This window comes from Natrinema sp. DC36 (genome assembly GCF_020405225.1).
In the GTDB taxonomy this organism is placed as follows: Archaea; Halobacteriota; Halobacteria; order Halobacteriales; family Natrialbaceae; genus Natrinema.
The window spans coordinates 3028204-3083602 of the sequence record NZ_CP084472.1 but is presented as its reverse complement, the minus strand read 5'-3'; the positions used below and the strand labels follow the sequence as shown (position 1 = coordinate 3083602).

Genomic DNA, 55399 nt, shown 5'->3' with positions numbered 1-55399 from the left:
TTTTCGACCAGTCGGCGGCGCTTGGCGACGTGGTCGCGGTCGACATCGGCGGTCGGCCACTCGGCCTCTGCGACGAACTCGTCGTTGCCCAGCGTCTCGTAGAGCGCCTCGGCGAGGTGGGGTGCCACCGGCGAGAGCAGGCGGACCACGGCCGAGAGCCCGCGCTCGTAGGTCGCCGCGTGGGGATCGGTGTGATTGGCGTATTGCCGTAGCGTCCGCGTCAGATCCTGCGTTTCACGCAGCGCCTTGTTGAACGTTAGGTCGTCGTACTCCTCGCTGGCGATGGCGATCGTCGCGTCGATCTCCGCGTCGACGTAGCTCGCGACGGCGTCGTCGTCGCCGTCGGGCTCGTCGGCTCGCGGGCTCTGCCCGCTCGCATCTTCCGCGGCGCGTTGCGCCGCGTGCTGTTCGACCATTCCCTTCAGCCGATCGAGGAAGGCGTAGGTCGACTGGACGCCCTCTTCGCTCCAGTCGAAGTCGCGTTCGGGCTGGGCGGCCTGCATCATGAACAGCCGCGCGGTGTCCGCCCCGTACTCCTCGACGATCCGCTGGGGCGAGACGACGTTCCCCTTCGACTTGGACATCTTCTCGCCCTCGAGCTGGACCATGCCCTGGGCCAGCAGGTTCGTGAAGGGCTCGCGGTGCTCGAGCCCCTCGTGGTCGGCCAGCACCTTCGTGAAAAAGCGCGAGTAGAGCAGGTGCATCACGGCGTGTTCGATGCCGCCGACGTACTGATCGACGGGCATCCAGTCGTTGGCCCGCTCCAGGTCGAAGGGGGCGTCCTCGAGGTCCGGAGAGACGTACCGAAGGAAGTACCACGAGGAGTCGACGAAGGTGTCCATCGTGTCAGTCTCGCGGACGGCCTCGCCGCCGCAGTCGGGACACGCGGTCTGCTTCCACTCCTCGGCGGCGTCTAGCGGGTTCCCGGTGGTGTTTATGAACTCCGGCAACTCGACCGGCAGCTCCTCCTCGGGGACCGTGACGGGGCCGCAGTCATCGCAGTGAATCACCGGAATCGGGGTACCCCAGTAGCGCTGGCGGGAGATCCCCCAGTCGCGTAGCTGGTACTGCGTGGCCTCCTCGGCGCTCTCGACGTCCTCTGTCAGCCGTTCGCGGGCCGTCTCGCTCTCGAGGCCCGAGTACTCGCCGGAGTTGACGAGGACGCCGTCGTCGGTGTACGCTTCCTCGCTCACGTCGGGTGCGTCGGGGACCGTTTCACCGTCCCAGTCGTCAGGTTTGGGGGCGATGACAGGCTCGATATCGACGCCCATCTTCTGTGCGAATGCGTGGTCGCGCTCGTCGTGGCCCGGCACGGCCATCAGCGCGCCCGTCCCCACGTCCGAGAGCACGAAGTCGGCGACGTAGACCGGGATCTCCTCGCCGGTGACGGGATTCGTCGCGGTCAGCCCCGTCTCGACGCCGTTGGGCTCGTCGCCGTCCGGGTCTGCCTCCTCCTCGATGAAGTGACGGACGTTGCCGTTCTCTTCGGCCAGTTCCTCGCTGATCGGGTGATCGGGTGCGAGCGCGAAGAACGTCGCTCCGTAGATGGTGTCGACGCGGGTGGTGAACGCTTCAACCGGTCCGTATTCCCCGATTTCGAAGTCCAGTTCCGTCCCGTACTGCCGACCGATCCAGTTGCGTTGCATCTGGCGAACCGAGTTCGGCCACCCCTCGAGGTCGTCGATCGCTTCCAGTAGTTCGTCGGCGTACTCGGTGATCTTCAGGAACCACTGCTCGAGTTCGCGCTGTTCGACGGGCGTGTCACAGCGCCAGCAGAGTTCCGCCTCGCCCTCGACCTGTTCGTCGGCGAGAACGGTCTCACAGTGGGGACACCAGTTGACCTCGGCGTCGCGGCGCTCGACGAGGTCCTCCTCGAGGAACCGCTCGAAGAGCCACTGATTCCACTGGTAGTATTCGGGCGTGCAGGTGGCGATCTCCCGCTCCCAGTCGTAGCCAAAGCCCATCGACTCCATCTGTGCGGTCATCGTCTCGATGCAGTCGAACGTCCAGTCGCGGGGATTCGTGTCGCGCTCTTTGGCCGCGTTCTCCGCGGGGAGACCGAACGCGTCCCAGCCCATCGGATGGAGGACGTCGTCGCCGCGCATCCGGCGATACCGAGCGTACGCGTCCGTGATCGTGTAGTTGCGGACGTGGCCCATGTGGAGTTTGCCCGACGGATACGGGTACATTCCGAGGACGTACGTCGGATCCTCGACGTCGTCGGGCGTCCGATAGACGTCCGCCTCGTCCCACGCCTCCTGCCAGCGCCGTTCGACCGTCGCGTGGTCGTATCCCGCGTCGCTCATTTGCTTATATACGTCTAGGAGGGGACGCCGCCCTATAGCTTTCCATACCGTCCCCCGTCGGGCCGTCGAACGGCCTCGGCGAACGGTCCCGCCGAACGCTCCTCGAGCCGTACCGAACGCTCGTCCCGACCGGTTCCGGGAGGCAAGCGGTTTTATTCTCGTCCCGCCACACCCCGAGGTATGGTAGCAGATTCCACCGTCTTCGTCACGGGTGCGAGTCAGGGGCTCGGCCGCGAAATCGCCGTCGCGTTCGCCGACGAGGGTGCGAACGTCGCGCTCGCGGCCAGGAGCGACGGCATCTACGATACCGCCGACCTGATCGACGCCCCCGATCGAACGCTGGCGGTCGAGACCGACGTGACCGATCCCGAATCGGTGACCGATGCGATCGACGAGACCGTCGACGCCTTCGGCGGACTGGACTGTCTCGTCAACAACGCGGGGATCGCCGGCCCCACCGCGCCGCTCGAGGAGACGACCGACGGCGAGTGGCTCGAGACCCTCGACGTCAACGTCGTCGGAGTCGCCCGCGTCACGCGGGAAGCGGCCCCGCACCTGCGCGAGTCCGAGCAGGGAAGCGTCATCAACATCTCGTCGATCGGCGGCAAGCGGCCCTACGCCAATCGGGGCCCGTACGCCGCCTCGAAGATGGGGCTGATCGGGGTGACCCGCTCGCTGGCGGCCGAGTTCGGCGACGACGGCGTGACCGTCAACGCGATCTGTCCCGGTCCGGTGGAGGGCGAGCGAATCCGGGGCGTCTTCGAGCGACAGGCAGAGGCGGCGGGCGTCCCCGTCGAAGCGGTCGAAGGGGAGGTCCTCGAGAGCCTCATGATCGACGAACTGGTCCCGCCCGAGGAAGTCGCGGACATGGCCGTCCACCTCGCGAGCGAGGCGTCGCGCCACGTCACGGGGCAGGACATCAACGTCTCGTCGGGCGGGGCCTGGTACTAGTCAGAGGACAGCGAGAACCGCGACGAGCAGGCCGATACCGACGAATACCCCGCCGCCCGCCCGACGGAGCCGGACCGACGAGCGAACCTGCTCGCGCTGGTCTTCGAGGCTCCCGGTCGCGATCACGAGCGGCGTCTCGTCGGTTCCCCGTAGGACGTAGCCGTCGGCCGTCTCCGTCAGTTCGCCCTGAACGACCAGTTCGTCGCCGTCCCGGACGACGGTGGCCTGATACTTGTCGGGCATGGTGGTCTTTCCGCCGACGCTCACGTTGAACTCGAGGTCGCTGACGACGCCGTCCTCGCCCGCCAGCCCGGTTCGCTCGAAGAAGCGATTGACCGGGCCGAGGTCGCCGAGATAGGACTCCGTCTCGGGATCGCCGAGGAACAGTTCCGGCGAATCGAAGGGATCGCCGTCCGCGTCGGTCGCCAGCGTCGTCGCGTCCACGCGGACGCGGTCCCAGCTGTGATCGACGGCGAACTCGCCGACCGCCAGTTCGGACTCGGCGGTCCGCCACCGGCTGCCGTTCGGTGCGTTCTCCTTTTGGCGGACCCGCCACGCCCAGAGAGCGGGTGCGTCGCCTCCGTTCGACTCGGGTCCGGTCCGCGCCGGCGACGCCGGCTCGAGGACGTGGACCGGCCCGCTTACGGTGGCTTCGCCGCCCGGTTCGACCCGCTCGTCGCCCGCTGACGCGAGTTCGCTGATCGTTTCGCTTCGATCACTGAGTTCGCCGGCTCGAGACAGCACGACACCGCCGAACAGGATAAAGATCCCCGCGAAGACGAGTGCGACCACTTGGACCATAGCAGAGCTGTTATAATCGAGACATAATAACTGCCCGGAAACGACCGATCACGGCGACGGGTCGGCAGGTGACCGCACGGATGCCGTCGCCGCGTTCGCGTCGCTGCGTCGCTCGGCAACCCCGATCTACGACCGAAAGCCGGTCGGCTCCGAGGAGCTCCACCGCCGGCTACTCGATGTCGATCTGTTTCGAGTCCCCGCTTCCCGAGACCTTCGGGAGCCGGACCGTCAGCACGCCGTTCTCGAAGCCGGCGGCCACCGATTCCTCGTCGACCGGCTCCGGCAGGCGGATCCGCCGACTCGCCGACGTTTCGGTCCGTTCGCGTCGGAGATAGCTCCCCTCGGCGTCGCGCTCCTCGTCCGTCCGGTTGGCCTCGAGACGCAGCGTGCCGTCCGAGAGCGTCAGTTCGATGTCGTCGGTCTCGTAGCCGGGGAGGTCGGCCGTCACGACGTACTGCTCGTCGGTGTCGGCGACGTCGACCGGCACCGAGCCGGGGACCTGTAGCCCGCCTGCGGTCATGCCCTCTTCGACCTGTCGGCTCACGCGGTCGAGCATCTCCTCGATATCGTCGAACGGATTGCGTCGCATGGCGGCATGTAGGGTCCCGAAGGGGATAAATTCTGCCCGAAGCGCGACGACAGAAGGCGGGGCACTCGAAGGCGGCTCGCGTTTCGGAGATCGAACGCGTTACTCGGGGAGGGTGACGAGTCCGTCGTCGAGCGCGTCGAGCAAGACGTCGCGCGCGTGACCGTCGGGATCGACGCCCTCGTAGACCGCCTGCACTTCGCCGTCGGCCAGCAAAAACGTCGTCCGGGTGGTCACGCCGCTGTCGCGCAGTTCGACGTCGAACGCGTCGGCGATCTCGGCGTCGGGATCGGCCAGCAGGTCGAACTCGAGGCCCTCCGACTCGGAAAAGGACCGGTGGGAGTCGACGTCGTCGACAGAGACGCCGTAGACGTCGACGCCGGCGTCGCGATAGGTCTCGCGCTCGCGCTGGAACTGGTTCGCCTCGACCGTACACCCCGGCGTGTCGTCTTTCGGGTAGAAGTAGACGACCGTCGGTTCCTCGAACGCCGGCGAGACCTCCTCGCCGTCCTGATTGCGTGCGGTCACGGTCGGCGCGTCGTCGCCTGCATCGAGTGGCATACTCCCGGTAACGCGGGACAGTGAAAACAGTTTGCGGTCCTCGGTTCGGTGATTTCGGCACCGACAGCGCTCGATCCGGCACTAACGGTCAATTCTGCCCCTGTCGGTCGAACTATCGCACCCGTTCGCGTACGGAGCGCTATGATCGATACCGCCCTGCACACCGGTTCGGAGCACCCCGACCTCCTGTGGATTCTCGTCCCCTCGTTCCTGACCTTCGTTGCGGGTCTCGGTGTAGCCACCTACGCCGACCGGATTCGCGAGCGGCTCCGTCCCGAGGAGAGTACGACAAGCGAGTGATCGGCCCCAACCAGTCCGCGCTGCGTTCGTCTCTGATTCTCTCTCCCTCGAGCCACAGGGACCGGGGAGCGTTCTGCCCCCTATTCGACGACGTGTTCCGTATCGTACGAGCCGAGCCGCCGGACCCAGCCGTTCTCGGCCAGTTCCTCGAGGTCCGCGATCGCCTCCTGCGTTCGTGACTCGTAGAGCCCGGCCTCGAAGTCGACGTGGAAGACGTAGTCGCCCAACCGCTGGCCGCTCGGCCGCGACTCGACGCGGGTCAGGTTGATATCCCGGTCCGCGAACGGCTCGAGCAACTCGAGCAGCAGGCCGGGGTAGTTCGCGTTCGGGTAGACCACCAGCGAGGTCTTGCCGCCGCCCGTCGAGCGCTCCGCCGCGGGTGCGATCGCGAAAAAGCGCGTCGCGTTCGAGTCCTGGTCCTGAATGTCCTCGGCCAGCACCTCGAGTTCGTCGCCGCCGAGGGCCGGGTGGCCGATACCTGCGACCGAGGGATCGTCGCGGGCGAAGTCGACGCCCTGGGCCGTGCTCGCGACGGCCTCGAGCGTCGCGTCGGGGTACTCGCGCTCGAGATAGGTGCGACACTGCGCTAGCGCCTGCGAGTGGCTGGCGACGGTGTCGAACTCGGGGCCCTGTGCGAGCAGGGCGTGTCGGATCGGCGTGACGATCTCGCGGACGACGGCGACGTCGTAGTCGGCGATGGCGTCGAGGCTCTCCGTCACGGAGCCCTCGATGCTGTTCTCGATGGGGATGACGCCGCGGTCGTATTCGCCCGCGGCGACGGCGTCAACGATCGCCGTGACCGACTGGCGGAAGTCGATATCGCCGTCGTCGGCGATCGCGCTCGTCGCCCGGTGTGAGTAGGTCCCTTCGGGTCCCAGCGTCACTGCAGTCATTACCCGCCGATAGCAGGCTACGGGTCAAAAGACCGTCGGGTTCTCGGGGCCGGTCGACGACGGTTCCGCAGCACTCAGTCGTCGATCGGTGCCCCGGAGGTACCGCTATCGCCGCTCGAGGCCAGAAAGCCGTCTTCGGTCGCCCGTTCGGCGAGGCGGGGCTGGAAGACCCACGCGCACAGCAACAGGATGGGGATCATCGTGACCGCGACGACGGAGTAGCCGGTGTGGAGGCTCGGCATCATCGGCGCGGCGTAGACGAGCGGGTAGACGATTCCGCCGACCGTACCGACGCCGCCGACGACGCCCGCGACGCTGCCCGAACTGTTGGGGAACATCGCGGGCACCTGCGCGAAGATCGCGCCCTCGGCGAACGCACAGCCCATGCCGACGATGAAGCCGGCCGCGACGGCCAGTAGCACCTGGCCGGTCAGGCCAGCCAGCGTCATCCCGACCATCGCGAGCACGATGAAACACAGCGAGACGAACGTCCACTGCTCGCGGTAGCGACCGGTGAAGATCGGCAGAATGTTCTTCTCCGTGCGGGCGAGCAGGTCGCTGACGTAGCCGCCGATCGGCCGAAGCAGGCCGGCTGCGACGGAGAACGTCGCGGCGAACGTGCTAGCGAGCACGATGTTGTCCGTGTTGAACCCCTCCCGGTAGTACGTCGCCAGCCAGCCGTTCATCGAGAGCTCGAGGCCGAAGCTCATCACGTACGCCAGCGCGAGCACGACCGTTCCGTAGCGGGTGGCGGTGTAGAGCCAATCTTTGAGGTTCGCAGTCGACTTGGTCGCCTCTCGTTTCGCGTCGCTCTTGGCGGCCTCGCCGACCGTGTAGTAGACGATCGCCAGCAGGATCGAGACGATCCCGGTGTAGAAGAAGGCGGCTCGCCAACTCGTTTCGAAGATCGGACCGCTCCAGTTCTCGGTGAACACGCGCGGAAGGATGAGGGCACCGCCGGCGGCACCGGCGTTGCCGACGCCGGCGTAGATTCCCTCCGCAGTCCCCAGTTGTTCCTCGTCGAACCACTCGGAGACGTGCTGGATCCCGATGACGAAGGTGATTCCAGCGGTCGCAACGATTAGCCGTTCGATGAAGAAGACGGTGTAAGACTGGGCGAACGCCGACGCGATGGAGAAGACGCCGACGTAGGTTAACACGATGGCGAACACCGTCGGCGCGCCCCAGCGATCGGAGAGCCAGCCGGTCAGCATGCGACCGAACGGCGCGAGCCAGATCGCCGCGCTCGCGAGGATCCCGATCTCCGCGAGCGAGAGGCCGAACTCCTCGGCCATCGGCCCCGTGAACGGCGCGAAGGAGAACCAGATCAGGAACGAAAAGTTGAACCCGATCGTTGCTAACAGCAGCGTCCGCCACTTGGTCATCGTGATCACGATTGCCCACCCCGACTGAAGCTGCGAGTGGCCCACTTCAACTTCCTCGCTCCTATCCCGGTAGTGGAGACAAACGTATTGTTCCTCTCCGAATTTTCATCATCTTCGTACCATATTTTTCGATCTTCTTCGACGTACTTCAACATGGCTCACTCGAGTTGTTCGGCAACTCCCGTATAAATCCACTTATTAGAATATACCCAACTGTACGGCAGTGCTCTAACAAAGACACTCTGTATTATGCCGTTTAACTTGTTGACAAACGCTCTATGTGGGAGATATTGTGAAAATATTCGACCCTCTACTCGGTGAGTATCGTCGTCCGTTCGGTTTTCTCGCCGAACCGGATTCGTCGGTTCACAAGCGGACTGGGAGACCCCGTCGGGGTCGGCGAACTCGTCGGTTTCGCTTGATCACGAGAACCGAAGCGTATCGAACGACTCGACCCCGAGCGGTTCACACGATACGCGGCAGCACACTCTCTCCGACCTCATGCGCCGCTCCTGGTCGCTGTCACACCGGAGAAAACTACCGATCGGACGGCTTACTCGTCGAGGTGCTCGATTCCCTTCTTCGAGACGTTCGCTTCCGTGATCTCGTCGGGCATCCAGTCGGGCTTGTCGTCGGGAGCCGTCTCCTCCCACGCCCAACCGTCGTAGATGTGTACCTTGTCCGTCCCCTTCTCTCGAAGTTTGAGTTCGACGCGGTCCGCCGCCTCCTCGCTCGAGCCGGGCTCGAGCCGTCTGGCCGCCTTGAGTGCGGCCTGTCGGGGTGTGTTACCCGAGAAGACACTCGACTCGTCGTCGGGTGATTCGCGCAGTGCAAAGTTTCGTTTCCCGTCTTCACGTACCATGATTTTCGCCTCCATGTCAGTCAAGCACACGATCCGACATAAAGATATCCCCCAAAACCGACCGACTGCGCCAGTATCTTTAAGTAAGTAGCGTACACCATTTCACCGCAGTATCGTCACCCGGGATCCGGTCGCCGTGCCGTCGTCGTTCGCTCGATGCGCCCGTACCACGGCCACGCTCGGGGCGTCGAAAACACTTAAGTATATCCTACGGCGAAGTTCGGAATAGAATCCCGCGATGGTACGGAAAAAGAAGCTGAGTCCAAGCGGTGCGAAAGACGACGACGGTAACTACCACAACGTCCACCTCAACCTCCACGAAGACGAACTCGAGGTCGCGGGCATGGATATCGGCGACGAGGTCTTCGTCCGGGTCCGGGACGGCAAGATAATCATCCAGAAAGCCAACGAGGACGACGTCGAACACGAATTCTAACGAAATTTTGCGCTGCGTTCTGAACGAGCGAGAGCGCTAATAGCGCTCTCGCTCGCTCGTCACTCGGCAAAATTTCGATCAAAAGCACTCCTCCCTCCGTTCGTTCCCTTCGGTCACTCACATCGGTCGTCGGCCCGCTCGCTCGTTTCACTCGCTCGCGGTACAGAGGCTGGACCGCAGCGACCGCAGACCGGATTCAAACTCGAGAAAACCGCCGTCTCCCTCAGCGCAGCGCCTCGAGGTCGAACTCGAACGCCGACACCGGTACCTCGAGGTCGTGCTCGACGAGCACCTTCGGGTGGACCTCGCCGATCACGCCGACTTCCTCGCCGTCGATGACAACCGCTGCGGTTCGACCCGAAATAAAGGTTGGGTGGTCGGTCGGCGGCGTCTCGAGGTCGACGTCGAAGTTGCGAGTGAGGGTCTGCAGTCGGGCCTTGGCGTCCTCGTAGCCAGCCTCGTGGCTCGCGAGAACGGCACCGATGCGGCGGCCCTCCGCAACGCCGGTGTTCTCGCGCTCGTCGACCTCGGCGGCGAAGCCGATCTCGGCGAGATTTTGTGGGTACGAGCGGTGGGTGTTTCGCTCGAGGACCATCAGCAGCGAGGGCACGACCCACGTCCGGAGCATGGTGAAGTCCTCGCTGTAGGGCTCTTTGATCGTGGCGGGCTCGCCGGCTCCGTAAACGTCGTCACCGGGAGCGATATCGAGGCGGTCGAAGTTCTCCCCTTCGCTGATCATGTGGAAGTTCAGCAGGTCCTCGAAGCCCAGTCCGACGAGTTGGGTTCGGGCGGCGTTCTCGAGCCGGGAGCGCTCGTGACGCCCGCCGACGGTCCCCGCGTCGGGATAGCGGGGCTCGAGTTCGTTGAAGCCGTAGGCCCGCCCGAGGTCGTCGATGACGTCCAGCGGGTGGAGCACGTCGACGCGGTAGGGCGGGATCGTCACCTCGTAGACGAGGTCGCCGTCTTCGCTCTCCTCTTTCTCCGCTTTGAGCCCGGAACGCTCGGCGAGATCGATCACTTCGTCGGGGTCGAGCCCGATCCCGAGGATCGTCTCGATGCGGTCGTGAGCGACCGTCTTCGTCTTCATCGAGAGGTCGGGACGGACGATCTCGTGATCCGGATACTCGACCCGCACTTCCTCGAGCGTGGCCCCGCGAGCCGACAGCGCGTAGCAGACGATGTTCAGCATCTTGTCGATCGTCCACTGGTCGGTGCCGGTCATCTCGACGAACAGGTCTCTCGAGTCCGTCGACACTTCCGTCCGGCGGCCGTTGATCACCGGCGGGAACGAGAACAGCCCGATGCTGTCGTAGATCGCCGGATACCGCTCGTACCCGCTCACGAGGTCGGCGTAGGTCTGGCCCGTCTGGTGGTCCTCGAGCACGTCCGCCGGCGTCATCTCCTGATCGGAATCGAGCGGCACGAACCGATCCTCGTCGGGCTCGACGCCGACGTACTGGATGGTCGGGTTGCCCTCCGTTGCAGCGGTCCCTTTGAGCATCGTCAGATCGTGAATCCCGATCGCGCCCTTCGCGCGCTTGCGCCCCATCGTCGCGTGGAGCTTCTCCTGGAGCTGGATGAGCGAGTCGAGGCTCTCCTCGTCCAGATCGATGTCTCGAATGACAGCACCCGTGACGTACGGCCGTTCGTCGGGAACCGATTCGTCGACTTCGATGGTCCATTCGGGCGAGTTCGGCGAGGGAACGTGGACGCCCCGCGCGTCGCCGTACTGGTAGCGCATCGAGCGGGCGACGCCTTCGACGGAGAGCCGATCGAGGCGGTCCGGCGCGAACTCGAGTTCGAACTCGCCGTCCTCCGTGCGGCCCTCGAACTCGAGGCCGAGGCCGAACAGGTCGTCGATCAGGTCGTCGTCGCTCTTCTCGTCGTGTCCGGTCAGGGATCGCAGTTCGTCGGGGTCGATATCGACGGTGGGCATCAGTAGGTCACCTCGGTTTCGCGCAGCAGTTCGAGATCACACAGGGTTCCGTGGATGTCCCGGATGTCCTCGAAGCCGTACATCAACATGAGCAGTCGCTCGAGGGCAAGTCCCCAGGCCATCACGTCGCACTCCACGCCGAGGGGCTCGAGCATCTCCTCCCGGAAGATCCCGGAGTTGCCGATCTCGACGAGTTCGCCGGTCGTCGGGTGGGTACCGAACAGCTCGAAGCTCGGCTCCGTGTAGGGATTGTAGTGGGGCTTGAACTGAACGTCCGTAATTCCGAACTGGGCGTAGAACTCCTCGAAGGTGCCCATCAGGTCGCGTACCGAGAGGTCCTCGGCCATCACCCAGCCTTCGATCTGGAAGAACTCGAGTAAGTGCGTCGGGTCGAGCGTGTCGTTGCGGTACACTTTCTCGACGCTGAAGTACCGCGCGGGGGGCTCGATTTCGCCGACCTCCTGGCCCGCCAGATAGCGGGTCGACAGCGAGGTGGTGTGCCCGCGGAGCGCGAGCGCCCGGGCGAAGTCCTCATCCCATGGCGAGTGATAACCCTCGCCGTCCGGGCCGACGCCCTCCCGATGCGCGCGCTCGACGCGGTCGACGAGGTCTTCCGGCAACTCGTCGATGTGGGTCGGCCGCTCGAGCGCGAACCGGTCCCAGTGCGTTCGCGCGGGATGGTCCTGGGGCATGAACAGGCAGTCGTTGATCCAGAAGTCCGCGTCGACGTGGGGGCCGTCCATCTCCTGGAAGCCCATGCCGACGAGGGTATCTTTGACGCGCTCGGCGGTCTGGCGCAGGATGTGGACCTTGCCGCCGTCGAAGCGCTCGGCGTCGGCCTCGACGTTGTACTCGGAGAACTCGACGTCCTCCCACTCTCCGCTGGTCAGCAGCTCCGGGGTGACCTGGCCGACCGTCTCGCTCGTCTCGATGCCCGCCATCAGCTCCGTGACGGCGCGCTCGGTCAGCGTGACTTCGCGGACCGTCGACTCGCGGCGCTCGAGCAATCCGCGGCGCTCGAGCCCCTCGAGCGGTTCGTCGTCCGCGTCGACGGCCTCGACCGGCGCGTCGTCGGCGTCGGCGAGCGCCTCGAGCGCGTTCGCCTCCGCGTCCGCAGCCGGATCGGCAGCGGGGTCGGCGGTGATTTCGCCGCTGTCGATCACGCCGTAGTCCTTGCGCGCGTAGTTCGAGAGCGCGATGTCGACCGCACCCCCCTCGAGTCCCGATGCACCGATGACCTGCCCCATCGAGACGGGCTCGTCGTCGGCGCCGGCCTCGAGGGCGGCCTCGTAGAGCCGGACCTCGGGAAGCCCGTCGGTGACGTACTCGCGCCCCTCGTCGGTCAGCGCGACCGTTTCGTCGACACGCTCGCTGACGGCGACCAGTCCCTCGTCCTCGAGTTCGAAGACGGCTCCGGTGACGGTTTCGGGGGGGAGGTCGGTCGCCGCGGCGAGGGCGTCGACGGACGTTGCCTCGTCCGCGTTCGCGGCCTCGAGGACCGCGACCTGTTGTGCTGGAAGTTGCATTCGCTTGTTCGTATGCCTGCGTGTCGGTCAGTTAGCGGTTCCGATATGCCCGGGCGTCGGATCCGGGGAGCGGAGTGCGGTCGGTTTCGCCGCGAGCGCCCGGTGTGAGTGCTCGCGGATCCACCGGCCCGGCGTTACCGGGCGAAGAAGAAATCGAATCCCGACCGCTCGTGCGCTGGCTGTCCGCCGACACCGGCCGTCCGGGATTCGGGCGCCATAGGTCTCGCCTCTCGACGACACGCGAAAAAACTTGCGCCCGGCGTGGCTCTCGTCGTGACCGACGCCGGTCGCTCCTCCGAGTCGAACTCGTTGCGGGCCGCGATCGAGCGCCGATCCCCGTTTCCGGACGGTAATCAAACTCGGCTGCATCCCGTACTTACATCGTTCAGTACTGCCGATATATTTAGTACGGGGCGGCCGATAGGCGGCCGCTCTCGAACACTATTGAAACTATGAGACGAACCAATCAGACGCTCTCAGACGTCGGTACCACGACGGTTGCGCTACTCAGCACGCTGCTCGCCCGGCTCCCCTCGAGTCCGGGACGGGCATGGAACGCACTGGTGTACAGTTCGGCGTATCTGTCGCTGATCGCGATGGCCGAGGTGGTCATCGTCTCGACCCTCCTCTCGCTACCGCCGAGTCCGGCGGCGGTCGTCGTGGGGCTGGTCGTCTTCGCCGTCTACACCAACGATCGCCTCGCGGACGTCGACACCGACGTGATGTCGAATCCCGGACAGGCGGCGTTCGTCAGACGACATCGAGATATCCTCTACGTGCTGGCGTCGATCGCGTACGGGCTCGCGGTCGCACTCTCCGTACTCGGCGGCCCGATCGCACTCGCGGTCGCCTTGCTCCCGGGCGTGTTCTGGGTGTGCTACGCCACGAACTGGATTCCCGGGAGCGGGAACGTTGGGCGCGTCCAGCGGTTGAAAGACGTCTTCCTCGTCAATACGACCGTCGTCGCGCTCGCGTGGGCCGCGACCCTGACGCTCCTTCCGCTCGCGTTCGCTGGGAAGCCGATCACGATTTCGACGCTCGTCGTCTTCTCGTACTTCTTCCTTCGGGTGTTTACGAACACGGAGATCCCGAACGTCCGCGACGTCGACGGCGACCGGGCGATCGGCGTCCGGACGATTCCGGTCGTGTTCGGCGTCACTCGGACGCGCTGGATCCTCTCCGCGATCGATCTCTGTACGGCCGGACTCGTGGTGCTCGCAGTCTCCCTCGAGTTCCTCTCTCCCGCACACGCACTCGCGCTCCTCGCCGGAATCGGCTATTCGATCTGGGTAACGTCGCTGATCGGACGACTCGAGAACGAGCGACTGCTGGCGAAGGTCGCTGAATGCGAGTACCTCGTGGTCTTCGCCGTTCTCGCCTTCGTCGTCTCGCTCTCCTAACAACTGCACACTCCCATTCTCTTTCGCGAGGGGCTGATTTGCCCAGCACGTTTAATATCGAACAGCCATATCTCCTCCGTATCTGTGTTTTCTCTTACTGTTTTGTCAGCGATATTACTCGCAACCATTGCGATTGGAATGACTGCGCTCCTCCTCGCCTGGCGGGAACGACCTGAGCCCGGTGCAGTGCCGCTCGTCATCCTGCTCGCCGGACAGTGCTGGTGGTCGGCGCTCCTGCTCTTCGACATCGAGGCGTCGACGCTCGGTGCGAAAGTCTTCTGGGCGGATCTCAGATGGATCGGCGTCGTCGCCATTCCGGTCGGCTGGATGCTCTTCTCGCTGGAGTACACCGGTCGGGATCGGTACATTCAGCCGCGCTACGTCGCGATCCTCTCGATCGTGCCGGTGCTCACCGTCGTCTTTGCACTGACTGACACCGGCTTGCTCTACGCGGACTCGAGGCTGGTTCGCGAGGATGGTATGGTATTGCTCAGCCGGACTCCCGGCCCCTGGTTCTGGATTATCACCGCCTACACGTACCTGCTGGGGCTGCTCGGTTCCGTTCCGCTCCTGGAACTGATCCGAGACGACTCGCTGCCGTTCAGGGGCCAAAGCGCCGCGCTTCTCGTCGGCATCCTGGCACCGTGGGCGAGTAACGTTCTCTTTCTCGTGGGTGCCATCCCGGTCACGGGCCTCGACCCGACGCCGGTCGCGTTCTCGATCTCCGGCGTCGCCTGTCTCGGCGCACTCACGCGTTTCCAGCTCTTCGGGAAGAGTCCGTCGCCGAACCCGCGTGCGCGCCGACTGCTCTTCGAGCGGATGCCGGACGGCGCTATCGTTACCGACAGCCACGACTACATCGTCGAAATCAACGACGCCGGCGCGGACGTCCTGGGAACCGAACCCCGTCGCGTCCTCGGCAGGCCGCTTCAGGAGATCGCTCCCGACGACTCGCTGCTCCCGACTGACGGATCGGTCGCGACGCGACGCTCGTTTCGGAGCCCGCACGACGGCCGGCTGTACGACGTGACGGCGACCGCCATTACCGACATCCACGACCGGACGATCGGCCACGTCATCACGTTTCACGATATCAGCGAACACGTTCGACAGCAACAGCGTCACGAAGTCCTGAACCGCGTCTTCCGGCACAACATTCGGACGGAAACGAACGTCATCAGCAGCTACGCCGAGTTACTCGCGGACGGGGACGGTCAGGGTCAGGGCGCTGCCGACGAGATCACGGCGAGCGCGCGACGAATCGAAGAACTGGGAGTCAAAGCCCGCGAAATCGTCGACGTCTTCGAACGGGGGCGCGACTCGATCGACGTCGTCCCGCTCGAGTCGCTCCTCGCGGACGGCGTCGCGATTGTCCGGGAGGAGTATCCGGACGCTCGCATCGATTGTGAGTCGGACCTGGAGGAGATATACGTCGCTAGCGTCCTCGAGCCCGTGTTCGTCAACCTCATCGAAAACGGAATCGAGCACAACACCGGCCCGAACCCGTCCGTTCGAGTCGCAGTCGAATCGGACGGCGATCGGGTACGGATACGTATCGCGGATAACGGATCCGGGATCGACGACTACGAACGGTCCATCCTGGAGCGGGGAACGGAAACCCCGCTGGAACACGGAAGCGGTCTCGGGCTCTGGTTAGCCAAGTGGGGGGCCGAAATCGCCGGCGGTGAGGTGACGTTCGAGACGGACGATCCGACCGGTTCGATCGTCACCGTCGAAGTTCCGGTGCTGTCTCCGCCCACCGCCCCTCGAGCCGAATCGAACGGGAATCCGTCGTAACGGCCGATGCACTACTGATTCGAGAGTCGCGTCGTCTCGAGCGAGCCGGGATCGACCCACTCGAATCCCGATCGCTCGGTCGTCGCCGTCGCCTCGGGGACGTCGACGGGCGCACACCCGTCGGCGAACTCGATACGGGTCTCCTCGGACTCGACCGCGGGTAGCTCCGGAAGGAACTCGTCGTCCTCGAGCAGGCCCCGGACGGAGACGGTTCCGCCCGCGTCGAGCGCCGCACCGAGCGCCCGGTAGCGGTCGTCGTCGGACTGGGGCTCGAGTTCCGTCCCGAACGAGTCGTTGTCGATGCGTGCCGTCTCACTACTCCCCGAGAGCGTCCCGAATTCGTCCGCGTTCGTCGTGTCCTCGTCGCTACTTGGTGTACTCTCCCCGTCGTCGAACACGGTCGCTTCCGACTCACAGTTCTCGGAGCGACCGTCGTCATCGTCACGTCTCGAGACCGCGGGAGTTCCCCGAAGTTCGAAGCCGTCGATTTCGCTCGAGGGGGCCGATGCGATCGATCGTTCCGGGCCCCCCTCTGACGGTGACGTGGCTAGCGCGTCGCTCGAGACGTGCTTTGACGCCGCGTCCGAATCCGGCTCCGATCGCGCGGACGGCTCGGCTTCGTCGATGAGCGAGTCGCCGCTCGTCGTCAGATCGTGCGACCGGTCGGAGCCCCGCTCGAGTGCCCACGGCGGCCACGGTCCGTCGCCGTCGGCACCGAGACCGTCGCCGTCGAGTCTGCTCGCGCCGTCGGCCGCCGTAGCGGGGACGTACGCCTCGAGTCCGTGGTCCGGACAGAGCGGCCGATCGACGGCCTCGATCCGCGGGCCGTAGCGTTCGCGGAGCCGCTCGAGCGCACTCGTTTCGACCAGTGCGGCCCGCCAGCGATCGACGCCCGCCGAGAGGAGGACGAACCGCGCGCCGGTTCCCTCGAGGATAGCGTCGTTGATCGTCCAGAGGACGGCGGGGAGGTTGTCGGTCCCCAGCGGCGTCTCGGGATACGTGATCGACGTCTCGCGGCGGCGGCCGCGGGGATCGGTGGCGGTGAGTTTCAGCCCGTTCCGCGTGTGTGTGATCGTGACCGACCAGCGGATCGACTCGAAGACCGCGGCGAGTTCGCGCTCGAGGTCGGCCGCCGAGTACCGAGCCGAGCAGGCCAGTCCGCGGTCGCTCCGCGTGATCGTCCGACGGAGCACCGTCCGCCGGTCGACGCCCGTCGAGAGCGCGTCGGCCAGCGCCGTCTCGAGGCTATCGCCATCGGACGAACCCGGCCCGAGATCCGCCGGCGTGACACCGAACGCACCGAGCACGTCGGCGGGGACCAACAGGTCATCGTTCGATTCACGGAGGGACCGGGCCATCGATAGTTTCGGATTCCACAACCGGACTGATATATCTTCGTCAGACGCTGAAAATGACTCATCACTCCCAAAAAACATATCAGCTCAGTCACCCGATCGCCAACGCTCGTCAGCACCGTCGGTGGATCGCCGCTCAGCGACGCCGCGGCGACTCGAGTTCGATATCCGCTTCCTCGAGCAGGTCTTCGACCTCCTCGCGTTTTTCCTGGTGTTCCGCGAGGAACTCCCGCATGAGCTGGGCGGCTTGCTCCTTGCAGTCGCCACAGAGCCGTTCGCCGCCGACGCACTCGTCGTAGACGCGCTTGGCGAACTCGTCGTCGTCGCCGGCTAGCAGGTACGCGTAGAGTTCGTAGACGGGACACTCGTCCGCTTTGCCGCCGAGTTCGCGCTGTTTCTCGGCCGTCTCACGGCCGCCGGTGGTTGCCGCTTTCACCTTGTCGTAGCCGTCCTCGGGGTCGTCCAGCAGCGAGATGTGGCTCGCGGGAATCGACGAGGACATCTTCCCGCCGGTCAGCCCGGTCATGAATCGGTGATAGATCGACGACGGTGGCTGGAACCCGTAGCCGCCGTTGTCGACCTCAACCTCGCGGGCGAGTTCTTCTGCGGTATCTTTTGCTATCTCCATCAGTTTGGCTCTGTCTTCTGGAAGCTTGTTTAAATTCTGAGGTTTGTGGACTAACGTCTCGATATCGAAAATATCGATATGTGACTCATATGCTCTAAAGTTGTACTGCTCACATTTTCTCTTCAGATCCTCAAATGCGCTTTCTGTTGCCTTCCGGTTGAATATCCTAATTCTCTCTCTAAACGGCTCCTTCCCAGCACCTTCTAATGTGGAAATTAGTGAGAAAATGGTTTCTTTATTGACATTCTCTGGTGGCGCAACTTTCCCGGGATTTATATAATTTGAAACAGACTTCCAGTCGCTCCTTGAATAGTCATATTCCAACTCCATAACTTCATCAATATCGGGCGATGATAGGTCAAATTGGTTAGATTCATCGCTAGTAATATAATCCGACATCCAATCCAATATTATCGAAGCTTGACCACACCTTATAAATCCTAGACTTCCGCCTGATACATCTTTAGGCTCGTTCTTTTCAATAGTGTTTAGGAACGCTTGTCTAATTTCTTCATTAAGCCAGGCGGCTAATTCTCTCTCTTTATCACTCAACTCTTGACTCAGATACGCCTCGCTCACCTTGAAGAAGCGCATCCGCTCGGCGAGGTCCCGCGCCAGTCGGACGTGAGGATCCTGATCCGGACCGACGGGGATCACGGTCGGCTTGGGCTCCTCGAGTTGCGGGTAGAGGATGTCGGCCATCTGGGTGACGACCGACTGCATGTGCGAGACGTCGGTCTCGCCGTCGAAGCCGTAGATCGCCTGGAACTCCGAGAAATTTGCCTCCGCGCCGAGATCGAAGGCGAGATCCTGTACCTCGCGGTTCGTCGACTGGCGGTAGAGTTCGCCCTCCTCCGGGTCGAAGCCGAGCGCGAGCAGCGAGAGCAGGTAATTACGCGCGTGCTCGTCGATCTCTTCCCAGCTCATCCCGCGGGCGGAGTTGGCCTCGAGGTCGGCGATCAGGCCGTAGGCGTCGGCCCCTTGCTCTTGATGCCAGATGATCTCGTCGAAGACCAGCTTGTGGCCGATGTGGGGATCGCCGGTGGGCATGAAACCCGACAGGACGGCCGCCGGCTCGTCGTTCCGTAAGGCTTCGGCGACCGGTCGGTAGTCCCGGTGGCCGAAGATGACGCCGCGTCGCATCAGATAGTGCGGATTGGGCACCTGCTCGAGCAGCTCGTCGAACTCCTCGATACCGAACTCCTCGAACAGCTTTCGGTAGTCGGAGACGCTCGAGGATCCCCAGGGGTCCAGCGCGACGTCATCCGCACCTGCGGCTCCGCCGTCCGTTATCGGTTCCCCGCTCGTCGGTTCCCCTGACTCGGACTCCTCGAGTGGGTCGTCTCCGGTCATTACGTGCGTTTTGGCTCGGCAGCGCGCAAAAACCTTCGGCTTCGCCGTCGCCGAAATCTTCGGTCGGCGAGAGTGAAGTGGGTGCGCGTCGAACGTCGACCGACGATGCAGGTTCAGGTATTCGGGTGCGAACGGGAGATCGACGAGTCGCGGATCGATGCGGATCCGGAAACGATCCGCGAGCAGGTACGGGAATACGAATCGGGAACGAGGACGGCGTTCGACCTCGAGATCGAGTTCCCCGATGGCTTCACGGGCAGCGTTATGCGAGCGATGACGGAGATTCCGGCCGGTGAAACGCGAACGTACGGCGAGATCGCGTCGGCCCTCGAGAGCGCACCGATCGCGGTCGGGCAGGCCTGCGGTCGCAATCCGATTCCCGTGATCGTTCCCTGTCATCGGATCGTGGGCGTAGATTCGCTCGTCGGCTACGGCGGCGGACTCGATCTGAAACGGGAACTGCTCGAGCACGAAGGGGCAGCGCTTCCGGGCGAGCCGTAGGCGTTCGCCGCTCACCGTTGCCGTGTCAACGGACGAGACCCGCCGCGGGGCTGAACTGTTATGGTCCATCCGCCCGACGGGTCGATCATGCCCGACTTTCCCATCCTCACTGACGGCGATGTTTACTCGCAGTTCGAGTACGCGCAGGTCGTCGACGCCATGCGCGACGCGTTCTGCGAACGCGCTGCGGGAACGCTCGAGGCCCCGCCGCGCTGGCGCGTCGACGCCGGCGAGGGCGAGTTGGTGTTCACCGCCGGCTCCGCGACCGGGTCGGCGAACGTGACCGGATTCAGGGTCTACGAGACTCACCCCGAGTCCGGCGACGAGCACACGGAACTGGTGGCCGTCTTCGACGCGACCACCGGCGCGTTCGCGGGCCTGTTCGTCGGGTTCGCGATCGGCGGGCTCCGGACCGGCGGGATCGGCGGCGTCGCGATCGACCACCTCGCCCGCGAGGACGGCGAGACGCTCGGGGTTCTCGGCTCGGGATTTCAGGCTCGAGCGCAGGTCGGCGCGGCGTGTGCGGCCCGCGATTTCGCGGAGGTGCTGATTTACAGTCCGACCGCTGAGAGCCGCGAGTCGTTCGCCGAGACCGCCGACGGCGAGGTCGAACCGCCCGTCCGCGCGGTCGACGATCCCGAACCGGTCGTCCGCGACGCGGACGCGCTCGTCTGCGCGACGAACAGCGAGGAGCCCGTTTTCGATCCCGACTGGCTCGAGCCCGGCACCCACGTCACGACGATCGGGCCGCGATTCCGAGACGCCCACGAACTCCCGCTCGAGGTGGTCGACCGCGCCGACGTCATCGCGACCGATTCGCTCCCGCAGGTCGACGCCTACGACCGGCCGTACGTCGCGTCGGGCGACGACCGCGAGCGAATGGTCGAACTCGCCGACGTGCTCGAGGACCCCGATCTCGGCCGCCAGCGCGCGACCGACATCACGCTGTTCTGTTCGGTCGGGCTCGCAGGAACGGAGGTCGTACTCGGAGCGGAATTTCTCGAGCAGTTTACGTAGACGGAGTATCACGTGCGGTGGCGCGCGCTGTCGACTGCCCGAGAGATAGCGAGGGCAGTCGACGACATTGTGCGAGGGATGAGCGAACGACTGAAAGGAGTGAGCGAATCGGTTGGGGAGGGTGTGGATTTTCCGTATTGCCAGCATGAGCAGAACGCTCGTCGTTCACGACCCTCAGTATTCAAAGCGAAGTAGACGTCTATAAACAGCGATCAATGACCGTCTCTGATTCAGTTCCAATTAGGGGGTCAACCGCTCGAGCGACCACCACTCTATCTCCGTCTCTTCGGCGGAGTCGTCGCTGACCAGCGCGAACACCATCGTCTTCCGGACGCCGTGAGCGAGCCGAACGTCCAGCGCCAGATCTCGGGGCTCGAAGACGTACGCCGCGGGATGCACGCGAACCAGCAGTTCGGAGTGACCGAGGTTCTCGACGGACTCCACGTCCGCGTAGGTCCGGAAGTCCGCACCGAACTTGTACCCCGTCTTGGGGACGACGCCTCGCTCTCGCAACTCCGTGTAAACGGTCAGCCGCCGATCGAATCGCTCGCCCTCGACCTCGCGGCCCCGCTCGCGGACCGTGTCGGCCTCGAGCGCGAGCGCCCCTCGCTCGGCGAGGTAGGTCGCCTCGAGCAGCGAACACTGCAGCGTCGGCTCGTCGTACTCCCGGCCCTCGAGGGGCTGGCCGTAGAACGTCTGCTCGTAGAGGGAAAGCGGCGGCTCCCAGACGACGACCCGATCGGCGAGCAGGTCGGCCTCGCAGTCCTCGGGCAGCGTGGCGTCGGTGCCCGACGAGCCGGTCGGATCCCGCCGTCCCACCTCGAAGTAGGTGATTTCGCTCTCCTCGTCGACGACCGCTAGCACGCCCTCCCGGAGTTCGGCGGCCGGAATGTCGGTCCGTTCGCCGATGATCCGCAGCGCGTAGGCGATCTCGCCGTCTCGAGGCCCCTTTCCTCGCGGGAAGACCGCGAAGTCGGCCTCGCCGCTCGGCGGGTTCGGAACCCACGGCTCCGCGGCCGGCGAGAGATAGAAGCCCCGCGACCGCAGATCCGCGTAGACCAGGAACCGAACCCCGAAATCCTCGCCGGGCTCGCGAGCCACGAATTCTCGAAACCCGAGGCGCTCGCCGCTGCCGGCGTCGACGACCGCCTCGAGATCCCCCCGATACAGGAGGTGGGCCGCTTCGACCGGCGCGAGGGCGATCTCGTTGCCCTCGAGCGGATAGCCGTAGCCCCGCGAGTCGTGATAGCGCTGGCGCGCGTCGCCGCCCACGCGGACGACGCCGTCGTCGAACCGCCCCTCGAGTGACATAGCCGGGGTTTTGCGGGCCGTGACTAAGTGGCTGCGGATCGATCCCCATTCGAGAGTGGTGGTGGGACGGACACTGTTGGGCGTGCGGGCTTGAGAACCGTGGGCGGGTTCAGGAGCATCTCTGCTGCAAACAGCCCGAAAGCCCCTTCCGGTCTCGACTCCCGGGACTCGCTGCGCGCCTCGCTCCCTTCGGTCGCTCCGGTGCTTCCGTCGTCCGGGTTCGTCGAGGCCGGAAGCCCCTTTCAGTCCCACCCACCGCAGCGGCGGCTGGTCGGGCGGCTATCGCAGGGTGCAACCTCCGCTTTCGCGTTCGATCCGGTCGTTCAGTCGTCGGCCGCGGATTCGGCCTCGAGCGCCGCCTCGAGCCCCCGATCGCAGGTCGCATCGAGACAGCGGGTGCCGCTGGCGGTCTCGAACGTCGGGAGGCCACAGCCGCAGTCGCCGTCGGCGATGCCGGCGGGGACGGCGAAGCCGGTGTCGCAGTCGGGGTAGTGCTCGCAGCCGGCGATGAGGCCGCCGCGCCGGAGGATCCGGAGGTCGCCGTCGCAGTCGGGTTCGGGACACGTCCATTCGCGATCGAAGGCCTGCTTGACTGCCGCATCGAGGGACTCACAGCCTCTGTCAAGGCAGACGTTGAACGCCAGCCCGCGCTCGACGCGCATCTTGGGGAGGCCACAGTCACAATCACACTGCTCGTCGCGGATCGTCGCGTCCGCGGGCACGCCGTAGCGGTCGCCACAGCCGACGCAGTGGACCCCGCTCGAGCGCACGAGCGCGCCGCCGCAGTCGGGACACGTCCCGATGGGCGTTCCGGCCGCCGAAGATGGGTAGTGGGCGAACCCGTCCTGATCGTGGGTGGCGATCCGCAGCGTCTGGGTCCCCTTCTTCGCGACGAGGGTGAAGCCGCCGGTGCGATCGCTCGAGACGCTGTCGGCGCGGGTCAGCCACGCGACGGGCTGGTAGCCGTCGGTGTCGTGGACGAGGATGGTGTTGTCGGGTTTGACGATCGTCGTCACCCGGCCGCGGTACTCCTGTCGGTCGTCGTCCTCGGCGATAACGGTGCAGTCGCCCGCGAGGACGCGGATCGCGTCGTCGATCATGGCCTGTCTGGCCGCGGGTTCGTACTTAAAGTCGCGGACGAGTGGATGCCGCCGTCCTGGCCCGATCGGGGTCGAGCGACTGACACACTCGCTGGCTCAGTCGATGCAGATGTACGTTCGCGTCGTCCCGACCCCCTCGAGCGGCCGAACGGTGTCGGTGATCGTCTCGAGGATATCGTGCGGGTCGTCGCCCGCTATCTCGACCATAACGTCGAAGTCGCCAGCGATGACGTGTGCGTCGATCACCGCTTCTGCATCGCACAGGGTACGACAGACTCCCTCGGCGGTTCCAGTTGCGGTATCGATCACCGTATACGCGTCGACCATCTCACCGCTCTACGGAATCGAGCGGCAAAAAACGGGTGTGCGTCGGCTGCTGGTTCACGCTTCGCTCGACGCTACGTTCGTCTCGCCGTCGCTGCTGACACTCCGTTCGTCGGTTCGAGTGTCACCGCCGACGTCGATCGGACTGCTGGGATCGCGGTCGGGACCGAGCGACCGTTCACCGTCGTCCCCGGCGATCGATCCAGCGATTTCCGCGGTCTCGGGTCCGCCGAGATCACCGGCGCGATCTCGCAGCGTTCGGATCGAGTCGACGTCGATACCGTGCGGAGCGAGCACCGCTTCGGGGAGTCCGGTCGCGGCCGTCTCGGCCGTCGCCGCCCGGCGCTCGAGGGACCGCATCTCGACGACGATCGTCGCGACTTCCGCGCGATAGCGCCCCTCGCTGATGTCGCCGGCCTCGCGGGACTCGTTCCGTTCCTCGAGTCTCCCCTCGAGTTCGGTGAGGCGTGCTTCCGTCTCGTTGAACTGCGCGGCGACGACGGCCGCCTTCGTCGCGTTGGTCTCCGCGTTCGCGATACGGACGCCGAAGGCCCGTTCCGAAACGTCGCCCTCGATTTCGGCGTTCTGGACGCCGACGGCGGCGGCGAACTGTTCACCGGGTTTGATCGACTCGTTTCCCGCCTCGGAGTCGCTTGTCGCCTGTCCGTTCGCGCTCGAGGAGACGCTCGCCGCAGCGAGGGGGACCGCGACCATCGCGACGACGAGTATCGCTGCCAGCGTGATCGATATGGTTCGGTTCATTGATGGGAGTCGTAGTTGCGTAGTGATAGACACTCGAGTCGATGACTTGGGTTCATCGACGGTTTCCGCCATTCAACGCCGTTTTCGATCCGTTGCTGTCCGTCGATTTCACCGATTTCGCCTGTACCGGCTTACTCGGTGGACCTGATTCGACGGAGACTCGATTTCGTCTCATTCGTTTTCGTCACTGCCGGCATTCGTCGTGATTGGCTCGTCCGCGTCGGGGAGCGAGAGCACGTTTTCGCGACCGAGGCGGAACGACTCGAGGTCCCCTTCATCGCGGAGCGCGCTGACCACTTTGCTGGTCTTCGCGTCGGTCCAGTCGAGTTCTTCGACGACTGCCTGCTGTTTCATCCGGCCGCCGTTATCTTCGACGAGCCGGAGGACCTGTTCTTCGTTGGTGAGGAGCGCCGGATCCGGCGCTGCGGTCGCACTCGAGCCAGCCGATTCGTCGGCCGTCGACGACGCCGACGTCGATGCCGTCGCGGATCCCGAACCAGATTCGGGGGTGCGCTCCGGATCGGTATTGGACTCGGGAGCCCCGTCACCGTCGGTCGTTTGCCCCGCCCCAGACGTGCGGTTGCGGTACCACCATGCACCGCCAGCGCCGAGGACGGCCACGATAGCGACGATTCCCGCGAGCATCGTCGTGCTGAGCCCGGTCCCGCCGTCAGCGGCGGTAACGACGACTCGAGGCTCTCCAGAAACGAAGTCCGTCTCGCCGCCCCGCCAGATCACCGCGTTCTCGCGCTCGTCGTCCGGATCGGGCGTGACAGACGTTCGCTCGTAGCCGTCCGGCCACTCGAGCAGCAATCGGGTCCCGTCGTCGAGATAGATTCCCTCGACGGCGTCACCGGCGCGGATCTCGTCGCCCTCGACGGCGGCGAACCCGTCCCAGCGGAACTCGTATCTGACGACGCCGTACTCGCGTGCGAGCGACTGTCGCGCGGTACTCACGCGAAACTCCTCTGCGGCCATCTCGCGGCCCGTTGCGTTGCTCGCCGTCGAAACCGTCTCGTTCATCCGATCGGCGAACGACTGCGTGTAATTTTCGGGATCGTCCCGAATGTCCGCTCGTAGCGACTCGAACGCCTCCGTGCTCTCGTTGTCGTCGAGGCGGACCAAGAACTCGAGCGTCCACTCGGCGGTCCCGTCGGGCTCGAGCGCGACGTCCATTCGGACCTCGTCCGCGTCGATCTGGTCCTGCTGGAGCGTAAACGGACTCGGTTGGGGCTGGCCGGCGTTCGTGGTTCCGGTGGCAGCGACAGCGACGACTGGCCCCGATCCGCAGAGGAGCGCCGCGGCGACCACGATCGCGACGCCGGCGCGAACGTTCATACGTGTCGGTACTTGCCACTTCGCTTAAATCATACGAAAGTCCTACTACGGTGTGTGGTCGCCCGTAAACGTTCGATACGACGATTCAGATCGAAATGGAAAACTCGGTGTCACTTCACGTCGTCGTCAGTCCGGGCGCACCGCTCCCGGCAGTGAGGTCCCGAACGACTTCGCCGAGCGAATCGATACCGCTACTGACGGCGTCAATTATCGCCTCGAGAACGTCGGAGACGAACGCCGGTACCGAATCCGGAAGGGTGTCTGGTGGCCCGTCCGCTGACTGTGCTGTTACAGCTCCCGTTGCGCCGGTGAGGAGTGTGAGCGCGACCACGATCGCGAGTATCGTTTGTCTCTGCATCACGATCGGACGGGAGGCGCTCACCCACATCAACCGGGTAGTTCGTGACCTCGATTCGATCCGACTTGAGCCGACTGTCGATCGGTTTCGGCCGACTGCGGATCACTACGTGCCGGGGACGCCGAACGCTCCGACGCCGAGGCCGAGGACGGCGTTGAGAACCAGGAGGATGATGAGCGCGGCGAGCCAGGCGATGAGCCCGATGGCCGCGGCCGTTCCCCAGCCGCCGGGGTACCGCCAATTGATCACCCAGACCCAGGCGATCAGTGCCAGTATCGGACCCAGAAGCGGTATCCACGACGTGAGCGCCCATGCGATCGCTCCGAGGAGGGCCGTGACGATCGCGTGTGAATAGTCATCGACGTCGACGATGAGTCGCGCGCTGACGAAGATCGCCAACCCGCCGATGAGCAGTGCGACCACGAAGGCGACGAGTGATCCGATTATGGAGACCATGTCACACACTTCGCCGTCCAGACGATTATATCAACCCCTTTCAGTACCGCCGCTGGCGCGTCGACGGTGATTGGACCGTCAGCGCGGACGCTAACTCTTCCGTCGGAAGCGACTGATCCAATGCGAATACTGCTATCGTGGTCGATACCGATACTACTGCAGTCGTCTCCGATGCCAGCGTGGGAGGTTCGCTGGAGAACGTGTCAGCGGGAGAGGCCCGGTGGAGGAAAGCGTTAGCGGGGCAAGCTCGGTGGAAAGAAGCTCAGCGGGGGAGGGGAGCGTCAGCGGGAACCCGTTTCAGGCACCCGGCACGCCGAGTGCCGAAACCGAACCGATACCCATCAGCTCGAGGGCCGCGAGGACGACGACGGCCGCCGCCCAGGCGGCGATACCGGTCGCGCTGGATCCGATCCAGCCGAGTCGGTAGCGCCACTTGACGACCGCGACCCAGGCGACGATCGCCAGCAGCCCGCCGAGTAGCGGTATCGGCTCGAGGAGCGCCCAGGCCAGCGCGCCGAACAGTGCGGTCAAAACCGCGTGACCGTAGTCCCGAGCGTCAGCGACGACGCGGGCGGCGACGTGGAGGGCCAGACCGCCGACCAGCAGGCTCACGGCGAACGTCAGCAGTCGGTCCTCGAGACCGATCGCCATCGGCGAAACTGGGGTGGGCATGGAGAGTCAGTTACGCGTCAGACTGTTCGTCGCTATCGGACGACTCGTTCTGTTCGTCATCGTCGTTCTGTTCGCCGTCGTCGGTCTGCTCGTCTTCGTCATCGTTCTGCTCGTCATCGTCGTCGTCGTCGTCTATCTGTGACTCGTCGTCGTCGGTGTCGTCTTCGTCGGTGTCGTCAGCCTCGCCGCTTTCGTCGGCATCTTCGCTTTCGTCGGCGTCGTCAGTTTCGTCGTCATCCGGCGTCACCGCGCTGACAGCGTCGCCGAGCGATCCCTCGAGGTCACCGCTCAGGAACGACGAAATTCGATCGTGGATTTCGGACACGTGATCGGGGACCTGATCAGGGAGGTCGACGGCGGGCCCCTGTCCGTTCCGTTCGTCGGCGGCACCGCCGGCAGCGGATCCGTTCTCGCTTCGATCCTCGCGTTCGTCTGCGTTCGCTTCGTCGGTGCTATCCGCGCCCCCGTCTACGGAGACGGGTGCACTTCCGGGCGCTGCAGCGGCGAAGCCGGTTGTCGCGATCAGTACTGCGCAGGCAGCTGCGATGAGCGTTGTTCGTTTCATGGCTTGCATCCGACTCTCGGTGGCCGGATGGACTTGAAGGGGGTGTGTCGTGGACCCGATTTTCGAGCGTTTGAAGCCGTTTGACGGACGTTTTCGCGCGTTTGAGCCCGTTCAACGCGGACCGAATCGGATCGCGCCGGTGACGATCGGCGGGTCACACTATCCCGATGAATCCGGTGGGCCGATGCGCCGGCGCGTCGGCGATACGACTCGAGGGCCGCCCTTTCGAGTCACTATCTAGCACGGACGAAACGGGTTTCTCCGGTGCGAGCGACGCTCACGTATGGTCGACCTGACTGCCGAAATCGTCCTGTTCGAGGGCTTCGACGAACTCGACGCGATCGGTCCCTACGAAGTGTTGCAGAACGGTACCCAGGCCGGTGCGTCGATCGAGACGCGACTGGTCGCGCTCGCGGAAACGGATCTCGTGACGGCGAGTCACGGCCTTCGCGTCGAGCCGGACGGAACGATCGGCCGACCGGATCTCCTGCTCGTCCCCGGCGGCGGGTGGACGACCGCGGACAGCGGCGTCCGGGCCGCCGTCGAGGACGAGCGCCTGCCCGCGGCGGTCGCCGAGCGCGCCACCGCCGGCGCGACCGTCGCCTCGATCTGTACCGGCGCGATGGTGCTGGCCGAAGCGGGCCTGCTCGAGGGCCGGCCCGCGACCACTCATCGGGTCGCGATCGAGGACCTCAGGGCCGCCGCTGGGGAGGTAGTCGACGCGCGCGTCGTGGACGACGGCGACGTGCTCACCGCCGGGGGCGTGACCGCGGGGATCGATCTGGCGCTGTGGCTCCTCGAGCGCGAGTTCGGCGCGGAGATCGCCGCGGCGGTCGAAACGGAGATGGAACACGAGCGCCGCGGCGAGGTCGTCGACTGACGCACTCCCGTCTCGAGCGTGCCGACCGCGTAACGCGATTCCGGAACGGGACGTGGTTCCGCTCGTTGCGAGCAGGATTGCGGGGAAAAGGCGGGACCATCGGACGGGCTCGAGCGACCGGACACCGAGTCGACGTATTCAGTAGACTCAAGGGAACATGACTGTTCCTATGGGACAAGGACATCCAATGAAGATATCCGATCAACTTCTCTGTCTGTTTTCCGGACAAGTAGAGGAGCGAGACGAATCGTACGTCGTCGAGGTTCCCAAACGAGAACTCCAACTCGGCGATGTAGAGGAGGGACGGCCGTACCGAGTCGCCGTGTTGTCTCCCTCGACGGATTCGAACGACGAGGGACAACAGGAGCCCACAGCGGAGACGGAGCGAAACGCGATGGCGACGGCGGACCGGCGATCGTCCCAAACACACGGCTCGCTGGAACCGCCCGTCGAAGCGGGCGAAACCCGGACGGTGGAGATCGAGGACGTCGGCGATCAGGGAGACGGCATCACGCGCGTCGAGCGCGGATTCGTCGTCATCGTTTCCGGGACGGACAAGGGAGAGCGGGTGCGGATCGAAATCACCCAGGTACAGGAAAACGTCGCGTTCGCCGACGTGGTGGAACGACTGGATTACTACGAGTAGCACTCAAGCGCGTCGGCCGCCGATCCGTCAATCGGGTGCCGAGGAACGCGTTCGGAGGAGCGGGATCCGATCTGTTCGAACGGCTCTGTCCCGCTCCCGTCCCGCTCCCGTCACGCCCCCTGCTGCCTGCCAAACGGCTATACGCGGGGATCGAATAGCCCGGCATACATGACTGCTGTGCTCTTCGATATGGACGGGGTGCTCGTCAACAGCGAAGACTACTGGGTCGATTTCGAACGCGAGGAACTTTTCCCCGCGGCTGTCCCCGACGAGAACGTCGACCTCGCCGAGACGAGCGGGATGAACTTCCGCGAGATCTACGACTATCTCGAGGCGGAGTACGGAACCGCTCTCTCCCGCGAGGAGTTCGTCCGGCGGTTCAACGAGGCAGCCGAGGAGATCTACACCGAGCGCGCCGAAGCGCTCGACGGTCTGCACGACCTCCTCGCCGAACTGGACGACCGCGGCGTCCCCACGGCGCTCGTTTCGTCGTCGCCACACGACTGGATCGGCATGGTCCTCGAGGAGTTCGACCTCGAGGGGTCGTTCGACCGCGTGATCAGCGCCGACGATATCGACGCCGCGAGCAAGCCGGCTCCCGACGTCTTCGAATATGCGGCGGACGAAATCGGTGCCCCGGCCGACGCGTGCATCGTCGTCGAAGACTCGGCGAACGGGATCGAGGCGGCCGCTCGAGCCGGGACGTGCGTAATCGCGTACCGGATCGCCGCCCACGGCGACATCGATCGGTCGCCGGCCGATCAGATCGTCGATTCGCCCGCTGAACTGCGAGAGCGCGTCCTCGAACTGGCGGATCGCGAGTAACAGCATCGAACTGGCCGAGCGGGAGTAGCGGTGTCGACCACCTCTCTATCGGCCGTCGATCGCACCCAGCTATCGAACGTCGACCGTCCGACTCGATTCGATCGGAATCAGCGGCGTCTCGGGGAAGGCGACGCTGACGGTGAACTCGAGTTCCTCGGCGTCGGCACCGAAGACGCCGACGGGAACGGTCTCCTCGTTACGCAGGTAGAGGTTCGTACTCGTCATCTCCACGTCATTGACCATCACCCGGATACCGGCGCGGGCCGGTTCGCCGACGTTTCGCACCGTAACCTCGCAGACCTCGTTTTCGCCCGTCGCGACGCTGTCGGGGAACTGCCCCCACTCGATTTCGACCGCGGGGAGCGACTGGGCGCCCTCGTAGACGCGCTCGGCGACGCCCTCAGAGAGCCCGGCGTCGACGAGCCCTCCGACGCCCGCATCGATGATGTCGCCGGGCGTCGACAGCCCCTCTTTCGCCAGTTTGCTCGCGCGACCCGGGCCGACGCCGTCGATGGCGGTCAGCCCGACGGCGTCCTCCGCGACGCCGTTTTCGATGCGGGCCTCGACCTGTCGCGCGAGGTTCGCGGCGTGGGGCCCGACGAAGCGATCGAGGAACGCCCCGAGCGCCGAGAGGAGCCGCGTGGCGTTTTGTCGAATCACCCACGCGTCGCTGCGGAGTTCCGCGGGCGTGGACCCGCTGGCAGCTCCGCGGAGGATCGCGAGTACCTTCCGCTCGCCCGCGTCGAGTTCCTCCGTGTCCTCGCCCACGAGCACCGCGTTGACCGCGTCGCGTTCGTCCTGTCGGGCCGACACCGAGTCGAACTCCTCGGCGGTCGCGACCGTCGCGAGGATGTCGCTCGCCTCGAGTTCGTCGTCCCCCTCGCTCCCGACGCGATCGCACAGCGCCGCGAAGCGGGCCGCCGTATCGAGTCTGAGGTAGTACTTCGAGGTCAACACGCCCCGTGCCGTCGCCTCGATCGAGAGGTCCTCGCCGGTCTCGACGAAACCCCGATCGACCAGCCCCTCGAGACAGTCTCGCACCCGCTGGCGGAGATTGGGGAAGTCGTAGTCGTCGGGTTTTGACTGGCCGCGGACGTAGTAAAACGTCGTCTCGAGCCAGTCCATCACGTCCTCGAGATCGGTGATGGTCCCCATCGCGATCTCGGCGTTGAGGTGGGTCTCCAGGCTCTCGGCCAGTCGGGACTCGATCTCCTTCCCGTCGCGGAGCAGCCGGCGGTACTTGTCGGCCTCGGCCGTATCGCAGACCACCCACCCGTAGCCGATGTCGTCGTACCCCGGCCGCCCGGCGCGACCGAGCATCTGGAGCACGTCTAGCGGGCTCATGTCGACCTCGCCCTCGAGGGGGTCGTGCAGTTTCGTGTCCCGAATTACGACGCAGCGGGCGGGCAGGTTGACGCCCCAGGCCAGCGTCGAGGTGGAAAAGAGGAGTTCGATGTGGCCCTGCTTGAACCACTCCTCGACGAGGTCCCGGTCGTTCTTCGAGAGGCCGGCGTGGTGGAAGGCCACCCCGTCGAGCGCCGACTTGCGGAGCGTGTCGTTCTCGAGGTCCTTCGATTCGGTGTGAAAGTCGTAGTCGCCGCGAGCCCCCATCGGAATATCTCGCTCGGCGATCTCGTCTCTGGCCTTCTTCGCGGCCTGAACGGTGTCTTGCCGGGAGGAGACGAAGACGAGCGACTGGCCGTCCTCCCGGAGGTGGGGTTCCGCGAGGTCGAGCGCTCGATACAGGCGGCGGTACTTGTCCGCGAAGGAGTTGTCGCCGTGGGTGTAGGTCTTGACGCCCGCGTTGAGGTCGACGGGTCGGTACTCCTCGCCGAACTCGAAGGTCGTCTCCTCGGGCGCGTCGAGCCACGCCGCCACGTCGTCGATGTTCGGCATCGTTGCCGACAGCGCGACGATTCGGGGTTCGCAGAGCCGCCGGAGCCGGGAAATCGTCACCTCGAGCACGGAGCCCCGCCGATCCGCGTCCAGCAGGTGCACCTCGTCGATGACGCAGACGTCGATATCGGTGACGAAATCGTAGCGTCGTGAATCGTGTTTGCGGGTCGCCGAGTCGAGTTTCTCGGGGGTCATCACGAGGATGTCCGCCCGGCGCGCGCGGCGGGGGTTCAGGTCGCGCTCGCCGGTGACGACGTACACCGAGTAATCGAGGTCCTCGAACCGGTCCCAGTCGTCTTCCTTCTCGTTGGTCAGCGCTCGCATCGGAGCGATAAACAGCGCCGTGCCGCCGTCGGCGAGCGCTTTACAGATCGCCAGTTCCGCGAGCGCCGTCTTCCCCGAGGCCGTGGGCGCGCTCGCGACCACGTTCTCCTCGGACTCGAGCAGTGCGGGCAGTGCCTCGCGTTGCATCCGGTTGAACTCCTCGAAGGCGAAAGCGTCGGCGAATTCGGGGAGAACCTCGGCGACCTCCATCACACGGTAAGGGGGAGTGCCGGGTCAAAGGCGTTTCCTTCGAGTCGCAATCCAGTCGCCATCGAACCTCTCTCGTGGCACTTCGTGTCTCCCTCACAGCGCGGTGTCTATCGCGTATTGACGGCAGCGGCGATCGCAGCCCCCGCGGTGGCGAATATCAGCGGGTACAGTATGCCGCCGAGCACGATCGCGGGCAGGAGTGCCGGCCCGATCGAGCCGGTGGCTTCGATCCCGAACGCGGACGCTTCGATGTTGGTTTCGGCGACGACCGCACCGAGGCCCATAATCACGGCGTACCCGATGGTCACCGGTGCACCGGCGATGACGGCCTCGTCGAGAGCAGTAACGTTCCACCGCACGGCCAGGAACGCACCGACTCCGAACAACGCGAGCGGGGGAAGCACGTACAACAGGTCGGCGCTCGAACTACTCGACTCGGCGATGAGGTTGAGGATATCCGTCCCGCTGAACGGGCCAGCCTGTCCGCTGGCCTCGATATCGACCATGTGGGCCTCGTAGAAGTACCAAGCGACCCCCTTCCAGGTGGCGATATCCTCGCTGGCCTCGCGTACCTCGTTCCCGATCAGCAGGTATGTGATGAGATAGCCGAGCGCGGCGGCGAAGACGCCGAGTCCCGCACTCGCTGCAACACTCGAGCCCCGCGATACCGGCCCCTCTTCGGACATTGTCAGATATGAATACATTGCACCTCCTAGGACATACTCGATCTAATGTGCTTTGGTTCATCGGTCGTTCCGAGGCTGTCACCGTCCACTCGAGCGTCTCCCTGGCAGAGAAGGAGGGTCGACGACGCGCTTCCCGGATTCCGAGTCGTCGCTCAGACGGCTGTTCTATCTGTCGCGACGTGCTCGAGCTGGTCGCTGAGCTGGCTGCTCGCCCGTTCTGGCTTGGGAACGCGTTCGAAGGTCAGCTCCGGTTCGCCGGAGCCGGCGGTGTAGACGGTCAGGTCGCCGTAGCCCAGCAGGCGACCGATCCCCGACTGGCGCAGGCTGGTGTTCTGGACCCGCTCGAGGCGAAACTGAGTAACGTCCCTCGAGACGATCCCGCGTTTCTTGTAGAGCTCGGAGGAGGTGATGACGTAGCGGGTGTTCGTCCAGACGAGATAGCGGACGGACGCGACGACCGCGCCGACGATGATCAGGAGGAGTCCGAGTATCGTCAAGGGGCCGATGCCGTCGGTCCCGCTCCAGCCGGCGACGAGAAAGCCGACGAGTGCGACCCCGATCCCGATCGGCAGTCGAATCCCCATTGTGACCGGATGGGGGCGGCTCTCCCAGACGATACTCTCGTCGTCGCTGATGTGAAACCAGTCTGGTGTCGAGCCGAAAGCCATCGGCCGCGCCTATTCGGTACCCGTCCGTAAAGCTATCGGGAGAACGGACCGATTAACGGCGATATAACTGAAATTCAGACGTTTTGACGACACGTTCTGCCCCTGCTGTCGCGGCGTCGGCCGTGAGATCACCACGGTTTTTCACTTCGCGGCTCGATACTCGAATATGAGCCGTGCGCGCAAACCCGACTGGCTGAAGAGCCGTCCGCCGTCGGGCCAGGAGTTCGCCGGCATCCGTGAGACGCTGCGGGAACACGGCCTGCACACCGTCTGCGAGGAGGCCAACTGCCCGAACCTGGGCGAGTGCTGGTCGGGCCGCGCCGGTCCCGACGGAACCGCGGGGTCCGGCGACGGCAGTGGCGGGACGGCGACCTTCATGCTGATGGGCGACCGCTGCTCCCGAGCCTGCAATTTCTGCGACGTGAAAACGGGCGGGATGGAGCCGCTCGATCCCGACGAACCCGCGAACGTCGCCGAAGCGGTCGCCGAGATCGGCCTCGACTACGTCGTCCTCACGAGCGTCGACCGTGACGACCTCCCGGATCAGGGTGCGGGACATTTCGCCGAGACGATCCGCGAAATCAAGGACCGTCATCCCGGCATCCTCGTCGAAGTTCTCATTCCGGACTTCCAGGGCGAAGAACGCCTCGTCCGAAAGATCATCGACGCCGAACCCGACGTGATCGCGCACAACGTCGAGACCGTCGAGCGCCTGCAGTTCCCCGTTCGCGATCGCCGCGCGGGCTACGAGCAGAGCCTCTCTGTCCTCGAGCAGGTCGAGCGCGAGTCCGATATCTACGCGAAGACCTCGATCATGCTCGGCCACGGCGAGTACGACCACGAGGTCTATCAGACGCTGGCCGACCTGCGCGAGCGCGGCGTCGACATCGTCACGCTCGGACAGTATCTGCGCCCGTCGAGAGACCACCTCGAGGTCCAGCGGTACGACCACCCCCACAAGTACGAAACGTGGCGACGCGTCGCCGAGGACGAGTTAGGGTTCCTGTACTGCGCGAGCGGCCCGATGGTTCGATCGTCGTACAAGGCGGGAGAACTGTTCGTCGACGCCGTGTTACGCGAGGGGAGGAGCGTCGCAGAGGCGCGAGCCGATGCGCGCCGCTCGAGTCCGGAGCGGTCCGAGCCCTGAGCGGTGACGCCGAGACGGTTTCTCAGCCGCAGCGATCGATAAACCGGCGGCGGTCGAACGTCGTTTTCACTCAGTCTCGTTACCGTCCCAGGGCCCTGGTTCGATGATCGCCACAAAACGACCACTTTCGGTCACTCATGTCCAGAATCGTCCCCTATCGTTCGATACTTTCGGAGCGGGTTGGCAAGAATCTCTCCGTTAGTAAACTATTTGGGAAACTCCTTTACCCTGAGCGATAGTTCACTAGGGTATGTACAGGTGGCTCTTCCCGTGAGTACGTTACAGCGCGATCCCGACGAGCGAGTACAGGTACTCGACGAGGCGGGCCGCGTTCGCGAGGGCGTCGACGTCCCCGACCTCTCCGAGGACGAATTCGTCGAGATGTACGAGCAGATGCGGCTCGTGCGTCGCTTCGACGAACGGGCCGTCAGCCTCCAGCGGCAGGGACGGATGGGGACCTATCCGCCGCTGTCCGGTCAAGAGGGGGCACAGGTCGGCAGCGCCCACGCCTTAGACGCCGAGGACTGGGTCTTCCCCAGCTACCGCGAACACGGCGTCGGACTGGTTCGGGGACTCTCCCTCGAGCGAACGCTGCTCTACTGGATGGGCCACGAACAGGGCAACTACATGCCCGAAGACGTCAACATCTTTTCGGTCGCCGTCCCCATCGCGACCCAGATTCCCCACGCGACCGGCGCGGCCTGGGCATCGAAGCTCAAGGGCGAGGAGAAGGCCTTCGTCTGCTACTTCGGCGACGGGGCCACGTCGGAGGGCGACTTCCACGAGGGATTGAACTTCGCCGGCGTCTTCGACACGCCGAACGTCTTCTTCTGTAACAACAACCAGTGGGCCATCTCGGTGCCGCGCGAGCGCCAGACGGCGAGTGCCACCCTGGCCCAGAAGGCCACGGCCTACGGATTCGAGGGCGTCCAGGTCGACGGCATGGACCCGCTGGCGGTGTACAAGGTAACCCGCGAGGCCGTCGAGAAGGCGAAAAACCCCGGCGAGGGCGAACTACGCCCCACCTTGATCGAGGCAGTCCAGTACCGATTCGGGGCCCATACGACAGCCGATGACCCCTCCGTCTACCGGACCGACGACGAGGTCGAACGCTGGAAGCAGAAAGATCCCATCCCGCGCCTCGAGACGTACCTTCGATCGAACGGCATGCTCGACGACGAACGGGTCGACGCGATCGAAGCGCGGATCGAAGAAACGGTGGCCGACGCCATCGACGGGGCCGAGTCGGTCGAACGGCCGGATCCCGAGGAGATCTTCGCCCACGTTTACGAGGGGATGCCCCGACGGTTACGGCGACAGCTCGAGTACTTCGAATCGATTCGCGACGACCACGGCGACGACGCGCTGCTGGAGTGATATCATGTCCGTAGAATCCGACGTAGAGAACCTCACGCTGGTACAGGCGGTACAGGACGGCTTGCACACCGAGATGGAGCGCGACGACGACGTCCTCGTCATGGGCGAGGACGTCGGCAAGAACGGCGGCGTCTTCCGCGCGACCGAAGGGCTCTACGACGAGTTCGGCGAGAACCGGGTAATCGATACCCCGCTCGCGGAGTCGGGGATCGTCGGCACGGCGATCGGGATGGCCGCCTACGGAATGCGGCCGGTGCCCGAGATCCAGTTCATGGGCTTCATCTATCCCGCGTTCGATCAGATCGTCTCACACGCGGCGCGCCTTCGGACGCGCTCGCGCGGGCGATACACGTGCCCCATGGTCATCCGGGCACCCTACGGTGGCGGGATTCGCGCGCCGGAACACCACTCCGAGTCGACGGAGGCGATGTTCGTCCACCAGCCCGGGCTCAAGGTCGTCATCCCCTCCACTCCCTACGACACCAAGGGGTTGCTGACCAGCGCGATCCGGAGTCCGGATCCGGTGCTCTTCCTCGAGCCGAAGCTCATCTACCGGGCGTTCCGCGAGGAGGTGCCCGCGGAATCGTACGAGGTTCCGATCGGCGAGGCGGCCGTCCGCCGCGAAGGGAGCGACATCTCGGTCTACACGTGGGGCGCGATGACCCGGCCGACGCTCGGGGCCGCGGAGAACCTCACCGAGGAGGGGATCGACGCCGAGGTGGTCGACCTGCGGACGGTGTCCCCGCTGGACGAGGAGACCATCGTCGAATCGTTCGAGAAGACCGGCCGCGCTGCCGTCGTCCACGAGGCACCCAAGACGGGCGGTCTGGGAGCCGAGATCACCGCGACCCTGCAGGAGGAGGCGCTCCTGTATCAGGAAGCGCCGGTGGAGCGCATCACGGGCTTCGACACGCCGTTCCCGTTGTACGCGCTCGAGGATTACTACCTCCCCGAGCCGGCGCGCATCGAGGACGGCATCAGAAACGCTGTGGAGTTCTAACATGGTCAGGGAATTCGAGCTACCGGACGTCGGCGAGGGGGTCGCGGAGGGCGAACTGGTCTCGTGGCTGGTCGAGGCGGGCGATGCGGTGTCCGAAGATCAGCCGGTCGCGGAGGTCGAGACTGACAAGGCCCTCGTGGAGGTTCCCGCGCCGGTCGACGGCACCGTCCGCGAGTTGCACGTCGAGGAGGGCGAAATCGTCCCGGTCGGGACGGTCATCATTTCGTTCGACGTCGAGGGCGAGGCGACACGCGCCTCGGAAGGCGCGAACGGCGAAGCCGCGAGCGAGGGCGAGGCGCGCGAGAAACCAACTGAATCGGAGCAAGAGCAGGCGGGCGAACCGCCGGGAATCGACGAACCGAGCGAGCAACGGAACGACAGCGGCGACGCCGCTGGCAGCCCCGGCTCGACCGGCGCAGATACTGAGGAAGTCGCACCGCCTGACGACCGTGTTTTCGCACCGCCGCGCGTCCGTCGCATGGCCCGCGAAGAGGGGATCGACCTCTCGAGCATCCGAGGAAGCGGCCCCGGCGGCCGGATCACCGCAGCCGACGTGCAGGCCGCGACTGGAGGCGAGTCCGGTGACGGCGTGGCACAGGTCCAGTCACAGGCGGCCGAAGCAGCACCCGGCGGAGCGGAATCCGAACCGAGCGACTCGAGCGGAGCGGGCACAGATACCGATACCACCGAGGAAACGGCGACCGAGAGCGCGACCGGGGCCTCGAGTTCCCAGCGGTCCGGAGCCCCGACGCAGGTCGACTCGGCGGACCGGGATAAGACGCTGGCAGCACCGGCGACCCGCCGAATGGCCGAGGAGGAGGGACTCGATCTCAATGCTGTCCCGGCGACCGAAGAGCGCAACGGCGAGGCATTCGTCACGCCGGACGCGGTTCGGGAGTACGCCGAGGCACAGCGTCGGGCCCAAGAAGCAGATAGGGAAGCGGTCGAAGCAGGCGAACCGGTCGGGACGAAGGGAACCGATTTCGCGGAGGGCGAGCGCGAACGCCGCGAACCGTTCAAAGGGGTCCGCAAGCGGATCGCCGAAGCGATGGTCGAGTCGAAGTACAGCGCACCCCACGTCACCCACCACGACGAGGTCGACGTGACCGAACTCGTGGGGGTCCGCGAGGACCTCAAACCGCGCGCCGAGGAGCGCGGCATTCGGCTGACCTACATGCCGTTCATCACGAAGGCCGTCGTCGCGGCGCTGAAAGAACACCCCGAGATGAACGCGGTCATCGACGAGGAGAGCGAGGAGGTCGTCTACCGCGACTACTACAACATCGGCATCGCGACCGCGACCGACGTCGGGCTGATGGTGCCGGTGGTCGACGACGTCGATCGGAAGGGGCTGCTCCAACTCTCGTCGGAGTTGAACGAACTCGTCCGGAAGGCTCGCGATCGGACGATCAGCCCCGGCGAACTGCAGGGGTCGACGTTTACGATCACCAACGTCGGCGGTATCGGCGGCGAGTACGCCACGCCGATCATCAACTACCCCGAGGCGGGGATCCTCGCGATCGGCGAGATCAAGCGCAAACCGCGCGTGGTGACCGACGAAAACGGTGATGAGTCGATCGAACCCCGCTCCGTGCTGACGCTCTCGCTGTCGTTCGACCACCGGCTGATCGACGGAGCCGTCGGTGCCCGGTTCACGAACACCGTCATGGAGTACCTCGAGAACCCCAATCTACTATTGCTCGAGTGATCGAAGACGAACCTACCGAACATGAGCGCACATTTCACGCACGACGGAGGACCGTAACCGATGGTCGTCGGAGACGTCACCACCGGAACGGACGTACTGATTATCGGCGCGGGCCCGGCCGGCTACGTGGCTGCGATTCGCGCCGGCCAACTCGATCTGGACGTCACGCTCGTCGAGAAAGACGCCTACGGAGGGACCTGCCTGAACTACGGCTGTATCCCCTCGAAAGCGCTGATTACCGCGACCGATGTCGCCCACGAGGCCGCCACCGCCGAGGAGATGGGGATCCACGCCGATCCCGCAATCGACCTCGCCGGGATGATGGACTGGAAGGACGGCGTCGTCGATCAACTCACGAGCGGCGTCGAGAAACTCTGCAAGGCGAATCAGGTCAACCTGCTCGAGGGCACCGCCCGGTTCGCGGACGAGAACACCGTCCGCGTCTCCCACAGCGGCGAGGGACAGGGCTCGGAGACCCTCGAGTTCGAGAACGCCATCGTGGCGACCGGTTCGCGCCCCATTTCGATTCCCGACTTCTCGTTCGACGACGAGCCCGTTCTGAACTCGCGACAGGCGCTCGCGCTCGATTCCGTCCCCGACTCGATGGTCGTCGTCGGCGGGGGCTATATCGGGATGGAACTGGCGAGCGTCTTCGCCAAACTCGGCACCGACGTGACCGTCGTCGAGATGCTCGATTCGATCCTGCCGGGCTACGACGACGACCTCACACGACCGGTCAAACAGCGAGCCGAGGCCCTCGGGATCGACTTTCACTTCGGGTACACCGCCTCCGAGTGGTACGAGCCGGGTCACGGCATCCGCGTCGTCGCCGAGCCGGTCGATGGCGCTGCAGCGAACGGTGGGAGCACCGAGGCGATCGAAGCGGAACGCCTCGAGCTCGACGTCGAGAACGTCCTCGTGGCCGTCGGCCGATCCCCCGTTTCCGAGACGCTCGATCTCGAGAAAGCCGGGATCGAAACCGACGACCGCGGCTTCATCGAGACCGATTCGCGCGCACGCACGAACGTCGACCATATCTTCGCCGTCGGCGACGTCGCCGGCGAACCGATGCTCGCACACAAAGGCAGCGCGGAAGGGAAAGTCGCCGCCGAGTTGATCGCCGGCGAGCCCGCGGCCCTCGACCACCAGGCGATTCCCGCAGTCGTCTTCACCGATCCCGAAATCGCAACCGTCGGGATGACCGAATCCGAGGCCGAGGAGGCCGGCTTCGAGACGGTGACCGGCCAGTTCCCGTTCCAGGCCAGCGGCCGCGCGCTGACGACCGGCGACTCGGAGGGCTTCGTGAAAATCGTCGCCGACGACGAAGACGGCTACGTCCTCGGCGCCTCGATCGTCGGCCCCGAAGCCTCCGAATTGATCGCCGAACTCGGCCTCGCGATCGAACTCGGTGCGACGCTCGAGGACGTCGCCGCGACGGTCCACGCCCATCCGACGCTCTCGGAGTCGGTGATGGAAGCCGCCGAAAACGCACTCGGCCACGCGATTCACACCCTGAATCGATGACGGCTTGATTCGTACCGACGACGTGACGACCATGATCCGCCGCGTCGCGCTATTTGGTAATCCACTATGGCGCGCGCTGGCTTGCGGTTCGCCGACGGCGAACCGCAGGACGACTCCGTGCGAGGGATGAGCGAGAGAGCGGAGCGATCGAGCGAATCGGCTGGGGAGGGCGTGGTAATCCTCTGTTGCCACGATAACAGTCTGCTATTTCCTCTTCCGTATCGAGACGACACGAAGCGTCCGTTCCGCGTCGCTTTCACCTCGAGTCCGTCTTCTACCGCTCGGCGCTCGCGCCCGTTACTGCACGTACAGCGAGTACGCGATCACGAGGAACCCGGCCAGGACAAGCAGGCTCTCGAGCAGGATTCCGGTCGCCAGGTCGACCTCGAGGAGTTCGTACAACATCCCGGCAAGTACCAGGCCGAGCGTGACGAGCCCGAACCCGGCCGCGAGATACCCCAGCGCCCGCTGCCGGGTCCGCCGATACGCCTTGAACGCGAAGTACGTGATGACACCCCCGACCACGAGAACGAGCGTCTTGACGACCGCCAGCGCGAGCATCGTCTCGGTTGGCCCCGTTGGAATCGGATTCATGTTTCCTTTCGCACCTCCGACCACAGCTCCGCGAGCCGTTCGTCCGCCGTCCGGGCCGGTCGCTCGATATCGACCGACAGCGACCGATCCTCGTCAAGCCCGAGCGTAATCTCGTCGAACGCGACCGAGTACTTGCTCGCGTGATGACCGTCCTGTCGAATCTCGGTCGATTCCTCGAGTAACGTCGACTCGGTCAACAACTCGAGTTTCCGGTACAGCGTCGACTGCGGGATCTCACACCGCTTCGATAGCTCCGATGCAGTCATCGGCTCCTCGAGCTTCCGGATAATCTCACGGCAGTCGGGATCGTCCAGCGCAGAGCAGATCTCCTCGGCGGACGGCGTCGACTCCGAAGCGAACGGGTCCCGGACCATTCGTCTCCCCTTTGCAACGCACGTGGTTTATCGGCATCGATGCGCGTCTCTGCCCCTCGCTCACCAACTCACGAGACGCACCCGGAAACTCTCGACACGAAGCCTTCTTGCGCGTGCGCGCTCGAGTGCGACCCACGCGGGTATCATTCGGCCAGACCGCACCTGCAAGGGTGGGATGACCGGCCGACCTCCGCCCGCGTGACATTCTCGCGATCGATACGGCTCGCTCGAGCAACTATCGCACTTATCAATATCATTGACACTACGTTTTAGTGGAAAACCGTGCCATGGTATCGGGTTCCGATACAGGTCTCGTCCGACGGCCTTATATGTATACCCGGCATTCGATTGTATTGCGAACGACGTGGCGCACGCCGCCGCGTTCCCTCCGGCCGCAACCCGGCACGGAGGCAGACGTTACATCCGTCCTCGGACACCTCGTCGGTTCGATCCGACGAGAGACTGCGTACTCGAGGGCTCCACGCAACGATGGTCACGACCGGAACTGCCGGTCGTGATGATCCGGAGCCCTTATACGTGTCTGGGCGTTCAGTTGTGATCGTACACACCCCCGCCGGATGCGGTTTCCGGCGCGGGGGCGATCCGACGCCCTTATACGTTCGAGGGCATTCGGATGTGAACACGAAGATGTGGCGACGGGGCGTTTGGATACGCCGCATCGTCACGGACGATTTGGAGTCCGAAGGGGTTATGTACCCCAGACGGCTTATGAATACGTCCGAAGGAAATGAGGATCCTACCCCTGCGGTCCGCCGTACAGATGGGATCTGATGTGAGCCTTGGTAGTTCGGTGACGCCCGCTTGGTCGTTCGACCAGCGTCATCGAACGTGGACCATTTAGTGTGAGTGTGTTTGCAACATTCACCGCCAACAGACCCTCCCCTTCACGGGGGAGTATATACATAGCATTCCGGTTGATCCTGCCGGAGGTCATTGCTATTGGAGTCCGATTTAGCCATGCTAGTTGCACGAGTTCAGACTCGTAGCAGATAGCTCAGTAACACGTGGCCAAACTGCCCTATAGACGGCGATAACCTCGGGAAACTGAGGCTAATAGCCGATACCGTTCACTGCCTGGAGTGGCATGAACGCGAAACGTTCAGGCGCTATAGGATGTGGCTGCGGCCGATTAGGTAGACGGTGGGGTAACGGCCCACCGTGCCTATAATCGGTACGGGTTGTGAGAGCAAGAGCCCGGAGACGGTATCTGAGACAAGATACCGGGCCCTACGGGGCGCAGCAGGCGCGAAACCTTTACACTGCACGCGAGTGCGATAAGGGGACTCCGAGTGCGAGGGCATATAGTCCTCGCTTTTCACCACCGTAAGGTGGTGGTGGAATAAGTGCTGGGCAAGACCGGTGCCAGCCGCCGCGGTAATACCGGCAGCACGAGTGATGACCGCTATTATTGGGCCTAAAGCGTCCGTAGCTGGCCAGGCAAGTCTATCGGGAAATCTGCGCGCTTAACGCGCAGGCGTCCGGTGGAAACTGCGTGGCTTGGGACCGGAAGACCAGAGGGGTACGTCCGGGGTAGGAGTGAAATCCCGTAATCCTGGACGGACCACCGGTGGCGAAAGCGCCTCTGGAAGACGGATCCGACGGTGAGGGACGAAAGCTCGGGTCACGAACCGGATTAGATACCCGGGTAGTCCGAGCTGTAAACGATGTCTGCTAGGTGTGGCACAGGCTACGAGCCTGTGCTGTGCCGTAGGGAAGCCGAGAAGCAGACCGCCTGGGAAGTACGTCCGCAAGGATGAAACTTAAAGGAATTGGCGGGGGAGCACTACAACCGGAGGAGCCTGCGGTTTAATTGGACTCAACGCCGGACATCTCACCAGCATCGACAATGTGCAGTGAAGGTCAGATTGATGATCTTACTGGAGCCATTGAGAGGAGGTGCATGGCCGCCGTCAGCTCGTACCGTGAGGCGTCCTGTTAAGTCAGGCAACGAGCGAGACCCACATCCTTAATTGCCAGCAACACCCTTGCGGTGGTTGGGTACATTAGGAGGACTGCCAGTGCCAAACTGGAGGAAGGAATGGGCAACGGTAGGTCAGTATGCCCCGAATGTGCTGGGCGACACGCGGGCTACAATGGCCGAGACAGTGGGATGCAACCCCGAGAGGGGGCGCTAATCTCCGAAACTCGGTCGTAGTTCGGATTGAGGGCTGAAACTCGCCCTCATGAAGCTGGATTCGGTAGTAATCGCGCTTCAGAAGAGCGCGGTGAATACGTCCCTGCTCCTTGCACACACCGCCCGTCAAAGCACCCGAGTGGGGTCCGGATGAGGCCCTGATTCCAGGGTCGAATCTGGGCTCCGCAAGGGGGCTTAAGTCGTAACAAGGTAGCCGTAGGGGAATCTGCGGCTGGATCACCTCCACAGACCGGGATCGGGGCGTCGCCCCGACCCACCTTAGCGGATTGCGATTGCGGTTCCACGTTCGATCGACCAGCGACCGGCCGATCGGGCACCTTAGAACTACCAAGGTTCACATCCAACTCCGTGCCTGTCTCGATCATGAGACGGGCGTGGGCCCATAGCTCAGTGGTAGAGTGCCTCCTTTGCAAGGAGGATGCCCAGGGTTCGAATCCCTGTGGGTCCATGTCTCGGAGGACAACCGAATCGTGCCCCTTAAGTGGGGCAGACGATTTCGGTTTAATCCGAACAACAACCGATGCACCAGCCCGTGTAAACGTGGCTGGGAAGGGTTAATGCATGCCGCGTCTACGGCGTGCAAATGAGACCGTGTGTACGTGTAGTCCAGGCGTCCACTGGACCCGTTCCCGGGTCACTCTTGAATTACAACTGCAGGTTGCAATTCAGATCCGATGAACGTGGCTACTGTGCCAGCTGGTGGATCGCTCGGCTTGAGAGCTGAAGAAGGACGTGCCAAGCTGCGATAAGCCTGAGGGAGCCGCACGGAGGCGAAGAACTCAGGATCTCCGAATGGGAATCCCCACCGCAATTGCTTCGCGCAATGGGGAACGTCGAGAATTGAAACATCTTAGTATCGACAGGAAAAGAAAGCAAACGCGATGTCGTTAGTAATGGCGAATAAACGCGACACAGTCCAAACCGAAGCCCTCACGGGCAATGTGGTGTTCGGACTGACGATCACTTCCCGACACTCGACGCGAAGTCTCTTGGAATAGAGCACGAGACAGGGTGACAGTCCCGTACCGTCGACGAGTAAGGAACGAGTCAGCTCCAGAGTATCGGGGGTTGGATATCCCTCGTGAATATCGCGGGCATCGACCGCGAAGACTAAACACTCCTCAAGACCGATAGCGAACAAGTAGTGTGAACGAACGCTGAAAAGCACCCCACGAAGGGAGGTGCAATAGGGCGTGAAATCAGTTGGCGATAGAGCGACGGGGCTCACAAGGTCCTCTGTTCAATGAATCAGGTGCGAACCTGTAGTAAGCGACAGAGGAAGCCGGAGTTCCGTCGTACGTTTTGAAAAACGAACCAGAGAGTGTGCCTGTTTGACGAGTCTAACTCGATTATCGAGGAAGGCGTAGGGAAACCGATATGACCGCAGTGCTTTGCACCAGGGTCACCGTGTTCAAGCGCGGGGAGTCAAACGGGCACGACCCGAAACCGGACGATCTAGGCGTGAGCAAGATGAAGCGTGCCGAAAGGCACGTGGAAGTCTGTTAGAGTTGGTGTCCTACAATACCCTCTCGTGACTTACGTCTAGGGGTGAAAGGCCCATCGAGTCCGGAAACAGCTGGTTCCAACCGAAACATGTCGAAGCATGACCTCTGCCGAGGTAGTTTGTGGGGTAGAGCGACGGATTGGGGGATCGCACTCCGAGAGGAGTGCGCCCCCCTGTCCAACTCCGAACCTACAAACGCCGTTTGACGCAGGGAGTCCGGTGCACGGGGTAAGCCTGTGTACCGTGAGGGAGACAACCCAGAGCTGGGTTAAGGTCCCCAAGTGTAGACTAAGTGCGATCGAAGGTGGTCTCAAGCCCTAGACAGCCGGGAGGTGAGCTTAGAAGCAGCTACCCTCTAAGAAAAGCGTAATAGCTTACCGGCCGAGGTTTGAGGCGCCCAAAATGATCGGGGCTCAAGTCTACCACCGAGACCTAGCAGTGCGGTTCATACCGCAATCTTGTAGGTTGGCGTTCTGTTCGGGTGGAAGCACGGTCGAGAGATCGTGTGGACCGTTCAGTAACGAAAATTCTGGTCATAGTAGCAGCGTTAGTCGGGTTAGACCCCCGACGGCCGAACGAGTAAGGGTTCCTCAGCAATGCTGATCAGCTGAGGGTTAGCCGGTCCTAAGTCAATCCGTAAGTCGAAATTGACAACAGGGAAATAGGTTAATATTCCTATGCCAGTGTGCACTCAAAGCCGACGCTTTGGGGCCGCCTCTGCTGGGCTTTCGCCCAGTCTAACAGTCGAAATCCGTGGAAACCGTAATGGTACGAAGCGGACGAATGGCTGGATAGCGCAAGAGAGGCCAACCTAGAGCCCGTGAAAAGGCGAGCACACTGTCCGTACCGAGATCCGACACAGGTACTCATGGCGGCGAAAGCCAAGGTCTGTCGGGAGCAACCGACGTTAGGGAATTCGGCAAGTTAGTCCCGTACGTTCGCAATAAGGGATGCCTGCCTCGCGAAGAGGCAGGTCGCAGTGACTCGGGCGCTCCGACTGTCTAGTAACAACATAGGTGACCGCAAATCCGCAAGGACTCGTACGGTCACTGAATCCTGCCCAGTGCAGGTATCTGAACACCCCGTACAAGGGGACGAAGGACCTGTTAACGGCGGGGGTAACTATGACCCTCTTAAGGTAGCGTAGTACCTTGCCGCTTTAGTAGCGGCTTGCATGAATGGATCAACGAGAGCGCCACTGTCCCAACGTTGGGCCCGGTGAACTGTACGTTCCAGTGCGGAGTCTGGAGACCCCCAAGGGGAAGCGAAGACCCTATAGAGCTTTACTGCAGGCTGTCACTGAGACGTGGTCGCCATTGTGCAGCATAGGTAGGAGGCGTTACACAGGTAGCCGCGCTAGCGGCCCACCGAGCCAGCATTGAAATACTACCCGATGGTGACTGCGACTCTCACTCCTGGCGGAGGACACTGGTAGCCGGGCAGTTTGACTGGGGCGGTACGCGCCTGAAAAGATATCGGGCGCGCCCCAAGATTTCCTCACTCGGGTCGGAGACCCGAGGAAGAGCGCAAGAGCAAACGGAAGTCTGACAGTGTCGAACACAACGATCGACGCTGACGCGAAAGCGTGGTCTAGCGAACCAATTAGGCTGCTTGATGCGGCCAATTGCTGACAGAAAAGCTACCTTAGGGATAACAGAGTCGTCACCCGCAAGAGCACATATCGACCGGGTGGCTTGCTACCTCGATGTCGGTTCCCTCCATCCTGCCCGTGCAGAAGCGGGCAAGGGTGAGGTTGTTCGCCTATTAAAGGAGGTCGTGAGCTGGGTTTAGACCGTCGTGAGACAGGTCGGCTGCTATCTATTGGGGGTGTTACGGTATCTGACGGGAACGTTCGTATAGTACGAGAGGAACTACGAATGGGTGCCACTCGTGTACCAGCTGTCCGAAAGGGCACGTGCTGGGCAGCGACGCACCACGGGGTAAGAGCTGAACGCATCTAAGCTCGAAACCCACCTGGAAAAGAGATACCACTGAGGCCACTCGTAGAAGACGAGATCGATAGACTCGGGATGTACGCACCAAGGCAACGAGGTGTTGAGTCCGCGAGCACTAACCGGCCAAGCCACACATTCATACATTACATCGCATTGGATCCGTGACGCGAGAACGGGTCCGGACGTAAACTGGACTACACATACACACGGTTTGAGACACACCACCGATTACGGTTTCTTGGGCGGAAGTCCAAGGCTCGGAAGACGTGACATAGTCTTCCGTTGGACAACGGTTCGATTCCGTTGGTCGGCGTTAGGGCGGCCACAGCGGCGAGGTTCCTCCCGTACCCATCCCGAACACGGAAGATAAGCTCGCCAGCGTTACGGTGAGTACTGGAGTGCGCGAGCCTCTGGGAAACTCGTTTCGCCGCCTCCACTCATATTCATACTTCAACCCCACAGAGCCACCGCTCCGGCGTTGGCTGTGTGGGGTTTTTGCAGTTATGCACGCTACAGCGACTTATAGCGGCTTGTGCCGTACCGCTACGCTTAAACGAACGCAGTAACAACGATAGAACGCGCCAAGGTGGCAGAGTCCGGCCGAACGCAGCGGCCTGCAGAGCCGCCCACCGCCGGTTCAAATCCGGCCCTTGGCTTTTCTTTCCCCTGCCAGAGCGCAGTGGCTGCTGCTTTCGAGTACTTGGATACGATGTCTCGGATTTGCTTTTCGTCCTCATAGCCATCACTCGCGATACTCGATTTTAATAGTGTATCTTGGTAGTTCTGAGAAACGATCGTTGATAGAAAGCGGATCGGGTGCGATATGAACCCTGTCCGAGAACCTGCTCACTCCGCTGCGCGCGACCCCCCTTCGTTCAAATCCCGCCGGTTTCGGTACTGACGACTCCCGAAGTGATTCGTCGGCAGAAAGCGGGCCGGGCGCGATTTGAACACGCGACCGTCTGGTTAAAAGCCAGACGCTCTGCCAGACTGAGCTACCGGCCCTGTAGTTTCCTTTTTCGGGGAACAGCGGTTAAACGTTTCTTTCTCCACTGCTTCGATATTGACCTCTCCGGTCCGATACCCTTTATTCGAAGTACTGTTCGAGCGCCTCGGTGACGAGCTGACCGGGATCGGCGTTTTCGATGGATGCACGCCGCCGGAGATCCCGATATGTCGTCGGTGAGAGGGTGAGCTCGAGTCGGCCGAGGGTAATATCGTGTTCGTTGAGGGCCTGGTCGATGGAGGCGCCGTTGTTGATTGCGCTGGCGACGCTGCGGACGTCGCGGACGGTGAGGTCTCCGTCGAGGGTGGCCCACGCGAGGAGGAGCCGTGATTCGCCGCCGACGCGGGCGATGTGTTTGGCGGCTGTCGGTGCGATCTGACCGAGTGCGACCTGTTTGCGGACTGAACGCGGGAGGTCGTGGACGCGGGCCCACTTGCGGATAAAGGAGACGGTGGCGTCGCCGCCAGCGCGTTCGGCGGCGGCCTTGTAGGAGCCTTCGCCGCGAACGAGGGCAGCGCAGGCGGCTGCACCGCGAAGCATGTAGAGGTGATCGTCGTTGGTCTCACCGCCGGCGAACCGGCGGACGGTTTCGGCGGCGTCTGCGAGGCTCTCGGGGTCGTCAGGATCGAACTGGACGGCTTCGCGGGCGCGGGTTCCGGCGACCGATTCGTCGCCCCGGATAACCGGTGAACCGACGGGCGATTCGCGGTCCGTCGGGATCGATCGATCGCTCTCGTCGCGTCGGTGCGAACGATCAACGGGCCGATTGTCGGTCATGAACCTCGGTAGGAGTTCCGCCGTCAAAAAGGTCGGTATCGGGGCGGAAGACTCAGTTATTCCTCTCGCTGTTCGGCGAGGTGCTCCCAGATCTCCGTACAGCCGGCCCCTTCTTCGATATCGTCGAGATGAGCGTCATCACGCTCCTCCGCTTCCTGCTCGATCGGCTCTGGTTTGCATTCGGCTGTATCAGTCATTGGCGGTCATTCGAACCCCGTAGGTATAAGTATCGCTTCGGCTGCAAACGATACCCGTGCTCTGTCTTATGGGATCTTTCTGCCGCTATCTCTGACGAATAGAGTTCTCACGACAGCTGTTCGATACCCGTCTGGTATCGAATCGCGTCTCATCGGACCGATAGTGATGACCTAGATCCGTGTGAAACTCACGGAACTGACGAACGATAAGCGGCCGTCACTCGAGCCTGAAATACTGCACAGTTGGCCGTTCGGCTCGAGCGGGGCGAGTGTCTCGATTCGACAGATCTCGGTTGGAACGGGTGCTAGTGTTTGCTTCTTTCGATGTGAGTGTGACGAGATCGGTCGTGTTAGCACAGTTGGAGAGCTGTTGAGCGAGAGGGAATGCAAACGGTCGCGTGGAATTCTCCGCTACTCTCGTCGACCGGTGGCGTTGTGATGGACTGTCCACGCTTCTTGAACCGAGTTCCCTGTGTACGCTTCGAGTCAGTAACCGGATTACTGCGAGGAAGTTGGGGCAAAAACGGCCGATAGATGGGGCGCTGGATGGGATGATTGCCGCGGGTAGTGGTGGCTCGAATCCGTTCGTATCCGCGTTCGAAACTCGGACAGCGGTCGGACGATTCGGAACGTGGTCCCGAACGTCCGCCCGTTCACGTCTGGTACCCGTTTCGCGGAGCGTGTCGACGACCGTGCCTCGTGATCGTTTTGGTGCCGTTCTCGGTGTCGTCGCTCGAGACGGCCGGCAGTATAAGTGCTCGGAGACTGAGGATCGAACCGATATGTCCGATCGATTGATGTCGGTTACCGCGTACACGACGTTGGATTACGTCGAGGGGAAAGCAGTGGGTGAGAGCTTCGAGTGGGAGTCGGTCGCCGTCGTGAACGCGACCGCTGATCGCGAGGATCCCGACAGCGTTCGCCTCCAGGTGGAGCTCGATAATCTCGCCGAGGAGCACCTGCCAAAGCATACGGACGAACTCGAGTTGACGCCGGAGCAAGCCCGTACGCTGGCCGCGGACCTCGAGAAACACGCGGGTCGAGTCGAGGACGCGACGGAGTAGCTGGGGCTGTGCTGGCGGCGAAGGTGGTCCGCATCGGCGCCTGCCGTCGCAGGCTCCCGTCTTTTTCACTCGGGTAGCGAACGATAGAGTGGTCACACCATGAGCATGGACACTATCCAGGACCTGTTCGAGCACGGTCTCGAAGACATCTATCACGCGGAGCACCAGTTGCTCGACGCGCTCGAGGAACTCGAGGCGAACACCGATCGCGACGAGATCTCTCAGGCGTTCTCGGAGCACCACGAGGAGACCCGAGACCAGATCGACCGGCTCGAGGAGGTCTTCGATATGTTCGGCGAGCCGCCCGAGAAGGAGGAGTGCGAGGGCATCGAAGGGCTCCTCGAGGAGTACGAGGAGTTCACGTCGATGGATCCCGCGCAGGAGGTGATGGATTATCACAACATGGCGGCCGCTGAGAAGACCGAGCACTACGAAATCGCCGCCTACGGCAATCTGATCCCGCTGGCGGACCAACTCGGAATGGACGACGCGGCCGATCTGCTCGAGGAGAACCTCCGGGAGGAGCAGGATGCCCTCGACGAACTCAAGGGACTGACCGAGGAGTTCGAGATGGACGCGATCCCGGCCGAGTGAGTCGCATGGCCGACGACTCCGACGCCCGAGACGACGAGTGCCAGACACAGTATGGGGGCACCGAAGACGCGGGATCGACGACCGATCTCGACGAGGACGAAGGCGAAGCAAGCGACGACGAGTAGGGTGTGTGCGATCCGTTTTCGCGGCGGAGTCGATCACGCCTCGAACTCGAGTGGCTCTGCCGCGACGCGTACGGCTTTTACTGTTCGGTGTGTTACCCTCGCGTGTGACGACGCCCGCCCCGGAAAGACGCGAGGAGGTGTCGATTAGACCGGCAGAGCGTGCGGATTTACTCGCAGTCGTTCGTATCGAGAACGCGTCGTTCGCACAGGCCTGGCCGTACAACGCCTTCGAGCGGTTTCTCGGCGAACCGGGGTTTCTCGTCGCGGAGATCGACGGTGAGATCGCCGGTTACGTCGTCGCCGACGTGACACAGCAGATCGGTCGCGCGCTCGGCCACGTCAAGGATGTTGCCGTTCACCCGGAGCACCGTCGGGCAGGTGTCGCCTCCACGTTGCTCTCCCGATCGCTCGGCGTGCTCGCGGCCCACGGTGCGGAGACGGTCAAACTCGAGGTTCGGCGGTCGAACGACGGAGCGAAACGGCTGTATCGAGGTTTCGGCTTCGATCCGCTTCGGCGGGTCGCCAACTATTACGGCGACGGCGAGGACGCGATCGTGATGATTCGGAAACTGCGATAGCGAGTTGCGGGACTGCGGTAGCGGGTTGCGGCACGTTTTACCGTCCGAACCCGTACGGTCTCGTATGGGATACGCCTGTCCGGTCTGTGACGCCGAAGAGGCCGACGCGGTGCACCTCGCGAATCACCTCGCGATCACTGCGTCACTCGGCCGCGAAAATCATCGCGAGTGGCTCGAGGAGCACGCACCCCACTGGGGAGACTGCAGTCCCGAGGAGCTCGGCGAAATCGTCAGTCCGCACGCACGGGAAATCGATACGCCCGAGTTCGCGGGGTCCGGCCACGACCACGGCCATGGCCGCGAGCCCGGGCGACCGGACTCGCTCGAGGAGGGGATCGCCCGCCAGAGCCGTCAGCCCGGCCGCGGTTCGATGACCGCCGAAGCCGAAAACGTCCTCCAGGAAGCCGCCGAACTGACTCGAGAGATGCAGCCCACGGGCGAGAGCGACGCGGACGACGAATCGCCATCGAACGCGGACGACAGCGAGGAAGGCGAGAGCGTGGAGAGCGACATCGACGAGAACGAAAACGCGTAACTGCGTCTCTGCCGACTGGACGGATATGCACACAGTGGGGACGTTCACCTTCGAGTCGGTCGCGGACGCACGCGCGGAGTACGAGTCGGTCGGTCCCGCGGCCCAGACGGTCGTCCGCGAGGTCGCGAAGGCCATGGAGTTCGACCGCGAGGAGTACGGCGAGCGTGTCACGGGGGATGTCGTCGAAACCGCACGCGACGCCCTCTTCGCGAGCCTGCTCGAGGTTCGCGTCGGTTCCCGCGAGGAGTTCGAGGGCTGGCGCGACGACTACGACGGCGAGGTGACGATGGCGGGCCACGAGGACGTCGACCGCGTCGTCTGGCACGCGGGGCCGGACGGCGAGGCCGTCGCGGCGACGTTTCAGAACGAGGAGGAGGCGGCTATCGCGACGCTTCGCCGGCAGGCGTTTGGGCGGTTGTACCGAGATATCGTGTAGGCGACCGCAGTGTACTCACATCCATGACCGACGACGGAACGGACTGTCGACTCGATGAAAACGGAACGATAGCGCTCCCGAAGCGGATCAGGGGTCGAATAAATCTCGAGCCAGGCGACCGCGTTCGCGTCGATGTCGAGGACGGCCGAATCGTCCTCCGGCCTCGGTTGTCCCGATCGGCATTCGCGGACGCGATGCGGGGCTGTCTCACCGAGGAGTCGACGATCGAAGACGCACCATCGATCGATCCGACAAACCTGCGAGCCGACTGGCTGTCCGATTGCCTGGACGAGTAACTGTGTTCCGTCGCAGCCAGCGGAGCGACCAGCACCTATTATCCGCTCGAGCGCCCACGTGTCCACGATGCCTGTACCCGACGAGTGGGACCTGCTCGAGGAGCGAACCGAGTACGAGACGGGCTGGTACGACGGCGGCTACGATCTGCTCGAACAGCCCGACGGGAGCCGGAAGCGGTACTACTGGGCCGACCTCCCTCCCGCGGTCGTCGTGGTCGCGCGGATCGACGGGAGCGTCCTCGCGGACGCGGAGAGCGCTGGTGACGCTGGCGGCGACGAGGACCGCCTCCTGTTCGTCGAACAGTATCGACCTGCGATCCGCGAGACGCACCTCGAGCTCCCCGCGGGGATCGTCGAGGACGGCGAGTCCTACACGGGGGCGGCGACCCGAGAACTCGAGGAGGAGACCGGCTTTCGCCCCTCGAGCACCGCGCTCCTCCAAGAGTACGCGGTCGCGACCGGCGTTTTGCGCCACGACCGCGGCGTCGTCTACGCTGAGGGACTCGAGCCCGGCGAGCGAGAACTCGACAACAACGAGTTCCTCGAGGTGACGACGGTGCCGGTGAGCGAGGCGCTCGAACGCGCCCGCGAACAGCCGGCGAACGATTCGACGCTGTCGGCGCTGTTGCTCGCGGCGGAGGACGGCGTCCTGTAGCGCGATTGCGATTCGCCGACGCCATCTCCGACGGCTCGGCCGGACGCGACCGGAACCGTATTCTTATTCAGCTCGCGACCTAACGCGCCGGTAATGGACGGCGAAATCTCCACCGACGAGGTCAAGGAACTCCTCGAGGACGATGCGGACGTTCGCATCGTCGACATCCGCGACGAGCGGAACTTCAAACACAGCCACATTCCGGGCAGCGAGAACATTCCCTTTCACGAGCTCACGGACCGTGTGGACGAACTCGAAGACGACGATCACATCGTCACCGTCTGTCCGCACGGGAAGGCGAGCGTGCAGGCCGCACAGCTCATCGGTTCCTACGAGGGAACCGCCGATGCGCGCGTCGAGAGCATGGCGGGTGGACTCGACAAGTACGGCATGAAATTCGGGCTCGTTCGCGAGGAAGAACAGCGCGACGAACCGACCGACCGCGAATCGCCGTTCTGATCGGTTCGGTCACGGGGTCAGCGCACACTCCGTCTCCCACGGAGCCTCGCGTCGGATCCCCGTCGGTCAGTCGGCAGTTCGACGCAGCGATTCGGCGATTCGACTGGTCGATCGGCGTGAAAAAACGGATAAGAGTATTGCGATGCGGTCGTGGGTTCGGAAGTCGTCTCAGCGCATTGCGGGTATCAGGCGACGTTGAAGCCCCGGTCCCGAAGGAACTCTTCGATGCGACCGGTGTGGTTGCCTTGGAGTTCGATGTGGTCGTCCTCGACGGTGCCGCCACAGGCGAACTTCGATTTGAGATCCGACGAGAGACTGTCCAGATCGACGTCCTTCGGATCGAATCCTTCGACGATCGTTACCTCTTTCCCGTATCTGCGCTCGTCAATGCGGATGGTGAGTTGCTGTTGTCCCTTGGCCACGTCCTCACAGACGCAGAGTTCCTCGGGCAGCCCGCACGTCGAGCAGACTTCCGACATTACGTTCGTAGCTATGAAACGGGCATATTAAACACTATCGGGACCCGCATGCTTTCGCGCGGTTCTTTTTGAGTAGGCGAGGGAGTTATCCGCGACTGGCCGCCGGTAAACAACTCAGTTCCCGTTCGATCGCGGTGACGTTCGGATTGGCCCCTGTCTTATCGGAGTCGACCGACTACTGGAAGGGACTCTCGAGCGATATCGTCGACGATCTCGATCGCTTCGTCGGCGTCCGCTCGGCTGATACCGCCGCCGTAGGTCGCTCGCTCGTAGTAGTCGACGACCAGTTCGGTCCGCGGGTCGATCGGCTCCGCGTCGGCCGCGTCGTCCGTCGCTGCCGACAGTGCCGCCAGGTACGCTCGAGCCGATTCCGACCGCCGCCGCGGCCGATACTGGCGTGCGAGTAGCCGCTCGAGCCGGGCGAATGCGCGTTCGGCGTCTCGATCGGGGTCGCGACGGCGGCCGTGCCAGTAGACCCCGAGTTCGCGACGAGCGCGCGTCGTCGCGTCGATCCGGCGCACGCCCGCGGCGAGTCCGAGGAAGAGGACGAACCCGAGCGCCGCCGTTTCGCGCGTGACCGTGACGAGCGGCTCGGCGTCGTTCGACTCGGTGCCCTCGGTGCGGTCGGACGGGCTCTCGTTCGTTCCGTTGACCGGCTCGTTCGGCGAACCGTTCGGCTCGCTCGGTTCGTTGGGGTCGCCCGGAGTGCCTGGATCGTTCGGGTCGTCGGGGTCGGGTTCGGACGGATCGCTCGAGTCGTCATCGGGATCGTCGGACGAATCGTCGCGAGCCGGAACGTGGGCGCTTTCCTCGGTGTCCGCGTCCTCGTTGCCGTTTTCGCGGGCCTCCTCGAGCCGGTCGGTGTGGACGTCGTTGCGGCCGTCCCCTGGCGTCGGATCAAATTGGACCCAGCCGTGGTCGGGGAAGTAGACCTCGACCCAGGCGTGGGCGTCGAGCCCGCGGACCACGTATCTATCGTCGTCGACCTGCTGGCCGCTCGTGTAGCCGGTGACGTAGCGGGCCGGGACGCCCTCCTCGCGGAGCATCTGCGCCATCGTCGTCGCGAAGTAGACGCAGTAGCCCTCGTCCATCTCGAGCAGGAACTCCTCGGCGGCGTTTCCGGGGGGCTTGGAGACCTCCAGCGAGTACTCCTTCGAGGACTCGAGGTGGCGCTCGATCGCGACCGCGGTCTCGTACGGATTGGCGGCGTCGGCCGTGATCTCG

Annotated in this window: 52 protein-coding genes, 3 tRNA genes and 3 rRNA genes (2 of these 58 running past the window's edge); 28 read left to right on the top strand and 30 right to left on the bottom strand. The window is 63.9% G+C overall.

Annotated elements, in window-relative coordinates; translation table 11 throughout:
* Nucleotides 1-2306, bottom strand: partial view of a leucine--tRNA ligase gene (leuS, locus tag LDH74_RS15935; RefSeq protein ID WP_226039683.1) — the 5' portion only. The gene continues 394 nt to the left of window position 1, outside the view; only the first 2306 of its 2700 coding nucleotides appear in the window; the start codon lies at nucleotides 2304-2306; the stop codon falls past the left edge of the window.
* Nucleotides 2307-2486: 180 nt separating this feature from the next.
* Between leuS and LDH74_RS15930 the strand changes: the two genes are divergently transcribed.
* Nucleotides 2487-3257: an SDR family oxidoreductase gene (locus LDH74_RS15930; RefSeq protein ID WP_226039682.1), complete on the top strand. Its 771-nt coding sequence runs from the start codon at nucleotides 2487-2489 to the stop codon at nucleotides 3255-3257.
* Here the strand turns inward: LDH74_RS15930 and LDH74_RS15925 are convergent, their stop codons facing one another.
* The 3 genes from LDH74_RS15925 to LDH74_RS15915 all read right to left on the bottom strand — a co-directional run bounded on the left by LDH74_RS15925 (nucleotide 3258) and on the right by LDH74_RS15915 (nucleotide 5205).
* Nucleotides 3258-4058, bottom strand: coding sequence for a hypothetical protein (locus LDH74_RS15925; RefSeq protein ID WP_226039681.1), 801 nt, complete (start codon nucleotides 4056-4058; stop codon nucleotides 3258-3260).
* Nucleotides 4059-4227: 169 nt separating this feature from the next.
* Complete coding sequence (locus LDH74_RS15920; RefSeq protein WP_226039680.1) at nucleotides 4228-4647, bottom strand: Hsp20/alpha crystallin family protein; 420 nt, start codon at nucleotides 4645-4647, stop codon at nucleotides 4228-4230.
* A 99-nt stretch (nucleotides 4648-4746) separates the two neighbouring features.
* Nucleotides 4747-5205 (bottom strand): peroxiredoxin, encoded by a 459-nt coding sequence (locus LDH74_RS15915; RefSeq protein ID WP_226039679.1) that lies wholly within the window; start codon nucleotides 5203-5205, stop codon nucleotides 4747-4749.
* A 141-nt stretch (nucleotides 5206-5346) separates the two neighbouring features.
* On the opposite strand from LDH74_RS15915, the gene LDH74_RS15910 reads away from it, so the two are divergent.
* Nucleotides 5347-5505: a hypothetical protein gene (locus LDH74_RS15910; protein ID WP_226039678.1), complete on the top strand. Its 159-nt coding sequence runs from the start codon at nucleotides 5347-5349 to the stop codon at nucleotides 5503-5505.
* An 80-nt stretch (nucleotides 5506-5585) separates the two neighbouring features.
* Here the strand turns inward: LDH74_RS15910 and pheA are convergent, their stop codons facing one another.
* The 3 genes from pheA to LDH74_RS15895 all read right to left on the bottom strand — a co-directional run bounded on the left by pheA (nucleotide 5586) and on the right by LDH74_RS15895 (nucleotide 8645).
* The gene (gene pheA, locus LDH74_RS15905) at nucleotides 5586-6398 is read right to left on the bottom strand and encodes a prephenate dehydratase (RefSeq protein ID WP_226039677.1); all 813 of its coding nucleotides are present in this window, start codon (nucleotides 6396-6398) and stop codon (nucleotides 5586-5588) included.
* 74 nt (nucleotides 6399-6472) lie between these two features.
* A complete protein-coding gene (locus tag LDH74_RS15900; RefSeq protein WP_345778530.1) occupies nucleotides 6473-7783 on the bottom strand; it encodes an MFS transporter in 1311 nt (436 codons plus the stop codon).
* 553 nt (nucleotides 7784-8336) lie between these two features.
* Nucleotides 8337-8645 (bottom strand): non-histone chromosomal MC1 family protein, encoded by a 309-nt coding sequence (locus tag LDH74_RS15895; RefSeq protein ID WP_098727332.1) that lies wholly within the window; start codon nucleotides 8643-8645, stop codon nucleotides 8337-8339.
* 238 nt (nucleotides 8646-8883) lie between these two features.
* Between LDH74_RS15895 and LDH74_RS15890 the strand changes: the two genes are divergently transcribed.
* A complete protein-coding gene (locus tag LDH74_RS15890) occupies nucleotides 8884-9081 on the top strand; it encodes a hypothetical protein (RefSeq protein ID WP_098725211.1) in 198 nt (65 codons plus the stop codon).
* Nucleotides 9082-9304: 223 nt separating this feature from the next.
* Here LDH74_RS15890 and pheT read toward each other — a convergent pair whose 3' ends face one another.
* Complete coding sequence (pheT, locus tag LDH74_RS15885; protein ID WP_226039675.1) at nucleotides 9305-11017, bottom strand: phenylalanine--tRNA ligase subunit beta; 1713 nt, start codon at nucleotides 11015-11017, stop codon at nucleotides 9305-9307.
* Nucleotides 11017-12543: a phenylalanine--tRNA ligase subunit alpha gene (locus LDH74_RS15880; protein WP_226039674.1), complete on the bottom strand. Its 1527-nt coding sequence runs from the start codon at nucleotides 12541-12543 to the stop codon at nucleotides 11017-11019. Before LDH74_RS15880 ends, pheT begins: the two co-directional genes overlap by 1 nt.
* 452 nt (nucleotides 12544-12995) lie before the next feature.
* On the opposite strand from LDH74_RS15880, the gene LDH74_RS15875 reads away from it, so the two are divergent.
* Nucleotides 12996-13943 carry a UbiA family prenyltransferase gene (locus LDH74_RS15875; protein ID WP_226039673.1) on the top strand — a complete coding sequence of 316 codons (948 nt, stop codon included), beginning with the start codon at nucleotides 12996-12998 and terminating at the stop codon, nucleotides 13941-13943.
* Between the two features lie 126 nt (nucleotides 13944-14069).
* A complete protein-coding gene (locus tag LDH74_RS15870; protein ID WP_345778561.1) occupies nucleotides 14070-15740 on the top strand; it encodes a histidine kinase N-terminal 7TM domain-containing protein in 1671 nt (556 codons plus the stop codon).
* Nucleotides 15741-15751: 11 nt separating this feature from the next.
* Here the strand turns inward: LDH74_RS15870 and LDH74_RS15865 are convergent, their stop codons facing one another.
* Both LDH74_RS15865 and LDH74_RS15860 read right to left on the bottom strand, forming a co-directional pair.
* Nucleotides 15752-17098 carry a hypothetical protein gene (locus tag LDH74_RS15865; protein ID WP_226039671.1) on the bottom strand — a complete coding sequence of 449 codons (1347 nt, stop codon included), beginning with the start codon at nucleotides 17096-17098 and terminating at the stop codon, nucleotides 15752-15754.
* A gap of 133 nt (nucleotides 17099-17231) precedes the next feature.
* Nucleotides 17232-19076, bottom strand: coding sequence for a tryptophan--tRNA ligase (locus LDH74_RS15860; RefSeq protein WP_226039670.1), 1845 nt, complete (start codon nucleotides 19074-19076; stop codon nucleotides 17232-17234).
* A 105-nt stretch (nucleotides 19077-19181) separates the two neighbouring features.
* On the opposite strand from LDH74_RS15860, the gene LDH74_RS15855 reads away from it, so the two are divergent.
* Both LDH74_RS15855 and LDH74_RS15850 read left to right on the top strand, forming a co-directional pair.
* Nucleotides 19182-19577 (top strand): MGMT family protein, encoded by a 396-nt coding sequence (locus LDH74_RS15855; protein WP_226039669.1) that lies wholly within the window; start codon nucleotides 19182-19184, stop codon nucleotides 19575-19577.
* Between the two features lie 87 nt (nucleotides 19578-19664).
* Nucleotides 19665-20594, top strand: coding sequence for an ornithine cyclodeaminase family protein (locus LDH74_RS15850; protein ID WP_226039668.1), 930 nt, complete (start codon nucleotides 19665-19667; stop codon nucleotides 20592-20594).
* Nucleotides 20595-20834: 240 nt separating this feature from the next.
* Here the strand turns inward: LDH74_RS15850 and endA are convergent, their stop codons facing one another.
* The 9 genes from endA to LDH74_RS15805 form a co-directional block, all read right to left on the bottom strand.
* Complete coding sequence (gene endA / locus LDH74_RS15845; protein WP_226039667.1) at nucleotides 20835-21905, bottom strand: tRNA-intron lyase; 1071 nt, start codon at nucleotides 21903-21905, stop codon at nucleotides 20835-20837.
* Nucleotides 21906-22228: 323 nt separating this feature from the next.
* Nucleotides 22229-23005, bottom strand: a complete 777-nt coding sequence (locus tag LDH74_RS15840; protein ID WP_226039666.1) for a DUF91 domain-containing protein — start codon at nucleotides 23003-23005, stop codon at nucleotides 22229-22231.
* 96 nt (nucleotides 23006-23101) lie between these two features.
* Nucleotides 23102-23332: an Lrp/AsnC ligand binding domain-containing protein gene (locus tag LDH74_RS15835; RefSeq protein WP_226039665.1), complete on the bottom strand. Its 231-nt coding sequence runs from the start codon at nucleotides 23330-23332 to the stop codon at nucleotides 23102-23104.
* Nucleotides 23333-23386: 54 nt separating this feature from the next.
* Complete coding sequence (locus tag LDH74_RS15830; protein ID WP_226039664.1) at nucleotides 23387-24091, bottom strand: hypothetical protein; 705 nt, start codon at nucleotides 24089-24091, stop codon at nucleotides 23387-23389.
* A gap of 171 nt (nucleotides 24092-24262) precedes the next feature.
* Nucleotides 24263-25429 (bottom strand): DUF4897 domain-containing protein, encoded by a 1167-nt coding sequence (locus tag LDH74_RS15825; RefSeq protein WP_226039663.1) that lies wholly within the window; start codon nucleotides 25427-25429, stop codon nucleotides 24263-24265.
* A 115-nt stretch (nucleotides 25430-25544) separates the two neighbouring features.
* Nucleotides 25545-25787, bottom strand: coding sequence for a hypothetical protein (locus LDH74_RS15820; RefSeq protein ID WP_226042540.1), 243 nt, complete (start codon nucleotides 25785-25787; stop codon nucleotides 25545-25547).
* Nucleotides 25788-25892: 105 nt separating this feature from the next.
* Nucleotides 25893-26243 carry a hypothetical protein gene (locus LDH74_RS15815; protein WP_226039662.1) on the bottom strand — a complete coding sequence of 117 codons (351 nt, stop codon included), beginning with the start codon at nucleotides 26241-26243 and terminating at the stop codon, nucleotides 25893-25895.
* A gap of 297 nt (nucleotides 26244-26540) precedes the next feature.
* Nucleotides 26541-26915 (bottom strand): hypothetical protein, encoded by a 375-nt coding sequence (locus LDH74_RS15810; protein WP_226039661.1) that lies wholly within the window; start codon nucleotides 26913-26915, stop codon nucleotides 26541-26543.
* Between the two features lie 10 nt (nucleotides 26916-26925).
* Nucleotides 26926-27480 (bottom strand): hypothetical protein, encoded by a 555-nt coding sequence (locus LDH74_RS15805; RefSeq protein WP_226039660.1) that lies wholly within the window; start codon nucleotides 27478-27480, stop codon nucleotides 26926-26928.
* A 283-nt stretch (nucleotides 27481-27763) separates the two neighbouring features.
* On the opposite strand from LDH74_RS15805, the gene LDH74_RS15800 reads away from it, so the two are divergent.
* The 3 genes from LDH74_RS15800 (at nucleotide 27764) to LDH74_RS15790 (ending at nucleotide 29831) form a co-directional block, all read left to right on the top strand.
* Entirely contained in the window at nucleotides 27764-28360 is a 597-nt protein-coding gene (locus tag LDH74_RS15800; RefSeq protein ID WP_226039659.1) for a DJ-1/PfpI family protein, read from the top strand.
* Nucleotides 28361-28547: 187 nt separating this feature from the next.
* Nucleotides 28548-29006: a TRAM domain-containing protein gene (locus LDH74_RS15795; protein WP_226039658.1), complete on the top strand. Its 459-nt coding sequence runs from the start codon at nucleotides 28548-28550 to the stop codon at nucleotides 29004-29006.
* A 168-nt stretch (nucleotides 29007-29174) separates the two neighbouring features.
* Nucleotides 29175-29831, top strand: coding sequence for an HAD family phosphatase (locus LDH74_RS15790; protein ID WP_226039657.1), 657 nt, complete (start codon nucleotides 29175-29177; stop codon nucleotides 29829-29831).
* 69 nt (nucleotides 29832-29900) lie between these two features.
* Here LDH74_RS15790 and LDH74_RS15785 read toward each other — a convergent pair whose 3' ends face one another.
* The 3 genes from LDH74_RS15785 to LDH74_RS15775 all read right to left on the bottom strand — a co-directional run bounded on the left by LDH74_RS15785 (nucleotide 29901) and on the right by LDH74_RS15775 (nucleotide 33615).
* Nucleotides 29901-32261: a DEAD/DEAH box helicase gene (locus tag LDH74_RS15785; protein WP_226039656.1), complete on the bottom strand. Its 2361-nt coding sequence runs from the start codon at nucleotides 32259-32261 to the stop codon at nucleotides 29901-29903.
* Between the two features lie 107 nt (nucleotides 32262-32368).
* Nucleotides 32369-32965: a hypothetical protein gene (locus tag LDH74_RS15780; RefSeq protein ID WP_226039655.1), complete on the bottom strand. Its 597-nt coding sequence runs from the start codon at nucleotides 32963-32965 to the stop codon at nucleotides 32369-32371.
* 134 nt (nucleotides 32966-33099) lie between these two features.
* Nucleotides 33100-33615, bottom strand: coding sequence for a PH domain-containing protein (locus tag LDH74_RS15775; RefSeq protein ID WP_226039654.1), 516 nt, complete (start codon nucleotides 33613-33615; stop codon nucleotides 33100-33102).
* Nucleotides 33616-33781: 166 nt separating this feature from the next.
* Between LDH74_RS15775 and lipA the strand changes: the two genes are divergently transcribed.
* The 5 genes from lipA to lpdA all read left to right on the top strand — a co-directional run bounded on the left by lipA (nucleotide 33782) and on the right by lpdA (nucleotide 40371).
* Complete coding sequence (lipA, locus tag LDH74_RS15770) at nucleotides 33782-34762, top strand: lipoyl synthase (RefSeq protein ID WP_226039653.1); 981 nt, start codon at nucleotides 33782-33784, stop codon at nucleotides 34760-34762.
* A gap of 270 nt (nucleotides 34763-35032) precedes the next feature.
* A complete protein-coding gene (gene pdhA / locus LDH74_RS15765) occupies nucleotides 35033-36139 on the top strand; it encodes a pyruvate dehydrogenase (acetyl-transferring) E1 component subunit alpha (protein ID WP_226039652.1) in 1107 nt (368 codons plus the stop codon).
* 4 nt (nucleotides 36140-36143) lie between these two features.
* On the top strand, nucleotides 36144-37139 hold the full coding sequence (locus tag LDH74_RS15760; protein WP_226039651.1) for an alpha-ketoacid dehydrogenase subunit beta: 996 nt from the start codon (nucleotides 36144-36146) through the stop codon (nucleotides 37137-37139).
* A 1-nt stretch (nucleotide 37140) separates the two neighbouring features.
* Nucleotides 37141-38847 (top strand): dihydrolipoamide acetyltransferase family protein, encoded by a 1707-nt coding sequence (locus LDH74_RS15755; protein ID WP_226039650.1) that lies wholly within the window; start codon nucleotides 37141-37143, stop codon nucleotides 38845-38847.
* Nucleotides 38848-38907: 60 nt separating this feature from the next.
* Nucleotides 38908-40371 carry a dihydrolipoyl dehydrogenase gene (gene lpdA / locus LDH74_RS15750; protein ID WP_226039649.1) on the top strand — a complete coding sequence of 488 codons (1464 nt, stop codon included), beginning with the start codon at nucleotides 38908-38910 and terminating at the stop codon, nucleotides 40369-40371.
* A gap of 297 nt (nucleotides 40372-40668) precedes the next feature.
* Here lpdA and LDH74_RS15745 read toward each other — a convergent pair whose 3' ends face one another.
* Together LDH74_RS15745 and LDH74_RS15740 are read right to left on the bottom strand one after the other, a co-directional pair.
* On the bottom strand, nucleotides 40669-40965 hold the full coding sequence (locus LDH74_RS15745; RefSeq protein WP_098725235.1) for a hypothetical protein: 297 nt from the start codon (nucleotides 40963-40965) through the stop codon (nucleotides 40669-40671).
* Nucleotides 40962-41339, bottom strand: a complete 378-nt coding sequence (locus LDH74_RS15740) for a helix-turn-helix domain-containing protein (RefSeq protein ID WP_226039648.1) — start codon at nucleotides 41337-41339, stop codon at nucleotides 40962-40964. The genes LDH74_RS15745 and LDH74_RS15740 overlap by 4 nt, the downstream gene beginning before the upstream one ends.
* Nucleotides 41340-42267: 928 nt before the next feature.
* Here LDH74_RS15740 and LDH74_RS15735 point away from each other — a divergent pair.
* The 5 genes from LDH74_RS15735 (at nucleotide 42268) to LDH74_RS15715 (ending at nucleotide 47630) form a co-directional block, all read left to right on the top strand.
* Nucleotides 42268-43740: ribosomal RNA gene (locus LDH74_RS15735) — 16S ribosomal RNA — on the top strand.
* Between the two features lie 151 nt (nucleotides 43741-43891).
* Nucleotides 43892-43963: transfer RNA gene (locus LDH74_RS15730), tRNA-Ala, on the top strand.
* Nucleotides 43964-44190: 227 nt separating this feature from the next.
* A 23S ribosomal RNA gene (locus LDH74_RS15725) occupies nucleotides 44191-47111 on the top strand.
* Nucleotides 47112-47288: 177 nt separating this feature from the next.
* Nucleotides 47289-47410, top strand: a 5S ribosomal RNA gene (gene rrf, locus LDH74_RS15720).
* Together the 16S, 23S and 5S rRNA genes with 2 tRNA genes alongside form the textbook arrangement of a ribosomal RNA operon.
* A 144-nt stretch (nucleotides 47411-47554) precedes the next feature.
* Nucleotides 47555-47630 (top strand) — tRNA-Cys (locus tag LDH74_RS15715).
* Between the two features lie 275 nt (nucleotides 47631-47905).
* Here LDH74_RS15715 and LDH74_RS15710 read toward each other — a convergent pair.
* The 3 genes from LDH74_RS15710 to LDH74_RS15700 form a co-directional block, all read right to left on the bottom strand.
* Nucleotides 47906-47979, bottom strand: a tRNA-Lys gene (locus LDH74_RS15710).
* An 82-nt stretch (nucleotides 47980-48061) separates the two neighbouring features.
* On the bottom strand, nucleotides 48062-48757 hold the full coding sequence (locus tag LDH74_RS15705) for a hypothetical protein (RefSeq protein WP_226039647.1): 696 nt from the start codon (nucleotides 48755-48757) through the stop codon (nucleotides 48062-48064).
* Between the two features lie 56 nt (nucleotides 48758-48813).
* Nucleotides 48814-48954, bottom strand: coding sequence for a hypothetical protein (locus LDH74_RS15700; protein WP_222920128.1), 141 nt, complete (start codon nucleotides 48952-48954; stop codon nucleotides 48814-48816).
* Between the two features lie 782 nt (nucleotides 48955-49736).
* On the opposite strand from LDH74_RS15700, the gene LDH74_RS15695 reads away from it, so the two are divergent.
* The 8 genes from LDH74_RS15695 (at nucleotide 49737) to LDH74_RS15660 (ending at nucleotide 53696) form a co-directional block, all read left to right on the top strand.
* The gene (locus LDH74_RS15695; RefSeq protein ID WP_226039646.1) at nucleotides 49737-50018 is read left to right on the top strand and encodes a DUF6360 family protein; all 282 of its coding nucleotides are present in this window, start codon (nucleotides 49737-49739) and stop codon (nucleotides 50016-50018) included.
* Nucleotides 50019-50117: 99 nt separating this feature from the next.
* The gene (locus LDH74_RS15690; protein ID WP_226039645.1) at nucleotides 50118-50612 is read left to right on the top strand and encodes a ferritin-like domain-containing protein; all 495 of its coding nucleotides are present in this window, start codon (nucleotides 50118-50120) and stop codon (nucleotides 50610-50612) included.
* A gap of 229 nt (nucleotides 50613-50841) precedes the next feature.
* Nucleotides 50842-51315: a ribosomal protein S18-alanine N-acetyltransferase gene (rimI, locus tag LDH74_RS15685; protein WP_226039644.1), complete on the top strand. Its 474-nt coding sequence runs from the start codon at nucleotides 50842-50844 to the stop codon at nucleotides 51313-51315.
* A 64-nt stretch (nucleotides 51316-51379) separates the two neighbouring features.
* Nucleotides 51380-51850: a DUF5810 domain-containing protein gene (locus tag LDH74_RS15680; protein WP_226039643.1), complete on the top strand. Its 471-nt coding sequence runs from the start codon at nucleotides 51380-51382 to the stop codon at nucleotides 51848-51850.
* A gap of 25 nt (nucleotides 51851-51875) precedes the next feature.
* Nucleotides 51876-52286: a DUF5809 family protein gene (locus tag LDH74_RS15675; protein WP_226039642.1), complete on the top strand. Its 411-nt coding sequence runs from the start codon at nucleotides 51876-51878 to the stop codon at nucleotides 52284-52286.
* A gap of 23 nt (nucleotides 52287-52309) precedes the next feature.
* On the top strand, nucleotides 52310-52582 hold the full coding sequence (locus LDH74_RS15670) for an AbrB/MazE/SpoVT family DNA-binding domain-containing protein (protein ID WP_226039641.1): 273 nt from the start codon (nucleotides 52310-52312) through the stop codon (nucleotides 52580-52582).
* A gap of 67 nt (nucleotides 52583-52649) precedes the next feature.
* Entirely contained in the window at nucleotides 52650-53237 is a 588-nt protein-coding gene (locus LDH74_RS15665) for an NUDIX hydrolase (protein WP_226039640.1), read from the top strand.
* A gap of 93 nt (nucleotides 53238-53330) precedes the next feature.
* Nucleotides 53331-53696, top strand: coding sequence for a rhodanese-like domain-containing protein (locus LDH74_RS15660; RefSeq protein WP_226039639.1), 366 nt, complete (start codon nucleotides 53331-53333; stop codon nucleotides 53694-53696).
* 185 nt (nucleotides 53697-53881) lie between these two features.
* On the opposite strand, the gene yciH is transcribed toward LDH74_RS15660, so the two are convergent.
* Nucleotides 53882-54175 (bottom strand): stress response translation initiation inhibitor YciH, encoded by a 294-nt coding sequence (yciH, locus tag LDH74_RS15655; protein WP_226039638.1) that lies wholly within the window; start codon nucleotides 54173-54175, stop codon nucleotides 53882-53884.
* Between the two features lie 158 nt (nucleotides 54176-54333).
* Nucleotides 54334-55399: the 3' portion of a DUF3488 and transglutaminase-like domain-containing protein gene (locus LDH74_RS15650; RefSeq protein ID WP_226039637.1), read on the bottom strand. The gene runs 1238 nt beyond the window's last position; only the last 1066 of its 2304 coding nucleotides appear in the window; its start codon lies off the right edge, out of view; the stop codon is at nucleotides 54334-54336.

Excerpts from the sequence above, each read along its gene's own strand:
- LDH74_RS15755 (WP_226039650.1), top strand. The coding sequence starts at position 37,141 with ATGGTCAGGGAATTCGAGCTACCGGACGTCGGCGAGGGGGTCGCGGAG.
- LDH74_RS15760 (WP_226039651.1), top strand. The coding sequence starts at position 36,144 with ATGTCCGTAGAATCCGACGTAGAGAACCTCACGCTGGTACAGGCGGTA.
- LDH74_RS15820 (WP_226042540.1), bottom strand. The coding sequence starts at position 25,787 with ATGCAGAGACAAACGATACTCGCGATCGTGGTCGCGCTCACACTCCTC.
- LDH74_RS15915 (WP_226039679.1), bottom strand. The coding sequence starts at position 5,205 with ATGCCACTCGATGCAGGCGACGACGCGCCGACCGTGACCGCACGCAAT.
- LDH74_RS15850 (WP_226039668.1), top strand. The coding sequence starts at position 19,665 with ATGCCCGACTTTCCCATCCTCACTGACGGCGATGTTTACTCGCAGTTC.
- yciH (WP_226039638.1), bottom strand. The coding sequence starts at position 54,175 with ATGTCGGAAGTCTGCTCGACGTGCGGGCTGCCCGAGGAACTCTGCGTC.
- LDH74_RS15810 (WP_226039661.1), bottom strand. The coding sequence starts at position 26,915 with ATGCCCACCCCAGTTTCGCCGATGGCGATCGGTCTCGAGGACCGACTG.
- LDH74_RS15800 (WP_226039659.1), top strand. The coding sequence starts at position 27,764 with ATGGTCGACCTGACTGCCGAAATCGTCCTGTTCGAGGGCTTCGACGAA.
- LDH74_RS15680 (WP_226039643.1), top strand. The coding sequence starts at position 51,380 with ATGGGATACGCCTGTCCGGTCTGTGACGCCGAAGAGGCCGACGCGGTG.
- LDH74_RS15675 (WP_226039642.1), top strand. The coding sequence starts at position 51,876 with ATGCACACAGTGGGGACGTTCACCTTCGAGTCGGTCGCGGACGCACGC.
- LDH74_RS15745 (WP_098725235.1), bottom strand. The coding sequence starts at position 40,965 with ATGAATCCGATTCCAACGGGGCCAACCGAGACGATGCTCGCGCTGGCG.
- LDH74_RS15875 (WP_226039673.1), top strand. The coding sequence starts at position 12,996 with ATGAGACGAACCAATCAGACGCTCTCAGACGTCGGTACCACGACGGTT.
- LDH74_RS15840 (WP_226039666.1), bottom strand. The coding sequence starts at position 23,005 with ATGATCGACGACGCGATCCGCGTCCTCGCGGGCGACTGCACCGTTATC.
- lipA (WP_226039653.1), top strand. The coding sequence starts at position 33,782 with ATGAGCCGTGCGCGCAAACCCGACTGGCTGAAGAGCCGTCCGCCGTCG.
- LDH74_RS15910 (WP_226039678.1), top strand. The coding sequence starts at position 5,347 with ATGATCGATACCGCCCTGCACACCGGTTCGGAGCACCCCGACCTCCTG.
- LDH74_RS15805 (WP_226039660.1), bottom strand. The coding sequence starts at position 27,480 with ATGAAACGAACAACGCTCATCGCAGCTGCCTGCGCAGTACTGATCGCG.
- LDH74_RS15670 (WP_226039641.1), top strand. The coding sequence starts at position 52,310 with ATGACCGACGACGGAACGGACTGTCGACTCGATGAAAACGGAACGATA.
- LDH74_RS15690 (WP_226039645.1), top strand. The coding sequence starts at position 50,118 with ATGAGCATGGACACTATCCAGGACCTGTTCGAGCACGGTCTCGAAGAC.
- LDH74_RS15860 (WP_226039670.1), bottom strand. The coding sequence starts at position 19,076 with ATGACCGGAGACGACCCACTCGAGGAGTCCGAGTCAGGGGAACCGACG.
- LDH74_RS15665 (WP_226039640.1), top strand. The coding sequence starts at position 52,650 with ATGCCTGTACCCGACGAGTGGGACCTGCTCGAGGAGCGAACCGAGTAC.
- LDH74_RS15865 (WP_226039671.1), bottom strand. The coding sequence starts at position 17,098 with ATGGCCCGGTCCCTCCGTGAATCGAACGATGACCTGTTGGTCCCCGCC.
- LDH74_RS15895 (WP_098727332.1), bottom strand. The coding sequence starts at position 8,645 with ATGGTACGTGAAGACGGGAAACGAAACTTTGCACTGCGCGAATCACCC.
- LDH74_RS15700 (WP_222920128.1), bottom strand. The coding sequence starts at position 48,954 with ATGACTGATACAGCCGAATGCAAACCAGAGCCGATCGAGCAGGAAGCG.
- LDH74_RS15740 (WP_226039648.1), bottom strand. The coding sequence starts at position 41,339 with ATGGTCCGGGACCCGTTCGCTTCGGAGTCGACGCCGTCCGCCGAGGAG.
- LDH74_RS15815 (WP_226039662.1), bottom strand. The coding sequence starts at position 26,243 with ATGGTCTCCATAATCGGATCACTCGTCGCCTTCGTGGTCGCACTGCTC.
- LDH74_RS15705 (WP_226039647.1), bottom strand. The coding sequence starts at position 48,757 with ATGACCGACAATCGGCCCGTTGATCGTTCGCACCGACGCGACGAGAGC.
- LDH74_RS15920 (WP_226039680.1), bottom strand. The coding sequence starts at position 4,647 with ATGCGACGCAATCCGTTCGACGATATCGAGGAGATGCTCGACCGCGTG.
- LDH74_RS15900 (WP_345778530.1), bottom strand. The coding sequence starts at position 7,783 with ATGACCAAGTGGCGGACGCTGCTGTTAGCAACGATCGGGTTCAACTTT.
- LDH74_RS15830 (WP_226039664.1), bottom strand. The coding sequence starts at position 24,091 with ATGAACCGAACCATATCGATCACGCTGGCAGCGATACTCGTCGTCGCG.
- LDH74_RS15835 (WP_226039665.1), bottom strand. The coding sequence starts at position 23,332 with ATGGTCGACGCGTATACGGTGATCGATACCGCAACTGGAACCGCCGAG.
- pheT (WP_226039675.1), bottom strand. The coding sequence starts at position 11,017 with ATGCCCACCGTCGATATCGACCCCGACGAACTGCGATCCCTGACCGGA.
- pheA (WP_226039677.1), bottom strand. The coding sequence starts at position 6,398 with ATGACTGCAGTGACGCTGGGACCCGAAGGGACCTACTCACACCGGGCG.
- LDH74_RS15780 (WP_226039655.1), bottom strand. The coding sequence starts at position 32,965 with ATGTATTCATATCTGACAATGTCCGAAGAGGGGCCGGTATCGCGGGGC.
- LDH74_RS15695 (WP_226039646.1), top strand. The coding sequence starts at position 49,737 with ATGTCCGATCGATTGATGTCGGTTACCGCGTACACGACGTTGGATTAC.
- LDH74_RS15925 (WP_226039681.1), bottom strand. The coding sequence starts at position 4,058 with ATGGTCCAAGTGGTCGCACTCGTCTTCGCGGGGATCTTTATCCTGTTC.
- LDH74_RS15775 (WP_226039654.1), bottom strand. The coding sequence starts at position 33,615 with ATGGCTTTCGGCTCGACACCAGACTGGTTTCACATCAGCGACGACGAG.
- endA (WP_226039667.1), bottom strand. The coding sequence starts at position 21,905 with ATGTCACTCGAGGGGCGGTTCGACGACGGCGTCGTCCGCGTGGGCGGC.
- LDH74_RS15890 (WP_098725211.1), top strand. The coding sequence starts at position 8,884 with ATGGTACGGAAAAAGAAGCTGAGTCCAAGCGGTGCGAAAGACGACGAC.
- LDH74_RS15930 (WP_226039682.1), top strand. The coding sequence starts at position 2,487 with ATGGTAGCAGATTCCACCGTCTTCGTCACGGGTGCGAGTCAGGGGCTC.
- LDH74_RS15855 (WP_226039669.1), top strand. The coding sequence starts at position 19,182 with ATGCAGGTTCAGGTATTCGGGTGCGAACGGGAGATCGACGAGTCGCGG.
- LDH74_RS15880 (WP_226039674.1), bottom strand. The coding sequence starts at position 12,543 with ATGCAACTTCCAGCACAACAGGTCGCGGTCCTCGAGGCCGCGAACGCG.
- LDH74_RS15825 (WP_226039663.1), bottom strand. The coding sequence starts at position 25,429 with ATGAACGTTCGCGCCGGCGTCGCGATCGTGGTCGCCGCGGCGCTCCTC.
- LDH74_RS15795 (WP_226039658.1), top strand. The coding sequence starts at position 28,548 with ATGAAGATATCCGATCAACTTCTCTGTCTGTTTTCCGGACAAGTAGAG.
- LDH74_RS15790 (WP_226039657.1), top strand. The coding sequence starts at position 29,175 with ATGACTGCTGTGCTCTTCGATATGGACGGGGTGCTCGTCAACAGCGAA.
- LDH74_RS15785 (WP_226039656.1), bottom strand. The coding sequence starts at position 32,261 with ATGGAGGTCGCCGAGGTTCTCCCCGAATTCGCCGACGCTTTCGCCTTC.
- LDH74_RS15660 (WP_226039639.1), top strand. The coding sequence starts at position 53,331 with ATGGACGGCGAAATCTCCACCGACGAGGTCAAGGAACTCCTCGAGGAC.
- lpdA (WP_226039649.1), top strand. The coding sequence starts at position 38,908 with ATGGTCGTCGGAGACGTCACCACCGGAACGGACGTACTGATTATCGGC.